The sequence below is a fragment of the Shewanella vesiculosa genome (assembly GCF_009994065.1).
GTDB classification, from domain to species: Bacteria; Pseudomonadota; Gammaproteobacteria; order Enterobacterales; family Shewanellaceae; genus Shewanella; species Shewanella vesiculosa.
This window is the reverse complement of the sequence record NZ_JAACSD010000004.1, coordinates 206858-264528: the sequence shown is the minus strand read 5'-3', so window position 1 is coordinate 264528 and position 57671 is coordinate 206858. Positions and strand designations below refer to the sequence as shown.

General features: G+C 41.9%; 48 protein-coding genes (2 of these 48 running past the window's edge). 20 read left to right on the top strand and 28 right to left on the bottom strand.

What is annotated here, in order from left to right; all coding sequences use genetic code 11:
- On the top strand, positions 1–745 hold the 3' portion of the coding sequence (locus GW828_RS03410; protein ID WP_273057888.1) for a crotonase/enoyl-CoA hydratase family protein. Its footprint begins 62 nt before the window's first position; the window shows 745 of its 807 coding nt (coding positions 63–807); the start codon falls outside the window, past its left edge; it ends in the stop codon at positions 743–745.
- A 35-nt stretch (positions 746–780) separates the two neighbouring features.
- Here GW828_RS03410 and GW828_RS03405 read toward each other — a convergent pair whose 3' ends face one another.
- Together GW828_RS03405 and rapA are read right to left on the bottom strand one after the other, a co-directional pair.
- Positions 781–1656 (bottom strand): DUF3530 family protein, encoded by an 876-nt coding sequence (locus GW828_RS03405; protein ID WP_182741613.1) that lies wholly within the window; start codon positions 1654–1656, stop codon positions 781–783.
- A gap of 117 nt (positions 1657–1773) precedes the next feature.
- Positions 1774–4680: an RNA polymerase-associated protein RapA gene (gene rapA / locus GW828_RS03400; RefSeq protein ID WP_182722388.1), complete on the bottom strand. Its 2907-nt coding sequence runs from the start codon at positions 4678–4680 to the stop codon at positions 1774–1776.
- A gap of 324 nt (positions 4681–5004) precedes the next feature.
- Here rapA and GW828_RS03395 point away from each other — a divergent pair, with 324 nt between their 5' ends.
- From GW828_RS03395 to GW828_RS03385, 3 genes are all read left to right on the top strand, one after another.
- Entirely contained in the window at positions 5005–6399 is a 1395-nt protein-coding gene (locus GW828_RS03395; protein WP_273057889.1) for a PhoH family protein, read from the top strand.
- A 279-nt stretch (positions 6400–6678) separates the two neighbouring features.
- On the top strand, positions 6679–10389 hold the full coding sequence (locus tag GW828_RS03390) for a response regulator (protein WP_182755383.1): 3711 nt from the start codon (positions 6679–6681) through the stop codon (positions 10387–10389).
- Between the two features lie 39 nt (positions 10390–10428).
- Positions 10429–12825 (top strand): zinc-dependent metalloprotease, encoded by a 2397-nt coding sequence (locus GW828_RS03385; RefSeq protein ID WP_273057890.1) that lies wholly within the window; start codon positions 10429–10431, stop codon positions 12823–12825.
- Positions 12826–12968: 143 nt separating this feature from the next.
- Here the strand turns inward: GW828_RS03385 and GW828_RS03380 are convergent, their stop codons facing one another.
- Positions 12969–14795: a protein kinase domain-containing protein gene (locus GW828_RS03380; protein WP_182755378.1), complete on the bottom strand. Its 1827-nt coding sequence runs from the start codon at positions 14793–14795 to the stop codon at positions 12969–12971.
- Positions 14796–15084: 289 nt separating this feature from the next.
- Between GW828_RS03380 and GW828_RS03375 the strand changes: the two genes are divergently transcribed.
- The 4 genes from GW828_RS03375 to ovoA all read left to right on the top strand — a co-directional run bounded on the left by GW828_RS03375 (position 15085) and on the right by ovoA (position 19891).
- Positions 15085–15432, top strand: coding sequence for a hypothetical protein (locus GW828_RS03375; RefSeq protein ID WP_124015111.1), 348 nt, complete (start codon positions 15085–15087; stop codon positions 15430–15432).
- Between the two features lie 98 nt (positions 15433–15530).
- Positions 15531–16190 (top strand): thiopurine S-methyltransferase, encoded by a 660-nt coding sequence (locus GW828_RS03370; protein WP_124015110.1) that lies wholly within the window; start codon positions 15531–15533, stop codon positions 16188–16190.
- Between the two features lie 285 nt (positions 16191–16475).
- Positions 16476–17609, top strand: a complete 1134-nt coding sequence (locus GW828_RS03365) for a MalY/PatB family protein (RefSeq protein ID WP_273057891.1) — start codon at positions 16476–16478, stop codon at positions 17607–17609.
- Between the two features lie 119 nt (positions 17610–17728).
- Positions 17729–19891 (top strand): 5-histidylcysteine sulfoxide synthase, encoded by a 2163-nt coding sequence (ovoA, locus tag GW828_RS03360; RefSeq protein WP_273057892.1) that lies wholly within the window; start codon positions 17729–17731, stop codon positions 19889–19891.
- Here the strand turns inward: ovoA and GW828_RS03355 are convergent.
- On the bottom strand, positions 19863–20996 hold the full coding sequence (locus GW828_RS03355) for an ADP-ribosylglycohydrolase family protein (RefSeq protein ID WP_273057893.1): 1134 nt from the start codon (positions 20994–20996) through the stop codon (positions 19863–19865). The two genes, ovoA and GW828_RS03355, sit on opposite strands and share 29 nt — an antisense overlap.
- Positions 20997–21423: 427 nt before the next feature.
- Between GW828_RS03355 and nhaC the strand changes: the two genes are divergently transcribed.
- Positions 21424–22836 carry a Na+/H+ antiporter NhaC gene (gene nhaC / locus GW828_RS03350; RefSeq protein ID WP_182741603.1) on the top strand — a complete coding sequence of 471 codons (1413 nt, stop codon included), beginning with the start codon at positions 21424–21426 and terminating at the stop codon, positions 22834–22836.
- A gap of 481 nt (positions 22837–23317) precedes the next feature.
- Here nhaC and GW828_RS03345 read toward each other — a convergent pair whose 3' ends face one another.
- Together GW828_RS03345 and GW828_RS03340 are read right to left on the bottom strand one after the other, a co-directional pair.
- The gene (locus tag GW828_RS03345; protein WP_124015105.1) at positions 23318–23512 is read right to left on the bottom strand and encodes a helix-turn-helix transcriptional regulator; all 195 of its coding nucleotides are present in this window, start codon (positions 23510–23512) and stop codon (positions 23318–23320) included.
- Positions 23509–23925 carry a hypothetical protein gene (locus GW828_RS03340; RefSeq protein WP_124015104.1) on the bottom strand — a complete coding sequence of 139 codons (417 nt, stop codon included), beginning with the start codon at positions 23923–23925 and terminating at the stop codon, positions 23509–23511. Before GW828_RS03340 ends, GW828_RS03345 begins: the two co-directional genes overlap by 4 nt.
- Positions 23926–24398: 473 nt before the next feature.
- On the opposite strand from GW828_RS03340, the gene GW828_RS03335 reads away from it, so the two are divergent.
- On the top strand, positions 24399–25382 hold the full coding sequence (locus GW828_RS03335; protein WP_273057894.1) for a nucleoside hydrolase: 984 nt from the start codon (positions 24399–24401) through the stop codon (positions 25380–25382).
- A gap of 230 nt (positions 25383–25612) precedes the next feature.
- Here GW828_RS03335 and GW828_RS03330 read toward each other — a convergent pair whose 3' ends face one another.
- Positions 25613–26446: a mechanosensitive ion channel family protein gene (locus tag GW828_RS03330; RefSeq protein ID WP_124015102.1), complete on the bottom strand. Its 834-nt coding sequence runs from the start codon at positions 26444–26446 to the stop codon at positions 25613–25615.
- A 354-nt stretch (positions 26447–26800) separates the two neighbouring features.
- Between GW828_RS03330 and GW828_RS03325 the strand changes: the two genes are divergently transcribed.
- Positions 26801–27976 (top strand): type III PLP-dependent enzyme, encoded by a 1176-nt coding sequence (locus GW828_RS03325; RefSeq protein WP_124015101.1) that lies wholly within the window; start codon positions 26801–26803, stop codon positions 27974–27976.
- A gap of 83 nt (positions 27977–28059) precedes the next feature.
- Here the strand turns inward: GW828_RS03325 and GW828_RS03320 are convergent, their stop codons facing one another.
- Positions 28060–28275 carry an HP1242/YdcH family protein gene (locus GW828_RS03320; RefSeq protein ID WP_124015100.1) on the bottom strand — a complete coding sequence of 72 codons (216 nt, stop codon included), beginning with the start codon at positions 28273–28275 and terminating at the stop codon, positions 28060–28062.
- A gap of 457 nt (positions 28276–28732) precedes the next feature.
- Here GW828_RS03320 and udp point away from each other — a divergent pair, with 457 nt between their 5' ends.
- On the top strand, positions 28733–29491 hold the full coding sequence (udp, locus tag GW828_RS03315; protein ID WP_124015099.1) for a uridine phosphorylase: 759 nt from the start codon (positions 28733–28735) through the stop codon (positions 29489–29491).
- A gap of 98 nt (positions 29492–29589) precedes the next feature.
- On the opposite strand, the gene GW828_RS03310 is transcribed toward udp, so the two are convergent.
- Positions 29590–30342, bottom strand: a complete 753-nt coding sequence (locus GW828_RS03310; protein ID WP_124015098.1) for an outer membrane protein OmpK — start codon at positions 30340–30342, stop codon at positions 29590–29592.
- Positions 30343–30816: 474 nt separating this feature from the next.
- On the opposite strand from GW828_RS03310, the gene GW828_RS03305 reads away from it, so the two are divergent.
- The 3 genes from GW828_RS03305 (at position 30817) to GW828_RS03295 (ending at position 33263) form a co-directional block, all read left to right on the top strand.
- Positions 30817–31278: an NfeD family protein gene (locus tag GW828_RS03305; RefSeq protein ID WP_124015097.1), complete on the top strand. Its 462-nt coding sequence runs from the start codon at positions 30817–30819 to the stop codon at positions 31276–31278.
- 117 nt (positions 31279–31395) lie between these two features.
- Positions 31396–32325, top strand: a complete 930-nt coding sequence (locus GW828_RS03300) for an SPFH domain-containing protein (RefSeq protein ID WP_182696734.1) — start codon at positions 31396–31398, stop codon at positions 32323–32325.
- Entirely contained in the window at positions 32325–33263 is a 939-nt protein-coding gene (locus GW828_RS03295; protein ID WP_124015095.1) for an SPFH domain-containing protein, read from the top strand. Before GW828_RS03300 ends, GW828_RS03295 begins: the two co-directional genes overlap by 1 nt.
- Before the next feature lie 117 nt (positions 33264–33380).
- Here GW828_RS03295 and GW828_RS03290 read toward each other — a convergent pair whose 3' ends face one another.
- Positions 33381–34259, bottom strand: coding sequence for a LysR family transcriptional regulator (locus tag GW828_RS03290; protein ID WP_182741600.1), 879 nt, complete (start codon positions 34257–34259; stop codon positions 33381–33383).
- Positions 34260–34707: 448 nt separating this feature from the next.
- Between GW828_RS03290 and uvrD the strand changes: the two genes are divergently transcribed.
- From uvrD to GW828_RS03270, 4 genes are all read left to right on the top strand, one after another.
- A complete protein-coding gene (uvrD, locus tag GW828_RS03285) occupies positions 34708–36897 on the top strand; it encodes a DNA helicase II (protein WP_124015093.1) in 2190 nt (729 codons plus the stop codon).
- Between the two features lie 37 nt (positions 36898–36934).
- Entirely contained in the window at positions 36935–37795 is an 861-nt protein-coding gene (gene ubiA, locus GW828_RS03280) for a 4-hydroxybenzoate octaprenyltransferase (RefSeq protein WP_124015361.1), read from the top strand.
- Positions 37796–37828: 33 nt separating this feature from the next.
- A complete protein-coding gene (locus GW828_RS03275) occupies positions 37829–38746 on the top strand; it encodes an alpha/beta hydrolase (RefSeq protein WP_124015092.1) in 918 nt (305 codons plus the stop codon).
- A 184-nt stretch (positions 38747–38930) separates the two neighbouring features.
- The gene (locus GW828_RS03270) at positions 38931–39950 is read left to right on the top strand and encodes a hypothetical protein (protein WP_273057895.1); all 1020 of its coding nucleotides are present in this window, start codon (positions 38931–38933) and stop codon (positions 39948–39950) included.
- A 93-nt stretch (positions 39951–40043) separates the two neighbouring features.
- On the opposite strand, the gene GW828_RS03265 is transcribed toward GW828_RS03270, so the two are convergent.
- From GW828_RS03265 to ubiD, 4 genes are all read right to left on the bottom strand, one after another.
- Entirely contained in the window at positions 40044–40622 is a 579-nt protein-coding gene (locus tag GW828_RS03265) for a nucleoside triphosphate pyrophosphohydrolase family protein (RefSeq protein WP_182722374.1), read from the bottom strand.
- Positions 40623–40719: 97 nt separating this feature from the next.
- The gene (locus tag GW828_RS03260) at positions 40720–42261 is read right to left on the bottom strand and encodes a methyl-accepting chemotaxis protein (protein WP_273057896.1); all 1542 of its coding nucleotides are present in this window, start codon (positions 42259–42261) and stop codon (positions 40720–40722) included.
- A gap of 225 nt (positions 42262–42486) precedes the next feature.
- On the bottom strand, positions 42487–43185 hold the full coding sequence (gene fre / locus GW828_RS03255; RefSeq protein WP_124015088.1) for an NAD(P)H-flavin reductase: 699 nt from the start codon (positions 43183–43185) through the stop codon (positions 42487–42489).
- A gap of 80 nt (positions 43186–43265) precedes the next feature.
- Positions 43266–44747, bottom strand: coding sequence for a 4-hydroxy-3-polyprenylbenzoate decarboxylase (gene ubiD, locus GW828_RS03250; RefSeq protein WP_182696728.1), 1482 nt, complete (start codon positions 44745–44747; stop codon positions 43266–43268).
- Positions 44748–44905: 158 nt separating this feature from the next.
- On the opposite strand from ubiD, the gene GW828_RS03245 reads away from it, so the two are divergent.
- Positions 44906–45493, top strand: coding sequence for a hypothetical protein (locus tag GW828_RS03245; protein ID WP_273057897.1), 588 nt, complete (start codon positions 44906–44908; stop codon positions 45491–45493).
- Here GW828_RS03245 and GW828_RS03240 read toward each other — a convergent pair.
- The 14 genes from GW828_RS03240 to GW828_RS03175 all read right to left on the bottom strand — a co-directional run.
- Positions 45463–46791 (bottom strand): diguanylate cyclase domain-containing protein, encoded by a 1329-nt coding sequence (locus GW828_RS03240; protein WP_273057898.1) that lies wholly within the window; start codon positions 46789–46791, stop codon positions 45463–45465. The two genes, GW828_RS03245 and GW828_RS03240, sit on opposite strands and share 31 nt — an antisense overlap.
- A 3-nt stretch (positions 46792–46794) precedes the next feature.
- Entirely contained in the window at positions 46795–47793 is a 999-nt protein-coding gene (locus GW828_RS03235; RefSeq protein ID WP_273057899.1) for an ABC transporter substrate-binding protein, read from the bottom strand.
- A 1105-nt stretch (positions 47794–48898) separates the two neighbouring features.
- Positions 48899–49150 carry a transposase gene (locus GW828_RS03230; protein ID WP_124015083.1) on the bottom strand — a complete coding sequence of 84 codons (252 nt, stop codon included), beginning with the start codon at positions 49148–49150 and terminating at the stop codon, positions 48899–48901.
- A 669-nt stretch (positions 49151–49819) separates the two neighbouring features.
- On the bottom strand, positions 49820–51184 hold the full coding sequence (mgtE, locus tag GW828_RS03225; protein WP_182696724.1) for a magnesium transporter: 1365 nt from the start codon (positions 51182–51184) through the stop codon (positions 49820–49822).
- Positions 51185–51648: 464 nt separating this feature from the next.
- On the bottom strand, positions 51649–51924 hold the full coding sequence (locus GW828_RS03220; protein ID WP_124015081.1) for an HPr family phosphocarrier protein: 276 nt from the start codon (positions 51922–51924) through the stop codon (positions 51649–51651).
- 20 nt (positions 51925–51944) lie between these two features.
- Complete coding sequence (gene rapZ / locus GW828_RS03215; RefSeq protein ID WP_182696723.1) at positions 51945–52808, bottom strand: RNase adapter RapZ; 864 nt, start codon at positions 52806–52808, stop codon at positions 51945–51947.
- A complete protein-coding gene (gene ptsN, locus GW828_RS03210; RefSeq protein ID WP_124015079.1) occupies positions 52805–53248 on the bottom strand; it encodes a PTS IIA-like nitrogen regulatory protein PtsN in 444 nt (147 codons plus the stop codon). The genes rapZ and ptsN overlap by 4 nt, the downstream gene beginning before the upstream one ends.
- Before the next feature lie 2 nt (positions 53249–53250).
- A complete protein-coding gene (gene hpf, locus GW828_RS03205; protein WP_124015078.1) occupies positions 53251–53538 on the bottom strand; it encodes a ribosome hibernation promoting factor in 288 nt (95 codons plus the stop codon).
- Positions 53539–53562: 24 nt separating this feature from the next.
- Positions 53563–55047 carry an RNA polymerase factor sigma-54 gene (locus tag GW828_RS03200; RefSeq protein WP_124015077.1) on the bottom strand — a complete coding sequence of 495 codons (1485 nt, stop codon included), beginning with the start codon at positions 55045–55047 and terminating at the stop codon, positions 53563–53565.
- 143 nt (positions 55048–55190) lie between these two features.
- Positions 55191–55922: an LPS export ABC transporter ATP-binding protein gene (gene lptB / locus GW828_RS03195; RefSeq protein ID WP_124015076.1), complete on the bottom strand. Its 732-nt coding sequence runs from the start codon at positions 55920–55922 to the stop codon at positions 55191–55193.
- Entirely contained in the window at positions 55919–56500 is a 582-nt protein-coding gene (gene lptA / locus GW828_RS03190; RefSeq protein ID WP_124015075.1) for a lipopolysaccharide transport periplasmic protein LptA, read from the bottom strand. Before lptA ends, lptB begins: the two co-directional genes overlap by 4 nt.
- A complete protein-coding gene (gene lptC, locus GW828_RS03185; protein ID WP_124015074.1) occupies positions 56487–57047 on the bottom strand; it encodes an LPS export ABC transporter periplasmic protein LptC in 561 nt (186 codons plus the stop codon). Before lptC ends, lptA begins: the two co-directional genes overlap by 14 nt.
- Entirely contained in the window at positions 57044–57610 is a 567-nt protein-coding gene (kdsC, locus tag GW828_RS03180) for a 3-deoxy-manno-octulosonate-8-phosphatase KdsC (RefSeq protein WP_124015073.1), read from the bottom strand. The genes lptC and kdsC overlap by 4 nt, the downstream gene beginning before the upstream one ends.
- 2 nt (positions 57611–57612) lie before the next feature.
- On the bottom strand, positions 57613–57671 hold the end of the coding sequence (locus tag GW828_RS03175) for a KpsF/GutQ family sugar-phosphate isomerase (RefSeq protein ID WP_124015072.1). It continues 919 nt past the right edge of the window; the window shows 59 of its 978 coding nt (coding positions 920–978); its start codon lies off the right edge, out of view; its stop codon occupies positions 57613–57615.

The following is a 57671-nucleotide window of genomic DNA, read 5'->3' as shown; positions in this document are numbered from 1 at the left end:
ACCCAGTAAAATAAATGCGCTTAATGTTGAGATGTTTACCGCGATAGATGCGCTTATTAAGCAGATCAGAGCTGATAAACAGATTAATGCGGTGATTTTATCCGGCGCCGAAGGCAATTTCTGTTCAGGCTTAGATGTGAAGAGTGTGGCGAGTTCACCCACCAGTGCCTTGAAGCTATTATTTAAGTGGTTGCCAGGTAATGCAAACTTAGCTCAGCGGGTGTCTTTGGGCTGGCAGCGTTTACCGATTCCTGTTATTGCGGTGTTAGACGGCTGTTGTTATGGCGGTGGCACCCAAATAGCTTTAGGGGCTGATATTCGTATTGCCACGCCACATTGTAAGTTGTCGATAATGGAAGCAAAGTGGGGGCTTGTGCCAGATATGGCTGGTTTGGTGGCATTAAGACAAATTATGCCGAAAGACAAAGCGTTGATGTTGACCTATACCGCGGATATTTTAACTGCTGAGCAAGCGCTTGAGCTAGGTTTGGTGACTCAAATAAGTGATAACGCTTATGAGTATGCTACGGCATTAGCTCAAAAAATTATGCGTACTTCGCCCGATGCCAATGCCGCCATTAAACGCAGTATCAATCAAAGTTGGAGTGCCTCTGTACGCAGTTTATTAGCCCGGGAATCGTTGAGCCAAATTCGATTGTTATTGGGGAAAAACCGGTTGATTGCTGCGATTAGACAAACTAAAAATCCACATAAGGCCTATCGCGTTCGTCAGTCTTGGTGGTAAGTAAATCGATTAGCATTAATGTATCAATGCAATAACTATCTACCGATAACGGTTCGGGAAAAGCCTTCAATTTGATTCAGGGCTTCTTCCCAGCCACTAGCATTGCTTAAATCTAAACTCATCTGATATTGGCGATAGTATCGAGCCGGTTTAACTTGATTGTAATTAAGTCGAGTAGGAGCTTGTTCAATCGAATTAGGGTGTGCATCAGCCGATTGAATATCGAGTATTGGAATCGACATAGTCACTAATTGCTCGGCAATTGATTTACGCTGACTTTGCGGGTCAATTAAATATTCGTACTCGCGATAAGGGTTGATGATGACCAGTACATCTGGCGTAGGAATTTTTTTTTCATAGAGCAAATTGATGATCATGCCGGCGCTGTCATCAAGCACAATCATAATCTTTCCGCCAGGGAACAAACTGGTGGTTGCGGGTAATTGATTTAGGGCTTCATTTAGATTGGTTTGTTGAAAATTTCTCAGTTCAAGTAACTGAGATGATTCATATTTAGGAATGCTTTTGTCACTACTTAATTGTAATTGTTCTGTGCCTGCTTTAGTAATTTCTTCAGGTTTAGTGGCATAGTTTGGTCGATATAAGCCTTTTGCTGGTGTGAGGCTAATACTCGCCCAGCCGAGGCTATTAATATTAGTCCGCAGATAGCTGGCTAAACCCGCGGCATCTGCATCTGTGTCTGACGCGGCCACAATCACCGCCGAGCCAAAGTGTTTTTTGCTCTGCCAAGACCGGACCAGAATTTCACTTTGTTTACCGTCAATAGTGATAAATTTTATTTCATCAGCAGATAGGTAAGCATAAGGTTGCTGCGCTTTTACGCTCGCCATGGCCATTAATAAGCTTACTGTTACGATTAATAACAGACTTAGTCGTCCTAATTGCACCATAACCTCTCAGTAAAAAACACTTAATATGATTAGCTTAATGTATAACGATGAGTAAAAACAATGCCCTGATAAACAGGGCATTTTTTACACGACATTATTGCTACAACGAGTTAAGCGTTATACGTGGCTAACAAGCACCATACGTATTGCATCAAGCTGTAATTGACTGTTGTCCATGTAGCCCGTTAATTCGACCATTTGATTACGAATATATTCTAGTTCGTCTTCACGAATGTTCGGATTCACTGCTTTTAAGGCTTCTAGTCTTTCTAATTCGCCAGTGAGTTGCTGAGTCATTTTAGCGCGGCCATCGACCACTAACTGTGCTAGCGATTGCTTGGCAAACTCTTCACCTTTGGCCAATAAAGGGTGCAAAATAGGCTGCGATGCATTAACAAGCTTACTGGCAATATGACGGTTAACCGCACTAAGTTGCTTATCAAAGCTGGCATAATCCACTTTGTCAGCCATGTTTAAGCCATTTTTATCCAGCAACACTCTAATAGGAGTGGGTGGTAAATAACGGTATAGCTGACTCGCTTTTGGCGCCGAGGCATCGGCCATGTAAATCAATTCTAAAAACAGGGTACCTGCAGGTAGTGCCTTATTTTTTAGAATGGCCACACTGGTGGTGCCGGTATCTGAGCCGGTGATTAAATCTAAGCCAGTTTGTACTAAAGGGTGCTCTTGCGAAATAAAGGCAATGTCATCACGTGCCAACGCCGTGGTGCGATCGAAGGTGACTGTGATGCCATCTTCATGCAGCCCAGGATACGTTGGGAACATCATGTGTTCACTAGGGCGCAAGATAATCGAGTTTTCACCACGATCTTCTTGATCAACACCAATAATGTCCCATAAACGGATCACTGAACCGATTAGATGGGTATCATTATCACTGTCTGACAAGCGTTTAATTAACGCATTAGCACGCTCGCCGCCATGAGAATTGATCTCTAGCAGTTTATCGCGGCCTTGCTCCATTGCTTGCTTAAGCTCTTTGTAGCGATGCTGAGTATGATTGAGTAATTGGGTCATTATCTCTTCATCATCGTCGCACAGCACGTTAATCAGCTCATCAGCAAATTCGTTAAATAACACATGTCCGCTCGGGCAAGTGAGTTCAAACGCATTTAATCCTTGATGATACCAACGCATTAATCTTTCTTGGGCGGTATCGCGCAGGTAAGGTAAATGAATTTGAATATCGTTTAGCTGACCAATACGATCTAAACGGCCAATCCGCTGCTCTAGTAAGTCAGGGTTAAGCGGCAAATCGAACAGTACTAGGTGGCTAGCAAATTGGAAATTGCGACCTTCAGAACCGATTTCAGAACAAATTAATGCCTGAGCACCGCCTTCTTCTTGGGCAAAATACGCCCCGGCTTTGTCACGTTCAATAATCGACATTTCTTCATGAAAAACCGTTGCCTGAATACCTTCGCGAGTACGTAATGCTTCTTCAAGACTCAAAGCCGTTTCAGCTTGGCTGGCAATAATCAGTACTTTTTTGCTGCGGTGAGACTTTAAAAACTCAATTAACCAATCTACTCGAGGATCAAATTTCCACCAACTAGCACTGTCGCTTTCAAAAGCTTGATACAGTTTTTCAGGGCTCAATGCCTGAGCGGCTTTATCTTGTGGTTGTTTGGCGCTGCCCATCATGGCATTGACACGTTCCGCGGTAACGTATTGTGCTGGCATGTCTTGTGGATAGGCATTAAACAAACGCTTAGGAAACCCTTTCACTGAGGCGCGACTGTTACGATAAAGAACGCGGCCAGTACCATGACGATCGAGTAATTCTTGCAGTAATTCTTGACGTGCCGCTTGCTGTGATTCGGCATCAACATCCTTTGACTGGATCAAGCGGATACTTGGCTCGATGTCTTTTTCGCTCAGCAATTCGGTTAAGCTATTAATGGCGCTGTCGGGTAATTTACTGTCTTTACTTAATGCTTCAGCGGCTTCTGCCACATCTTTATAGCTTGATTCTTCTGCTAAAAAAGCATCGTAGTCATAAAAACGATCTGGGTCGAGTAGGCGCAAACGTGCAAAGTGACTTTGATGGCCCAGTTGATCTGGTGTTGCAGTTAATAGCAATACGCCAGGGACGACTTCACTTAACGCTTCAACGATTTTATAGGCGCGGCTTGGCGCATCTTCTGACCATTCTAAATGGTGAGCTTCATCGACAACCATTAAGTCCCAATCGGCATCGACAGCTTGTTCAAGACGTTTTTTCTTACGCAATAAATCAAGTGAACAAATAACCAATTGTTCGGTATAGAACGGATTATCATTGTCGGCATAAGCTTCAACACAACGATCTTCATCAAACACTGAAAAACGTAAATTAAAGCGACGTAACATTTCAACTAACCACTGGTGACGTAGCGTATCGGGTACGATAATTAAAATGCGTTCAGCACGACCTGTGAGTAACTGCTGATGAATAATTAAACCCGCTTCAATGGTTTTACCTAACCCTACTTCATCGGCCAATAATACACGCGGCGCATAGCGACTACCGACTTCATGAGCAATCCATTGTTGATGAGCAATTAAGCCAACTCGTGGGCCTTGCTGACCGAGTAAGTCTGATGTGGCTAATTTGTGGCGTAATAACTGACATTGGTAACGTACACCAAAGCGTTCTAAGCGATCAATTTGCCCAGCAAATAAACGGTCTTGGGGCTTATTGAAACGAATATTGTGGTTCAGCATCGTCTCACGAAGACTGACCTTTTCTTTGGTTTCGCTGTGGATCCCGTGATAAATCACCAATTGATTTTTTTCTTCAAGCTCTTCAATGGTGATACTCCAACCTTCACCGCTTTCGACAGTGTCTCCGGGGTTAAAAATAACCCGGGTTAAGGGAGCTTCACTGCGAGAAAACATCCGGTTTTCTCCAGTGGCAGGAAATAGCAGCGTAACCATGCGGCCTTCAACTTGAACGACTGTTCCTAATCCGAGTTCTGACTCGGTATCACTTATCCAGCGTTGACCTAAGGCAAACGGCATCTTCTACTCTCATTTATTGCGTGAAACAAAAAAGGGGGCGTATGTTAAACCAAACCCATCCAGATTGAAATTCTAGCATTGATTTATCGTGTAGATGTTCATTTTTACACCATCTTGACATGTTAGCGTCACATTGACGTCATAGTGTGAAACAAAGGCGTTAATGATGACATTGAGTTTTTCTTCAGCCAGTGGCATATTTTATGAAGGCAGCATTGTTATGGCAATGGCCTGTTTTCAATAAAGACTTTAATTATCCCTTTAATGTTATACGTTTAGCTAAGTGATACTGATTCTATTCATTGAGAGCACTCTGGAGGCACCATGCAACAAGACGACAAAAAGTTGTTTGTACTGGATACCAACGTGTTACTGCATGAACCTTTAGCGATATATTCGTTTAAAGAACATGACGTAATTATTCCCATGACTGTGTTAGAAGAGCTCGACAGTATTAAGGACAGGAAGCGAGATGTGAGTCGTGATGCTCGGGTTGCCATACGAGCATTAGAAGATATTTTGGGGGGACCCACTACTCCGGAGCAAATTTTAAAAGGCGTTCCATTACCTAAACGCGAGGAGCATGCTGAGGTATCGGGGCATTTGTCGATTTTTCCTGATCATCAAATAGAATTTATTATCGGCTCACTCCCTGGCGATAATAACGATAACCGCATTATTAATACCGCGCTGCATTTACAAAAACTTCATTTTCCCCGCACCGTAGTGCTCGTTACCAAAGACATTAACATGCGCTTAAAGGCCAAAGGCGCCGGTATTGAGCGAGTAGAAGATTATCGTACTGATCAATTGATTGATGATGTGCGCTTTCTTGCTAAAGGCTTTTACCAGTTCCCGGGTGATTTTTGGCAAAATATCGATAAAGTCTCTACCGATCGCAAAGACCGCCATACTGTTCATCAAGTACCATTGGAGCATCTTGGTAATGAAAATTTTTATCTTAATCAGTATTTAATTGACGACAGTTCCGATTTTTGCGGCCGTGTTGCCAGTAAAACAGATCAATACCTAGAGATCATTGATCGTGGCCGCGATCGCTTATTGCATCATCAAGCTTGGGGGGTTAAACCGAAGAATATTTATCAAGGAATGGCACTTGATGCCTTGCTGGATCCTGACATCGAACTGATTATTCTGACGGGGCCCGCTGGCTGCGGTAAAACACTATTAGCCATGGCGGCTGCATTAGAGCTGGTGGTTGAGCGTAAACTTTACGACAAAATCATTGTAACTCGTAACACCCCCGAAATTGCTGAGTCGATAGGTTTTTTACCTGGCACCGAGGAAGAGAAGATGACTCCCTGGCTAGCCGCAATTACCGATACCTTAGAAGTGCTCCACAAAAATGATGTTAACCCTAGCGGCAGCGTGAACTACATAATGGAAAAGGCCAACATTCAATTTAAGTCGATTAACTTTATGCGTGGTCGCTCGATTCAAAACTCAGTGGTCATTTTAGATGAATGCCAAAACCTCACCGCATCACAAATTAAGACCATGATCACCCGAATGGGTGAGGGTACTAAGCTGATCTGCAGTGGTAATTTAGCCCAAATAGATTCGACTTACTTAACCGCAGTGACGTCAGGCTTAACCTACATAGTCGAGCGTTTTAAAGACTTTGAAGGCAGCGCTAATATTTATCTCAATGGTGTGGTTCGTTCACGATTAGCTGAATTTGCTGAGGAGCATCTGTAATCGGTTAACCAATAGAAAGCGTTATCTGCACCAAAGAAGCTGATATTCTCATACATACATAAGGTTACATTGGATAACCTTATGTATTATCAATCTTTTAAATAAGTCTTAAGGTTTGTGATGTTTACTGGCCGCAGGTTGGGCAAGTCCCTTGGGCTATTAATACATGTGCTTGAGCTTATGTTCCTGATATCATAATCAATAGTTTTATATTACCGAATTTTTTGGTGTTATTCGTTCGACAGCGGGTCTTTTTTTACGCTGTATCAAGGGTGGTTAATGAAACCGACTGAGCCAGATTTACAACTAAAATCTCCTATTCAACGTAATTATAACCGAGCGGTGTTCTACACTTATATCGGGGTAATTGTGATGGCGTTACTGACGGCAGGCATTATGTTTGAACGTCAAAAAGAGCAGCAAATTCAACAGCGAGAAGAGCAGGTTGCCCGTCATGTTATGCAAATCGACTTATTGCTCGAGTCGAGTATTCGCGCTGTGAAAAGTTTACGTGATGTGGCTGTTGATCATCTACGCTTAGGTGAGTTTGTGCGTAAACAACGCTTACCAGAATATGAAAAGTTTAACGAAGATGGCCAGTATTTTACCTTAGAACCCAATTACGCTAACAGCGGCTTGCCATTTACTAACATGGGCAGGATTACTGGTGCGGGCTCACTAGAAGGACGTAGTGAGAGCTTCTACCAAGAGTTGGAAATGCTGTTTGAGCTATCATTATCTTTCCCCGTTGCCAAAGAAGCAGCCCCTAAAGCCTCATCAATTTATTATATTTCTAAACGTCGAATGATGTCATTTTACCCATGGGAAAGTAATGACTTACGCTTTAGAGATGAATTACTCAATAAGAAACAGTTTCAATTATCGACCCCTTCAATGAACCCGCAACGCAGCGTATTTTGGAGTGAGGCCTACATTGACTCCGCCCACCAAGGCTTAATTACTACGCTAGGTTTACCGGTATATTTAGACGATGAGTTTATTGGTTCAATTAATTTAGACATGACCTTGTCGTCGTTAGATAAGCAAATTCGTACTTACTTTAAAATGCCTGGTACGGTGATTTTGCTTGATCAGCAAAACAATATTTTATCTCACAGTGACTTTGATTCTAATGAGATGAATAAGGTTTATCACATTAGCCAGCGCATTCCGGCAGAGTTACATTCGTTGTCTGAATCTGAGTTATTTGATGCCCACGAAGGCATTTTACGTAACGGCTATTATATTCACAGCGTTGCACTGCATAACGCCCCATGGCGCTTGCTGTATTTGCAAGATGAAGATGATTTATTTAAAGATTCGTGGGACAAGCTGCAACTGAGCTTTTTGTTAGTGGTGTTGGCCTTGTCACTGCTGGTCACTATTGTGCATTGGCAAACGCGTCGTGCATTCGTTAGCCCAGCTTCACGCTTGCTCACACACTTGGAAGCGTGTTCTCAAACACCAATTAGACCGCCGGAAAAAATGACTCATGGTTGGGAGCCGTGGTTTGCACTGGTGAGCCGTATTTTTGAAGAAAACCGCCAATATACTCATCATCTAGCCGAACAAAATAAACGCCTAGATAATTTAGTGGCGCGCCGAACTCAGCGTTTACGTGAAACGACTGAGCGCCGTGAACGTGAATTTGCACTATTGCGGTCATTAATCGACTCAATCCCTGAAGCGATTGTGTTTAAAGATAAAGAAGGTAAATATTTAGGCTGTAACAAATCAGCAGAAAGAATGCTGGGTTACCGCGAAAATGAGATTATTGGCTTAACCTCATCAGAAGTGGTTAGCCCAGAGCAGGGCCAGCGCATTGGTGAGGAAGATAACAAAGTATTGACCCAACAGCATTCATTACGTTACCAAGAGCGGGTGAATATTGAAGGTAAACCAGTATTACTCGATACCTTTAAACTGCCATTTTATAATCGCCGTGGCGACCTATTAGGTTTGATTTCCGTTTGGCGTGATATTACTCGTGAATACGAGGCAGCTGAACAATTGCGGATGTCTGAGCAACGTTATCATCTTGCTATGGATGCGGTAGAAGATGGATTGTGGGATTGGTACATTGATTCGGAACAGATTATTTGTAATCCGGCCTTCTATTCGATGTTGGGTTATCAAGCCCATGAATTTCCGCCATTACTCGAATCAATCGATGAATTGTATCATCCTGACGATCGTGACCGGGTGCAGGAATATCGCTCTCAGTATGTGCGTGATCCGGTAGGTACTTATGAAATTGAGTTCAGAATGCGCGGTAAAAATGGCCAGTATTACTGGGTGTTATCCCGAGGTCGCGCAGTCGAATTTTCTGAGGACGGTTGCAGTAAGCGGATGCTCGGTACTCATAAAGACATTACCCGTCAGAAGAGTAACGAAGTGGCCTTGCTCGAAGCCAAACAAGATGCTGAATTGGCCAATATGTATAAGAGTGAATTTTTGGCTAACATGAGTCATGAAATTCGCACGCCAATGAACGCGATTATTGGCATGCTGCAGTTGGCGCAACGGACTAATTTAACCCCGCAACAGCAAGATTACCTTCATAAAGCTGGTTTCTCAGCGCAGTCGTTACTGCGTATTATCAACGATATTCTAGATTTTTCTAAAATCGAAGCCGGTAAATTAGAGTTAGAAAGAGTCGCTTTTCCGCTGGATAAAGTGCTTGATCATGTTATTGATATTAATGCCATGAAAGCGCAAGAAAAAGGCGTTGAATTACTGCTGTATGCGCCAGTCACCGCAGGACTTATCCTGTACGGCGATCCGCTGCGTTTAGGCCAAGTCATCGTTAATTTATTGTCTAATGCGGTTAAATTTACCCAAACGGGTGAAGTTGAGCTGGGTTGTGAAGATGTGGGTGAGCGTGACGATCGCATTACCATGAAGTTTTGGGTACGCGATACCGGTATTGGGATCAGTAAAGATCAACAAGCAATGCTGTTTGATGCCTTTTCACAAGCCGATGGTTCAACCACACGTAAATATGGCGGCACTGGCTTAGGTTTATCGATCAGTAAACATTTAGTGTCGATGATGGGCGGCACCATGCAAGTAGAGTCCGAGCTAGGATCGGGCAGTACCTTCAGTTTTACCATTAGCTTTGAAATTGCCGAAGAACAAGTCGTCGAGCCATTAGTGGTGCCAGAACAATTAAATAATCTCACTACACTGGTGGTTGATGACAATCCAAGTGCATTACAGATTTACTCTACATTAATGACAGATTTCAGCTTTGGAGTGAATACCGCCGACAGCGGCCAAAAGGCTCTGGAGATTTTACGTAAAAAGCCGGTCGATTTATTGTTGCTAGATTGGATGATGCCAGAAATGAACGGTTGTGACGTGATTAAAGCCGTTGATCAAATGATTGAAGACGGCAGCTTAGAAAAACGTCCGATTATTATTTTAATGACAGCTTATGCAGCAGAACCATTAGACCATGAATTACAAAAAGATTCTGTTTATGCCGTATTACAAAAACCGTTCAAAGCTTCGGCCTTGTTTGATGAAATTATTAATGCTTTTGCCAAAGAGCCAAAGCTTAATGCTATGCCGGTTATTATTGAAGCCGAACCTACTAAAGCATCCGGTTTAGTGCTATTGGTTGAAGATAACTTTATTAATCAACAAGTGGCATCTGAATTACTCAAAAGTGCCGGTTATGAAGTGGTGATTGCCGATAATGGCCAAGTGGCGTTAGATGTGATCGATTCTAAGCCGTTTGATGCCGTGTTAATGGACATTCAAATGCCAATAATGGATGGATTAACCGCTACCGCAGAATTACGCAAACGTTTTAGTAAAGAACAAATGCCGATTATTGCCATGACTGCCCATGCAATGTCCGGTGATAAAGAGAAAAGTTTAGCCGCAGGCATGAATGCCCATATCACTAAGCCAATTGTGCTTACTGAATTATTTGAAACCTTATCGCATTGGATTACATATAAACACAATCATAAAGACGAGTAGTCTTTTGACGATAGGACATTACCGACAAGGAGATTAATTATGGTCCGCCGTAGTATTTCATTGGCACTGTTGCTGGCGATTACGCCAGCACCATTATTTTCTACAGCCGCAATAGCGGCTAGCGACTCAGCCCAAACAATAATCAACAATGCTGAGGCTGCAACAGGCTTTATCAATCTATTTTACGATGCTAAATCCGCTGAGTTATACCTACAAGCAGATAAACTCAATCAACCCTTTTTATTGCTGACCAGCTTACCTCATGGTGTGGGTTCAAATGATATTGGTTTAGATCGTGGCCAATTAGGCCAAACCCGCATGGTGCAATTTGAACAGCACGGCCCTTTCATTATTTTAAAGCAGCTTAATCCTAATTTTCGCGCCTCTAGTGATAATGTCGCTGAACGCCAAGCGGTTACACAAGCCTTTGCTGAGTCGATTTTATGGCGCGGTAAAGTTGTGGCAGGTAAAACGGCAATCGTTGCAATTAATGACCTAGTGATTAATGATTTGCATGGTGTAACTGATGTGTTGGCGGCAACCAATCAAGGCACCTATAGCTTAGACCGCAGCCGTTCCGTCATTTTACCGCAAGGGATTAAATCGTTTGCACGAAATGCAGATGTTGATGTTAATTTAACCTTTACGGCTAGCAAAGCGGGTAAGCAAGTTGAGCAAGTCACTCCAGACGGTAAAATGCTGTCTGTACGGGTGCGTTATTCATTTGTACAACTGCCAGAGGCCGGTTATCAAGCCCGCAATTATCATCCTATGAGCGGTTATTTGTCTGATCAATATGCCGATTATTCTACTGCGGTTGATCAACCGCTGATACAACGTCATTTATTACGCCACCGATTACAGAAGGTCACGCCTGGGGATGCGCCTAGCAAAGTGGTTAAGCCCATTGTGTATTACCTTGATTCCGGTGTACCAGAGCCGATCCGCAGCGCCTTACTCGAAGGCGCCCGCTGGTGGGAAACGGCCTTTACTGACGCTGGCTTTATCGATGGTTTTAAGGTGGAATTACTGCCCGAAGGTGCTGACCCTCAAGATGTGCGTTATAACATGATCCAATGGGTACATCGCGCCACCCGAGGCTGGTCATATGGCGCAGCGGTTACCGATCCGCGAACGGGTGAAATTATAAAAGGTAATGTCACTTTAGGCAGTTTGAGAGTTCGCCAAGATCACCTCATCGCTAGGGGACTTATTGCTGGATGGCCAGATCGTAAAGCCGCAGCCGACGCGGCAATGGCATTATCACTTGCTCGTATTCGTCAGTTAGCCGCGCATGAGGTGGGCCATACTTTAGGACTGGATCATAACTTTGCCGCGTCAACAAATGATGATGCCTCGGTGATGGATTATCCGCACCCATATGCCAGTATTCAAAACGATAAAATCGATATCGCCACCCCATATCGTGAAGGTATTGGTGAGTGGGATAAATACACCATAGCGTATGGTTATGGTGATATAAAACAAACGGATGCATTGTTAACATCGACCTTGACTAAAGGTTTTCGTTATATTGGTGAAGCAGATTCTCGCAGTGTTAGCGCCAGTAATGCATATGCCAGTTTATGGGATCGTGGTAACGATGCTGTTGCTGAGTTAGTGCGTTTAGAAACCGTGCGCCGTAAAGCGATTGACGATTTTAATTCAGATGCATTATTAGCCGATGAGCCCCATGGCGAATTAGCCGATGTGTTTGTGCCTATCTACTTGCTGACTCGTTATCAAATCGACGCCGCAGCAAAGTGGATCGGCGGAACAGATTACAGTTATCAACAAGTCGGCGCTGGTGTACGTTGGAATTATATTCGCCCTGAAATGCAATTTGCTGCACTCGATACCTTGTTGATGAGTTTGCAAACCAAGAGTTTATTAGTACCGAATAATATATTGCAAGCTTTGGTTCCTAAAGCGGGAAACTATGCTAAAACCCGTGAAAGTTTTGGATCAAACTTAGGTGTGATTACCGATCCTGCTGCGATGGCTGAAGTCATGAGCCGTCATGTTGTGACTCAACTATTAGCGCCAGAGCGTTTAAATCGAGTCAGTCAGGCCTATATGGGCGATAGTCAGCAGCTGTCGGTGGTTAAATTAATTGATAAACTTGTTGGCGCAACCTTGTACCAAGATTTACCTAGTGGACAAGGTTTAGCAGAGCAAATGCGGGTGAACACTGTGGTGATTGATGGCCTATTAGCGACGTATCATAATCCTAAAACAGCCCCTGAAGTGAAAGCCCAGTTGGCGGCAAGAGTTGATTATATTATTAAGCAGCTTAAACGCCGCAGTAATCGTGGTAGCGATTATCAATCAGCACATTATGATTGGTTATTTCAAGGGATAACCAAAGGGATGGATGACTCAAGTTATCGACTTATTACTAAGCCTGTGGACATGCCACCTGGCTCGCCGATTTAACATAGCCCATTATTTTTACGGCAAATATTTTTAACGGCTAATAAAACGCGACCCTATCGGGTCGCGTTTTAGCTTGTGGCAGCTTTAAAACATGCTTGTTATGTGGTTAAAAATATTAAAGTGGATGATGGCATATAGTTTCATCACTCATTATGCGCAACTTGATGATCAATCTCTTTAGGGTTTTTAGGATAGAAGTTATCTGCTTTACGATCGATATGGCTAAATTGACGGGTATTCTTGTAGGGCAGTTTCATGAAGCCTGAAATCCCATGACCTTGAATTTTATTGGCATGAGCGATAATACGATCTAAACAGGCCCGAAACGAAGCTTGTTTACGTGGATTTAATAACCGTAAATAGCTATGAATTTTTAAGTGGTTTGGTAGCGCTTCAAAAATAATACAACCTGTATGATGTATTTGGTTTAACCAGCCAAGTTCTGTCATGATTTCTGCTGGTAGTTCTAAGTTTTCTTCTGGATCTTTACCGTCTTCAAAGTATGAATGCAGCCGAGATTTGTCTTCTAAAGTGGGCACATCACCGACTTCAAAAGGCATTTGCAGTTCACCGGTTATTTTATATTGGTGCTCGGTGCTTTTTCGCTCAAGATGCAAGGTATCTTTAGCATTGAAGAAACAAGCTTTAAATACTCCGATTCGTTTAATTCCCCGCGCCATAGTGACCATGTTATTCACCGCTAATATTAACGGTGCTTTGCTGTCGGGATCGTAAATGGCTAAATTGGAGTCAATAAATACCCCTGATTCTTGCCAATGGATCACGAGACCACCGACAATCGGATACTGTGCTAAACGGCCTACTGCAGCAATAAAGCCTTTTTCGGTATCAGCCATACCGGCCATAAAGTTACGATAATATTTATCCAGTTGCACATCATCCATTTTAGCAATGGGATCTTGAGTATTGTGCTCTTTTAAAAATGATTTTCGTGAACTATAACTCACTGTTTCAACCGTTTTTGAGCGCGGTTGGGCCCACACTGGAATGTCGGGGGTTAACGGCGGAGTCGATAATATCGGTAAATGCATTCTATGGCTGTGACGCAGACTTTTGAGGAAATAATCACCAGCAAGATTGCGCCGTTCTACATCGTCGCTGAGCATTGCATCGAGTGTTTTTGCCAGTTCTATGGGCAATCCTATGCTGGTGGCTGGAATGACTTTAGTGCCGAAACGACTGATTTGGCCTGATGCGAGTGCATACAGGGTTGCCGCTGCGCCTTGCTCGTCAAATCTTGGTGTTGATAATGCGCCACTCAGTTGCTCGTCACCAATAAAGTAAACATCTCCCATGCGAGCATTGGTATGCTGCTGATCGCTGGATAATAAGGACATAACATTGTCATCAACCGCGCGGTTGTGTTCATCTCGCTGAGCAAATACCGCAGACCCCCAATCGATTAATGATAGCTTGTCGGTTTCAATATCATAAACTAAGTTCGATGGCTTAATATCGCCGTGTACTAGAGGCTTGCCTTTGCGCAGATAATATAAAATATTAGCCAATTGCCTGGCAATACTCACCACCATTACAGGGGGTAAGGCACCTAATCGCTGACAAATTTTGTCTAAATCTTCGCCTTGAGCCCGCTCCATGACTAATATTCCCTGCTTACCTACGCGTTCAAATTTAATCGCTCCAGGCACGTTAGGATGATGCACTTGGCTGAGCATATAGGCTTCTTCTTCCAGCCTATCTTGAACACTTTGGGGTAAATTTACTCTTGAGAATTTAAACACATGCGACTGGTTAAACTCATTGACTCCTGCAAACACAAAACCATAAGCGCCTTTACCAATAAATTCAATTTGTTGATATCCCAGCTTGCTGAGCTGTTGCTTACACAGACGAACCCATGCTTTATGCTTACGGGCGTCATTAGCGCTTAGCAGATAGATAGACTGCTCTTCGTTAATATAAAAGTGCTGCAGCTGCGGTGTTTGCAAAGGTTAGCCTCCATTGACTGTTAACTCATTAAACCTTGATTAACCTTACGACGGCAAGTGCTGGTTATTTAAAACATGTGATTCCATTGATATATCATAAAGTCTATTTAACCTTTTTAGCTGCAAATCACTCAAAGAGCCCATATCAGTCGCTATTTTTAATTGATTAACAGCGGCTTCCTATCTAAAAAAATCCGATATGTAAACCTTGACCTATATCAAATCAAAATGAATCAACACTGGGTATTATGGTTGCAGCAGTTAATGAATGTTTTTTGTGAGAGGTTATATGCATAATATAAATAAAGCTGAATTAATTCAGTTGTTTAATTTTCCTCGGCAGCGAATTTTACAGTCTATGGAAGTGACCCATTGTCCGCATGCGGTATTTTTTAATCAAAGTGATGAGCAATGCATAACATGTCATCAGGGTGAAGAATGTGTGTGGATTAATCATAATGATGAAATGGTCGCACTTGAGTTGAAGTCAATCGACGAATTAAAGCAGCAATTATTAATCGCAGTTGATTACATCGATTCTAATTTAAGCCCACACCATATGTCGCGAAGAAAGTGCCAATGTGAAAACTGTCGTTGGTTAAGGCAAGTACAAATGACTCTAGACGGCAAAGCCTAGGTCGCATATTGCTAAATCAGTAACGGCAGTTGCATCCCTTTTTTTTAGTCTTTAAAGTAGCCTGCACAACACTAGCAACTTGACTGAAGAATAGCATTATGGAACCCAGCTTTTGGCATGAAAAATGGCAATTACAACAAATCGGTTTTCATCTAAACCAAGTGAACCCATTTTTAGTAAAATATTGGCCGCATTTGGGCTTACCTGAAAATAGTGAGGTGTTTGTTCCTTTATGTGGTAAATCGTTAGATATGTTTTATTTGGCCGAACAGCGTCATACGGTGTTGGGCTGTGAATTAAGCTTAATCGCGGTAAAAGATTTTTTTACTGATAACGATATAGTGTATCAAGAGTCTCGTATTAATGATCACGCGGTATTCTCTGCCGAGCAAGTGACCTTATATCAAGGTGATATTTTTACTCTACCGTCCCAATTAACATCATCGATTAGCGGCTTTTATGATCGCGCTGCACTGATTGCTTGGCCTGAAGAAATGCGCCAACAGTATGTTCATACACTAGCTGCACTAGTGCCTGCTGATGTTAGTGGTTTACTCATTACCCTTGATTACCCACAAGAAACCCTAAAAGGACCACCGTTTGCTGTGAGTCCAACCTGGATTGAAACCTACTTAACAGCTTATTTTACGGTCGAGTTACTTGAGTGTGCTGACGTGTTGGCCGATAACTCTAGGTTTGTTTATAAACAGGTGCCTTGGCTTAATGAAGCTGTGTATAAATTGACTCGAAAATCATAACAATGCCCCCAAAAACCTACCGATATACTCTGTAGGTTTTTTAGGCTCAATAGTTTGTTAAGCCATTGCAGTGGAGAGCATAAGGGTTATGCTCTCAGCGTTATCGGTGGACACAAATCGATTTCAGCGTCGGCATAAATTGCCGCTAAATGTGCCAGCTCACGGACCGAGTCTAGCTGCACAGGCAGAGTAAAAGCATAACTAAGGCCAAACCAAGGGTTAATAGCAACAGGCTAAGTCAGCTATTTTCTGTAGGCTACCACATGAATAATCAAAGGATCCGCAATGAATTTCAGTGATAAACCTGACCGCAGATGGTCAAAAGCCCATAAATGGGAAAAATACAAAGGTACAGATATATTGCCTATGTGGATTGCTGATACTGAGTTTCGCTGTGCTGAACCTATTTTATCTGCCTTACATCAGCGCATTGATGATGGTCTGTTCGGTTATACCTCACCGGCTCACGATACCGATGCCTGTGAGGCCGTTGTGGCGTGGTGTCAACGTCAATATAACTGGAAGATTGATCCCAGTTGGCTAGTGTGGACTCCGGGTGTAGTGCCGGCGTTTAATGTGGCTCTTAAAGCATATTGCCAAACAGGGGATACGGTTATCGTACAAACACCCAATTATCCTCCTATATTAGCTGCAGCGGGTATTAATCATCTCAACCGAACCTGTATAGGTTCGATAAAAGTGGCAGGGCGCTGGACACTCGATTTTAATGCCTTAGAAGCGGCGGCCGCGGATCCCAAAGCCAGCTTATTTATTATGTGTAATCCAATGAATCCGCTTGGAACAGTCTTAAACCAAGCAGAACTCGACACAATTGCAGCAATATGCACAAAGCATGGCGTCATGCTGTGTTCGGATGAAATACACTGTGATTTAATTTTAGATGACGTGCCACATTTACCTGCCAGTGCGCACCCAGAGTTGGCTGAGCATTCAGTGACATTGATGGCCGCGAGTAAAACCTTCAATATTGCGGGATTAGGTACGTCTTTTGCTATTATTCCCAACGCAAAATTAAGAGCAGCCTTTAACCATGCCGCCCGTGGAATTATGCCATCGGTCACTGTGACAGGCCTTACTGCCACCAATGCAGCCTTCAGACATTGTGATGAGTGGCATCAACAACAAGTGGCTTATTTAACAGAAAATCGCGATTATTTAGTCACTGAAATTAACAAAATCGACGGTTTAAAAGCTATCGCACCCGCGGCAACTTTTTTACTCTGGGTTGATGCCAGCGGGTTGCAAGTTACCGATACGCAAGCCTGGTGTGAAGCCAAAGGTGTCGGCCCATCAGCGGGCAGAGACTTTGGTGATAAAGACTGTTTTCGCTTGAACTTCGGCTGTTCACGAGATTATTTAGTCGAAGCCATTAAAAAACTGCAGGGCAGAGACGTTTAACCGCCGGCAAAACTTTTGTTTTTTTACGGGTAATATCCATATAAAGTAAAAAAATTGACCCTTCATCCAGTAGTTACTCGTATAAATGTAGAATAAGAATTAAGGGAACGTGTTCCACGATGACATTACCTATACAAAACGCTCAAGAAATGGCTAAACGATCGACAACGTTTGTTGACTCTGGAGCATTGCGCAGAACCCCTAAACTCAACAGTGGCACCGTGGATGATAAGCGCCAAGAAATAGCGCTTTACTTCACCAACACCTTTGATACCTATACGCAACTGTTTGATTGTTTGCGCGATGATGCCGGTTTTTATCAAAAACCTATCCCCTTGCGCCACCCGCTTATTTTCTATCTTGGGCATACGGCCACTTTTTTCATCAACAAGCTACTATTGGCAAAGCTGATACCTGATAGGATTAATCCTCATATGGAATCAATTTTTGCGGTGGGTGTTGATGAAATGAGCTGGGATGATCTGTCTGAAGACAGTTATGACTGGCCCAGTGTTGCTGCGGTAAAAGACTATCGCGCTAAAGTACGTGCCACAGTATTAACATTAATTGATACCTTGGACCTGGTGCTACCCATTGATTGGGACAACACCTGGTGGCCTATCGTCATGGGTATTGAGCATGAGCGTATCCACCTTGAGACGTCATCGGTACTCATTCGCCAACATGAATTGGCCAAAGTCCAGCCATTACTTCAGTGGCAAGCTTGCAAAGATACTGGCCAAGCTCCAAAAAATAAACTTATCAGCGTTGCCGCTGGCTCAGTAAATCTTGGCAAATCACTTGATAGTGTCTTCTATGGCTGGGACAACGAATATGGCCAACATCAGGCAGAGGTCGCTGAATTTAAAGCCAGCCAATATTTAGTCAGTAATCAGGAGTTTCTCGAGTTTGTTGAGGACGGTGGATATGAGCAAAATCGTTTCTGGAGCGATGAAGGCCTGGCTTGGCGGCAATTTACTGAGGCGAAACACCCAGCATTTTGGCGTTGGCATAATGGCTGGTATTTGCGCTTGATGACGGAAGAAGTTGATATGGCTTGGGACTGGCCTGCTGAAGTTAACTACCATGAAGCGAAAGCGTTTTGTGAATGGAAAACAGTAGTAACCGGGCAACAAATTCGCATGCCAACTGAAGACGAATGGTATCGCTTGTGTGCACAAGCGGGCGTCGAAGAGTTGGGGAATAGTGCCGCCAATGCTAACTTGCATCTTGACCATTTTGCCTCATGCTGCCCGGTAACGCGCTATCAACATGGTAATTGGTTTGATGTAGTGGGCAATGTATGGCAATGGACCGAAACGCCGATTTACCCGTTCGATAACTTTAAAGTACACCCATTGTATGACGATTTCACCACGCCAACTTTTGATGGTAAACACAACCTGATCAAAGGTGGCTCATGGATTTCAAGTGGTAATGAAGCACGCCTTAGTGCACGTTATGCATTTAGGCGTCACTTTTTGCAGCATGCAGGATTTCGCTATATTGCCTCTGAAGTGGAGGCAACGTCTCATAAGGCTTACTACGAAAGTGACCAGTTGCTGTCAGAATATGCAGAGTTTCACTTTGGTGACACCTGGTATGGCGTAGATAATTTCCCTAAAGCCTTAGCTGATATTGCACTTGAGGCAATGAAGGGTAAACCCACTGTTAAAGCCCTTGATCTAGGCTGTGCCTGTGGCCGAGCAAGTTTTGAGTTGGCGCGTCAGTTCGATGAAGTAGACGGTATTGATTTTTCTGCCAACTTTACTCGCCTAGCGGCTAAAATGGCACAGCAAGGCGCAGTGCGTTATGCCCGAGCGGAAGAAGGCGAATTAGTGAGCTATCATACTCGAACCCTGCAAGAACTAGGGTTGGAAGCTTATGCAAACCGTGTCGCATTTCATCAAGGTGATGCCTGTAACCTCAAACCCCAATTCACTGCTTATGATCTAGTGCTAGCAGCTAATTTGATTGATAGGCTCTACCAGCCAAGCCGTTTTCTGGCGGATATGGCACAGCGCATCAATGATGGCGGTTTGCTTATTATTGCATCGCCTTACACTTGGCTGGAAGAACATACACCCAAGGCAGAATGGATAGGGGGTTTCAAAAAAGATGGTGAAAACTACAGCACGTTAGATGGCTTGAAAGATCAACTATCAAGCCACTTTAAGTTGATCGGTGAGCCGCGTAAAGTGCCGTTTGTGATCCGTGAAACTCAGCACAAGTTTCAGCATACCTTGTCTGAACTTACGGTTTGGGAGCGCTTGCCTCGCTGATAAGCGCCTCAATTTCCTCTGCAATCAATTTGTGGTCTACCAGTTGTTCAAACCAGCTGGTGGCCACAATGTCGCTTTGCAATCCAAGCAAGGTTCCCAGCACTATGCCGCGATGTACGTTGTCGCCGCCTAAGTTAGTATTCACTCGCAGTGCTTGCCAAGGATCATGTTGGTATTTACAGGCCAGATACAAGACCACAGGCCAAGAATCTGAAATATAACATGCCCTTGAAAACACTTGGCCGACTACCTGACTGTCGGGCACATTACGTTTTAACAGACCGGCTAAATGAGTACTCGTTAAGCCTTTACTTGCTTCAAGTAAAAGTGCTTTAGCGCTGGCCTCATCCGGCCCTTCAATCAGAGCACACAAGAGTTGTACGTAGCTATCACACACCTGCATTAAGGATTCATCAGGATGGGTTAAGGCCAGATGCGCTCGGCAGGTAATCTTTATTTCGGCTTCGCTTATGCCCTTAAGTCGTTCTGAAAACACCAAAGGCGCTATGGTTACCAATGCACCAATGGATGCAGTGTCGTGAGTTATCATGCCGCAATTTTCAGGCTTGCGTCCCTGTGCTAAGTTAGCAAAAAATCCTCTATGGTAGGACTCTGCATAAGTATCGGGATGAGCGGCGGGAGTCATTGTCATAAAGTCAATGTAGGCATTAACAAATGCTTGTCGGTCGTAGCGTTGTGGCGAACTCGCCAGAGTGCGCATCAGTACGCGAGCGCAATGGGCGTTAAGGGTATTTTCACCCGCCTGCATGCCTTGATGATAATGCACATTCGGTCTGTCCCAAAACTGCGCCTTATCTTTTAAAATAATATCGCCTATTACTTGCGGCGGCTGATCTTTAGATGCGTGTCCCTTAGACGACCGATCATTGGATTGTCGCCCTCCTTTATGTTTTGAGTGCAATGACATAATAGATGAAGGGTGAAACTCAGGTGCAGCTTCAAAGCGCTGAATACCACCAGTAAAAGCACGCTCGATTTCCATTGGTTGATAATACCAATGCACTGGCATGGCTAAAGCATCAGCAATAAAGCTTGTTTTAAGTGCCCAGGTAACGCGAAGTGGCTGAGAAGGGTTGTGATTCATGGTAATGCCTCTTTCACATGGTAAAAAAAGAATACGTATCTGCATTAGATACAGCAACAATAGATAACCAATGGATAATTTTTACGATGTGAATATTAATTAAAACGTATATGTTCATACTTGATACGTGATTTATACAAAACTAGACGTTTTTTTAAGGCAATAGGTTAAATTTATTTCGCAAGCATAATCTTCACCCCGACAAGTACAACCGCTTTTTGAGTGTGTGGAAGATATAGAGGACGTAACAGATTATGTACAGCAATCTATGATGATATATCTGTTGATTTGGCTTTTGCTTCGGGGCTAAACCATTGCGGCTAAAAGATGAAAGGTTTATTTTTGATATCCTGCTTGTTTATAGTTTACCCAATTATCTGTACTGATATACTCAGCTTTATCTCAATTGTTACCATAATGTGTGCCAATGTCTGTAATCACTCCCAACTTACCCCGTAGCCCTAGTTTTTTGCAGTCTCTTATCTGTTTTAGCGTGATTATCATCACCATTGCAGGTGGGCTTTTTGGTCTAGGGATCAGCCTGCATACATTGATGTTCCTGTGTCTGTTGTGGATAGGCCTCAACGCTTTTAGTCTTGGTTACGGCTATATACATATACGTGAGTTGATGACTAACGCCCTCACTAGAGCCATGCCTGCCATCTATATATTTATATTGATCGGCATGGTGATTGCCAGTTTTATGCACAGTGGCACCATCGCCACGCTGATTTATTATGGCCTTAGTTGGCTGAGTCCGAGTTTGTTTCTGGCTGTCGGTTTATTACTGTGCGCCTTGATGTCGCTAGCAACTGGAACATCTTGGGGTACCGTCGGCACCTTAGGCGTGGTTTTTATTGGCATTGGTTCTGCCATGAATATTCCCCTGCCTTTGGTTGCAGGTATGATTGTCTGCGGTGCCACCTTCGGCGATAAAATGTCGCCGATTTCAGATACCACAAACCTCGCCGCTATGAGTGCTGGCACCGATCTTTATCGACATATTTATGCCATGCTGTTCACCACAACGCCGACCTTTATCCTCACTTTTTTAATATTTTTAGTGATCGGATTGAACTATGGCGAGCAAAATATAGACTTGGCAGAGGTCACTTCAATTCAAACAGCACTTGCTAACAATTACAGCCTTACGCCGCTGATCACCTTATTACCCCTGATTTTACTCGCGGTACTGAGCATTAAAAAAGTGCCCGCTGAAGTGACTATGTCATGCAGTATTATACTTGCTGTGTTAATTGCGATTTTTTATCAGCAACAAAGTGCTATCTCTGTGCTAAATGCGCTGTGGGAAAATACGCCCGAATCAACCGGTATTGCCAGTTTAGATGCTTTGCTTGGTCGCGGTGGCATTAGCAGCATGAGCTGGACCTTACTGCTGGCGTTAATGGCTATCGCGCTAGGCGGAATTTTGCACGGCGCGGGATTTCTCAGCGCACTATTAGCCGGTATTATAAAAAGAGTGCAGCGCACCGCCACCCTTATTGCGACGACGATTATGTCCGGCTTCTTAGGTAACATTGCTATGGGTGAGGCTTATATTTCGATTATTCTAAGTTGCCAACTGTTTAAGCCCAAATATGAGCAACAAAATGTAGAGGCAGCCATTCTTTCGCGCTCAGTAGAAGAAGGGGCCACTATGACCACAGGCCTTATTCCGTGGACCACGGCCGGTGCCTTTTATACTGCCACGCTAGGGGTAAACGTACTTGACTACGCACCCTATGCTTTTTTCAACTACCTTAATGCCATCATAGCAGTGGCAATGGCCGCCTTTGGCATTGGTCTTCTCAAACCAAAAACCAAACCTGCGCTGACGTAAAGGAGATTAATCTTATATCAGTGAGTAGGGCTTTTAGGGTTAATACTGTAAATCTGGTCAATGCTTGAGTTGAATCGACCGCTGGGGTGTTTAACATGTATTGTAGAGAATATGGATTATTCCTCTTAAGCGTCACAGTGGCCTTTTTAATATAAAAGGCCTATTTTACGTTTGAAATATACAGGCTAAATAGTCAAACTCAGTTAACGTTAAGGGTGAGTTGTCTTACCTCTCTAGTGGTTCGCCCACTGTTTTAATGATGTTCACATATCCAATAAAATGACGTTAATCCATAACCGAAGAGTTAAATATTAGCGTTCAATAAGCTTAATTAGCGTCACAATGCTAATTTTATCTCTGTCTTTCATGCGGTTTTATGAATCCAATTTAACTCAATAAAGCCTAAAATATCCTCTGTTAAGCACAAGTCTGATTTTGCATAATATGGGTATTTTATAATGTTTATTTTTAATGCTACTAGCTAGACTTCGTCTTCAAAAATGCTTTCAATGGGTAAGTTAAACAATCTGGCAGCTTTAAAGGCTAATGGTAAACTGGGATCAAACTTACCGGTTTCGATCGCATTAATGGTTTGCCTAGAAACATTAAGTAAATCAGCTAGCTGTGCTTGGGTAAAGCCTTGCTCTGCTCGGAGCACTTTTAAGCGATTTTTCATTGGTACTTCCTATGACCTAGAATTATGCCAACTAAATAGCTTAGGCTCATGATAATGACCAAATGTGAAATCTCAGCATGACCGCTTATTAGGTTAGTGGTGTCTAAATTTGAGTAGCTTAAACCAACTATTAACCCCACCCCTAGACTGAGTCCCATCGCATGTAATTGAATTTTTTGCTGTAGCTCATCTAGGCCAAGTAGTTGGCGGCGGTTGGCCATAATCATCCCAATACCAATTATAAAGTTAATCCCAATGGCCAGAGCTGTGATGGCTTGTTGTTGCCACAGATATATTGGGCCAAAGTTTGCTATGGCCATAGTGATCACCCAAGCGAAGGTCCACTTTGCTAAGCGAGCAGTGTTTTGTTTGTTGGCGTTTTTCCAGTCTCGTGGATCTGATTGTGATGACATGATTAATACTCCTTTGGTCGTGTTTGTTTGTCATTAAGTAAAGTAAGCTTGACTTAAGTTAACGCAACCTCACAATAAATGTCAAGCACGCTTTACTTTTAGTCGTGGCTTAAATTGATGATAGAAGCAAAACCCTTAACTAAGCATCACCTTGTGTCATTCGAGTGATGAATGAACTTATTTATGGTTTTTAGCGAATGAATAAATGAATAAATGAATAAATGAGTGATTAAATATGAATGTAAGCGCATAACTGAGGGCACTTTTAGTTGCAAGTTTAGGCGCTATCACACTTACATCATGATGATTTTTGTATAGTGCTAAGTCACTCATGAGCCTCTGTGTATTTATATTGGACTAAAGTGTCGACTATCTTGTTGATATACATAGAAGTGTCTATGAGTATAATCGCCAAATAGCCAGTAAAAATCATTTTAATCAATTCACCTAAATTGAGTAGGACAGCTATCCCCATGATAACTAAAATTATATTAGACACAGATCCCGGTATTGATGATGTATTTGCGATTCTATTTGCCCAAGCGCATCCAGCAATTGAACTAAAAGCGATCACCACGGTTTATGGCAATGTGACCATTGAAAATGCGACCCATAATGCGCTTTATCTTAAGCAAAAATATCAGTTACAGGCTGATATTGTCACAGGTGCGAGTAAACCTATCGTACGATCTCCGCTAGGACCTACAGTAGTTGTTCATGGCGAAGGTGGTTTTGGTGATGTCATGGTTCCTTCTGAGGTCGAGGGGCAAGCGGATCCTCGTCCTGCATATCAATATATTATCGATACAGTAAAAGCCGAGCCAGGTGAAATTACCTTGGTAGCTATCGGTCCGTTAACTAACCTTGCACTCGCGCTTCAGGCTGATCCCACGATTGTTGATTTAGTTAAACAAGTGGTCATCATGGGTGGGGCCTTTGGTGAGAACAATCACAGTGGCAATGTGACTCCATTTGCTGAAGCCAATATTCATGATGACCCTCATGCGGCTGATATGGTTTTAACCGCCTCTTGGCCTGTGGTAGTGATTGGTTTAGATGTCACCGAGCAAAGTTTCTTTACCCGAGAGTATCTTGATAAGTTGCGCGATGATGCTGGTGAGGTAGGCCAGTTTATTTGGGATATTAGCCGGTTCTATTTACGGTTTTACAGTGAAAAAGTTGGCCTCGAGGCTTGCCATGTACACGATCCATCAGCGATTGCCTATGTGATTAATCCAACGCTTTTTACTCTTAGAGAAGGGCCAATACGGGTCGTGACCGATGGAGTCGCTGAAGGAATGACTATTCAGAAATTAGATAGCCGTGTGTATCTGCATGATGAATGGATGAGTAAGCCCTCACAAAAGGTTGGTGTTGCAGTAAAAAATCTCGAGTTGTTGGAGTTATACCGCAGCAGTATCATCGAATATGCCGCACGCTTGAAACCATCCAGTTAGTGAATTAACGTAAAAGTGCAGTTGTATTTACTCAGATAACGGTGCTGTTATTGGCTGTTTTGTGCCGGCTGAGCCACTGCGATGTAAAAATTGCATAGCATGCAGACTCGTTATATTGGGTGTAACCCTCGCGACTTTTAGTTAGACGTTAGCTTATGCTGCAACGAGGGAGGCTAAGCGTTATGTGCTGGCCTCCATAGCGCTGAAGACTAACCGCCCAAATGCTAATACTAGCGCTGTAAATGAATTTCCTTCACAGGACATGGGATAGTAATGTTTGCTGCCGTTAGCGCCTTCATAATAGCTAAGTTAGTGTGATATTTTTCTTCATAGTAACGTTGTGTTGGCACCCAATAGCGTACGCCAATCTCAATACCGATAGCATTAAAGCCATTGATGCCAACCAAGGGTTTCTTTTCTTGATAAATCGCAGGTGAGGCGGCTAGTACAGCGTTTATTAATTGGATAATGTGATCGGCATCGGCTTGATAATCAATATTAAATTTATTCTCAACCAGCTTATAAGCGAATGAGTTATGTAAAATCTCGCCAATAATATGTTTGTTGGGGATGCTGATCTGCTCACCTTCTTCATTCGTTAAAATGGTTTGGCCTAATTTTATTGTCTCGACAACACCACTAACATCCTTAATTTCAATGGTATTGCCCACCACAAAAGGGCGGGTAACAATAATTGTAACGCCAGCAGCATAATTAGCTAGCATGCCCTGTAATGCCAAGCCTGCACCTAGAGAGGCGGCACCAATTGCAGCCACCATAGGTGTTACGCTAATTCCCAGTTTGCCTAAACAAATTACCGCGACCATTACGATAATGATTATTCTGACTAAGTTTGAGGCAAAATTACTGAGGGTGATATCAATGTTATGTTTTTGCAGTTGAGCGGCGACTATGCTGGCAGCTTTACTGGCAAGCCAAAGCCCCAATAAGAAAATAATAATTGCGCCTGCGATTTGAAAACTATATTCAATGACAAACTCAGTGATGAGACTATAAACATTTTGCAGTTGTTGGAGCTCTTGATCTAAACTGGGTTCGTTCATTTAATGTTCCTTATTGAAGATCATTGAGTTGATATCAACCTAGATAATAACAACTTTTCATACTCAGGGCTAAATCTGAGGCGAGTGTAAAAGCCATCATAGTGAAATATTTTACTGGCTTCATGCGCATTATCTTCACGAATGACTATACTTTTAGGCACAAAAGCGAATCAATTATGCGGATAAGTGGGTTGGCAATTTAGACATTTTGATTAAATTGCTTTAAAGAATAAAAAACTACACTTTCTGCATAAAAATTCGTTGCGTAATGATTAGAAATATCGTTTACTGCGCATGTTTTTACACAATAGCATTGACACTTTTTTCGCCCAACTAACAGGAGGCACTGGCCTAATGAGCCAATTTCAATCGATTGATGTTGCAGATTATTATGACAAGGACACGTTTGACCGCATTAAGGCATTTGCTGAAGATAAGCCAACGCCATTTGTCGTTATTGACACCCAAATCGTTGCGAAACAATACGATGATATGGTTACCAATTTTCCTTTCGCAAATATTTATTATGCGGTTAAGGCAAATCCGGCCAAAGAGATTTTAACTTTATTGCGAGATAAAGGTTCAAACTTTGATATTGCATCCATTTACGAACTTGAAATGGTGACGTCGATAGGCGTTTCTACTGATCGTGTTAGCTACGGCAACACTATTAAGAAACGTGTAGATGTTCGCTCTTTCTATAAGCAAGGCGTTCGTATGTTCGCTTCAGATTCTGAAGCTGATTTACGTATGATTGCTGAAGAAGCCCCAGGTTCAAAAGTATATGTACGTATTTTAACTGAAGGTACCCACACCGCTGACTGGCCTTTATCGCGTAAGTTTGGTTGCCAAAATGAAATGGCTTATGACTTATTAGTGTTAGCAAAAGAGTTAGGCTTACAACCTCATGGTATTTCGTTCCATGTAGGTTCACAACAACGTGATATCGGTGCGTGGGATTCTGCTATCGGCAAAGTAAAAAGTATCTATGACCGTTTAAAAGAAGAACATGGCATCGTACTTAAAATGATTAACTTAGGTGGTGGTTTTCCTGCTAACTACATGGATAAAACTAATGAGTTAGGCATTTATGCACAGCAGATTAAGCATTTCCTAGAAGAAGATTTTGGTGATGAATTGCCTGAAATCATTTTAGAACCGGGTCGTTCATTACTTTCAAATGCCGGCGTATTGGTGTCTGAAGTGGTCTTGATTTCACGTAAGTCGCACACCGCTTTAGAGCGTTGGGTATTTACTGATGTGGGTAAATTCTCTGGTTTAATTGAAACCATGGACGAAGCCATTAAATTCCCTATCTACACTGACCGCAGAGGGGAGTTAGATAAGTGTGTGATTGCCGGACCAACCTGTGATAGCGCTGATATTATGTACGAGCATTACAGTTATGGTTTACCGGTTGATCTTGCTATTGGTGATCGCATGTATTGGTTAACTGCAGGTGCTTACACCACCACATACTCGGCAGTCTGTTTTAACGGTTTTCCGCCACTTAAAGATTATTACCTTTAACTGATTGGTTTTAGATATCATTCTTTGTAAGACAAAAGGACGCTAGTGCGTCCTTTATTTTTATCTGTGACCTGAACTTAGTTTTATTCCTGATGGCTTTTTAACATCTCAAATATTTGTTCTTTAAGATGTAATCGCTTAGTTTTCATTAGTTTTAGCTCTGGTGTAGCATCGCTGCTACTGTGTTTTTCTAATTCGGTAATTTCTGCATCAAGCTGATTATGTTCATTAAATTTTTTTAAAAAATGATTATCAGTTGTTTTAAGTGTTGTAATTAAATCTCGGTACTCTGGAAACATACGTGACTCCTTATAAGTTAAGTTGACAATGCCGATCTCATATCGAACAGATTAATGGCATTATGGTAATTGACATTGATTGTATAAAATCATGAGTCCCTGCAGCAGTATCAACAGCTCTTCCAAAGATGGCATATATTAAAGCGACTATTGTATGTGCCTGACAATCTGTGATGGTGGTTAGCTTCAGCCTAGAATCATTGCTGTTAGGTTAACTTGATGTAAATCACGTTAATGCTTTTTGGGTTAGATAAATAGATTGTTGTTTATGCCTGTCCTCCATTATGCTGAAGTCCATGTATTTGGTGGGTTATGGTCATTTATTAGTAATAATTTAACGAATCAATATTATCTATTATGAATTTATATGTGATCAAGTTAACCTTATCGTTCGAAAGACTAGGTTAAAGTCTGTGATATAAGAATTTAATATTCAAAAATGAAAGGGGTTTTCATAATGTCCGATGTATTTCACTTAGGATTAACTAAAAAAATGTTAGATGGCGCAACCTTAGCAATCGTTCCTGGTGATCCAGAACGTGTTAAGCGAATTGCCGAGCTAATGGACAATGCAACATTCTTAGCAAGTCATCGTGAATATACTAGCTATTTAGCTTATATCGATGGCAAAGCTGTGGTTGTTTGTTCAACAGGTATCGGCGGACCATCAACGTCTATTGCAGTTGAAGAATTAGCACAACTAGGTGTAAGAACATTCTTGCGCGTAGGTACCACTGGCGCCATTCAACCAAACGTCAATGTAGGTGATGTTATTGTCACCCAAGCTTCTGTGCGTTTAGATGGTGCGAGTTTACATTTTGCACCGCTTGAGTTCCCAGCTGCAGCAAACTTTGAATGTACTACAGCTATGGTAGCAGCATGTCGTGATGCAGGTGTAGAACCACATGTTGGTATCACGGCTTCTTCTGACACCTTCTATCCAGGTCAAGAGCGTTACGATACTGTGTCTGGTCGCATTACTCAGCGTTTTGTTGGTTCTATGAAAGAATGGCAATCAATGGGCGTGCTGAACTATGAAATGGAATCAGCGACACTATTTACTATGTGTGCGACTCAAGGTTGGCGTGCAGCATGTGTTGCGGGTGTTATTGTTAACCGTACACAGCAAGAAATTCCTGATGAAGCAACAATGAAGAAAACTGAAGTGAGTGCCGTTTCTATTGTTGTCGCAGCAGCGAAAAAATTGCTAGCGTAAGTTAACGCTTTTAATCAGCGATTACGTAAAAATACGTATTAAAAAAGGTGCCCTAGGCACCTTTTTTGTTAGCTGATTATTATCAATTGCTACGCGGATTAGAAATGATATTGTGCAATGATTGAATAGGTATTTTGATCAATACCAGCAACACCATATTTACTCTGCCAGTAATCATATTCAAAACCGACTAGCAGCTGGTTTTGTTTGTGATCACCAAATAAACTTTTGCCTAAGTCATATTTGATTTGCGGATTAATGTGTAGGTTTTCGTCATAGCCGTTATTGTCGGCAGAAAATACCCAATCAATAAAACCATCAACAATTATATTGGCATTACCGATAGGCATGTCGATTCTAAATACTGGGGTGAATTGCCAACCATCACTGATATTACCATTGCTTATAGCATCACGGCGGTAGGTGTTTAGCTGTAAGTAGCTAAAAAATGGTACGTCAATATCTAAACCAATACCATAAAGCATGCTGTTAACTGGGCCTTCACCTTCTTCGAAAGTCAGTGCTAAAGAGACATCTTTTATCGCACCAAAGCCAACTGGCTGACCTAATATTTTGCTCGCACTAAAACGCGGTGAAATTTCGCCATAAGTGGTGCTATCAACACCGTTATTATTGCCATTAAAATTAATAAAATCTTGGAAGACAAACCAATCGCCATATTTCCAGCCGCCAGCGGTTTCCAGCGTAATAGTGGTTTGCCTTTCTGATGGTGCTAAGTCATAGTTTTCGCCATGCAAGACAGTTGCGCTAACATCCCACCATTGCACTAAATCATCAGCAAAAACATTTTGAGAAAGTATAAGTGTTGCTAATAGGCAGATTTTTTTCATTTTTCTTCCGGTTAGTTAAGTGGCCAAGTTCGCCATAATGGAGCATTTTAGAGTTAATTGTAGCTCGCTTGAGTGTAAATTTGTGAGCTATTATTTCTGTTGGTGCACAATGGGGCGCAATATATTCAATATTGTGATAAATCACAATTAAAACTGAGCCAAATATACAGATTTCATTGTTTTCGTGGTTAATATAATAATGTAATGCTTAATAACACTGCCAATATGATGTGACACACAGCGGTGATATGTTTGCACTGTTATGGTGAAGGGGACGTGTCATTTTTATACTGGTCACTGAGGCTTAATTCACTAGCTATATAAGTTAATGTTTTTACTTTATCTGCAGACAATGTTGAGTTGATGAGGTGCGTATCATATTTAATAAAACAAGTTAATTGACATAATATGTCGCAATGGTTCATAAAGCTGTTATAGTAAATTTAAGGTCATTCTCATTGTATGGAGGATAATATGGAATTTTCAAATCCCATTGCAGTCTGGCTAGTACTTGGGCTGTTATTAATGCTCTCGGAAATTGTCATTCCTGGGGGCATTGTTATTTTATTGGGTGCGGCTTGTGTTATCGTCGCATCAGCACTGGCTATTGGCATTGTCGAAGGCTTGGTGCAAAGTCTGACACTATGGTTTATGGCCTCTATGGTGCTGTTATTGAGTTTTCGTCATGTGACCCAACGTTTGGTCGGAGGGGATTCTCATGTGGATAATACCGACGAAGAAGTGGACCTCTATAACCAGGTCGCTATCGTAAAGCAAGCCATAGGCCCAGGTCAAAAGACCGGTAGAATTAGCTGCTTAGGCTCTAATTGGACTGCATTAGGTGATGGTACTCTGATAAAAAAGGGCACCAAAGTTAGGATTATTTGTCGGGATAATATTGCTTTTGTTGTTGAGCCTATAATTGATTCAGTATAGTGATTTTGAGTATTGTGATTTGTACTTAACCAACATTTTTATTTAATAAACTAATAATATAGTGCTGTGATAGCTATTAAGCGTCATCTAGGAAAGTCAGATTAAAAGGGAGCAGATATGTTTGTGTTAACCATTGTTTTTTTATTTGTATTATTCATTTTGTACAAATTAATGTTAATCGTGCCAATGCGAGAAGTACATGTCATTGAGCGTTTAGGTAAGTTCCGTACCGTACTCGAGCCAGGGTTTCATTTTCTTGTTCCGTTTGTCGATCGCGTTGCTTATCGACACGACACGCGTGAAGAAGTGCTTGATGTGCCACCACAAAGTTGTATTTCAAAAGATAACACCCAATTAGAGGTTGATGGCTTGGTCTACCTTAAGGTGATGGACGGTAAGCTTGCCAGTTATGGTATTGAAAATTATCGCCGTGCAGCAGTTAACTTAGCGCAAACCACTATGCGTTCAGAAATTGGTAAGCTGACATTGACACAAACGTTTTCAGAGCGTGACAGTTTAAATGAATCGATTGTGCGTGAAATTGATAAAGCATCCGATCCTTGGGGGATCAAAGTCTTACGCTATGAAATAAAGAATATCTCACCTTCGCAAAAAGTGATTCATACCCTTGAAAAACAAATGGAAGCTGAGCGTCGTAAGCGAGCTGAAATCACCTTAGCCAATGCTGAAAAAGCGGCAATGATTAATATGTCGCAAGGCGAACGCCAAGAAGCGATTAATTTATCTGAAGGTCAAAAACAGAAACGTATTAATGAGGCTTTAGGTACCGGACAAGAAATTTCGATTATTGCTAATGCCAAGGCTGAAGGCATGGAAATGATCTGTAAATCTTTAACGGTTAATGGTGGCAATGATGCAATGAATATGCTGTTAAAAGAGCAGTTTATTGGTCAAGTTGGTAAGATTTTATCTGAAGCTCAAGTCTCAGTGGTGCCTGCAGAAATGGCTAAGTTAGAAGGCTTTTTTGAAGGCATGGAACAAGTGACTCATGCCGTATCCAATTCATCAGAAAAAGGAGCACGCTAATGTCGTTTAATGGAATTGATACCGATCTTATCGTGATGGCGATTTGGGGCATTATTTTTGCTATCTTTGTGCTGAAATTATTTCAATCTATTTGCCTGGTTCCGACAAAGTCAGCTTATATTGTTGAGCGTTTAGGTAAATATCACAGTACTTTAGATGCAGGCTTCCATGCTCTGATCCCCTTCTTTGATAAAGTGGCTTATATCCACGACTTAAAGGAAGAAACCATTGATGTACCGCCGCAAGAGTGTTTTTCCAGTGATGAAGTGAATGTTGAAGTGGATGGGGTGATTTATATTTCGGTTACCGATCCCGTTAAAGCCAGTTATGGTATTACTGATTACCGTTATGCTGCTATTCAGCTAGCCCAAACAACAACACGTTCAGTGATCGGAACCCTAGATCTAGATCGCACCTTTGAAGAGCGTGATGTGATTTCAGCTAAAGTGGTGGAAGTGCTCGATGAAGCTGGTTCTATGTGGGGGATTCGCGTTCACCGTTATGAGATTAAAAATATTACTCCACCTGAAACGGTTAAAAATGCCATGGAAATGCAGGTGAATGCCGAGCGTGAGCGCCGGGCATTGCTGGCTAAAAGTGAAGGTGATAAGCAAAGCAAAATTAACCGTTCAGAAGGTGTGATGGCGGAAACCATTAACCGCTCTGAAGGTGAAATGCAACGCCGTATCAATGAGGCCGAAGGTAAAGCTCAAGAGATTTTGACGTTAGCTAAAGCGACGGCTGAATCAATTGAGCGCTTAGCTGTGGTGATTTCATCTGAAGGTGGGCAAAGTGCTTTGCGGATGCAACTCGGTGAGCAATATATGAGACAACTCGATGGCTTAAGCAAACCTGATAGCCGCATTGTGTTACCGGGTAACTTAGTGAATTTTGAATACTGGATGGACAGTATTGGCTTGAAAGACGATCAGAAATAGTGATCTCGGTTAAGCGCTCTTGATCGCAGGGCAGTGAACATTGACACAAAAAAGGTTAGCAAATTCGCTAACCTTTTTTTATGGCTTATTACATATTACCGTGAGTTGTTTAGTACTCTAATTCGCCGCCATTTCGGTAAACAAATGCTCGCAAAAGGCTTTGGCCACGGAAGATTGAGGGCTTTTGGTGGAGTATACCAAGCTGATATCAGCAAAGCCGATGCTGTGTTGCGGTAAAATGTTAATCAATTGCCCCAGCTCGACAGCTTCATCAGCGATCACATGTGGCAACAATGCGATACCCGCTCCCGCTAAACAGAAGTGATACAGGGAGTTAAAATCACTGCAAATAACTTTGTAGTGCGTGGGCACATTAGCGTGTTGAAAATGCCAAGTTTGCTCAAGTTGGCCATGGGCATCTCTAAAGCCCAATAAAGAGTGATATTGCAGATCATCGGTATTCTCTATCAGTGATGATTTTTCTAAATAACCTGGGCTAGCATAGATTTTACGCTCGAAGGTTGTCAGTTTATGAACCGCAAGGTTGGCCCCATTGACCTCATTAGCATCAATAATCACATCGAGTCCCAAGCGATTGAGCTCTTTGCTGCCAGCGGAGACAATTAATACTTCTAATTGCACTTGCGGATAAGCATGAATGAAACGAGCGATATATTTATCCATAAGCTTGTCGACAAACGGCAGTAAGCCAATGCGCAACTTGCCTTGCACTTCGTCATGACGATGTTTGAACACATAACCAGCATGATTTAATTGATTTACTAAAGGTTCGATTTGAGCAAGGTATTGCCGACCCGCGGTGGTTAAAGTCATTACTCTTGTGGTGCGGGTAAATAAAGGTGCCCCGAGCTGTTTTTCTATTTCCCCAATACGACGACTGACTAATGCTCTGCGAGTATCAAAAGATTTTGCAGCTTTAGAAAAACTGCCTAACTTTGCTACCGCAATGAATAACTCTAAATCTTTGATATCCAATATGACAACCTATACAGCTCATGCTGTGGGTAATAAATGCATTTTTAATCGGCTTGAGTATTAACAAGGATAGTAAACAGGTTACTTAAAATAAATGGTCCTAAACAAGCACAATTACCCAGCTTATTTACCACAAGTATAAAAAATCAATCTACTGTTTTTAGTCATCTATTTAGTGCGTTTTAGCAACTATCAGAGCTATTGGCTAATACTAAAATTAATTAACACCTTTATTTGTATAGTAATTTTCGCTTACGACTTTGTCAATTTAGGCCTCATTGTCGCAGTTAAACATCACAACCCGATGATTTTAGTGGCTTTGATATTACTCCGCTGACTAGATTATCTCAGCCAGAGCAGTGAATTGTTGTTATAAAATAGCTGAAGTATTGCACGCCATTAAGCCGCTATTTAAGATATAATGTCCCGCAGATTTCTGGGAGGAAGAATGGACGTATCATCATTATTAGACGGCCTAAACGATAAGCAGCGTGAGGCAGTCGGCGCGCCACTTTCAAATATGTTGGTGTTAGCGGGTGCCGGTAGCGGTAAAACCCGTGTATTAACTCATCGTATTGCGTGGTTAATGCAAGTAGAACAACAAAGTCCATATTCTATTTTGGCAGTGACCTTTACCAATAAAGCCGCGGCAGAAATGCGTGAACGGGTTGAAAAGGTTGTGGGCACAAACATGGGGCGCATGTGGATAGGTACATTCCACGGTTTAGCTCACCGCTTACTTCGCACTCACTATCAAGATGCCAATTTACCGCAAAGCTTTCAGATTATCGATTCAGACGATCAGTTGCGTTTATTAAAACGTATTCTTAAAAGCCTTAATTTAGATGAGAAGCAATATCCTCCTCGTCAGGCCCAAGGCTATATTAACGGTAAAAAAGACCAAGGTTTACGCCCTAAGCATATTGATGCGGGTGGTTTTCCGATTGAGCAAAATTTACTGAATATTTATAAGGTTTACCAAGAGTCTTGCGATCGCGCGGGCTTGGTCGACTTTGCTGAGATTTTATTGCGTGCTCACGAGTTATGGCTCAATAAGCCACACTTACTTGCCCATTACCAAGAGCGCTTCCGTCATATTTTAGTCGATGAGTTTCAAGATACTAACGCGATTCAATATGCGTGGATCCGGGTGTTAGCGGGTAATACTGCTAATGTGATGATAGTTGGTGATGACGATCAGTCAATTTACGGCTGGCGTGGTGCGCAAATAGAAAACTTACATCGTTTCTTAAAAGATTTTTCCGGTGCGACTACCATTCGTTTAGAGCAAAATTATCGTTCAACCGCGAATATTTTGAATGCTTCTAACGCGGTTATCTCTAATAACCCTGACCGTCTGGGCAAAGAGTTATGGACTGAAGATAAAGATGGTGAGCCGATTTCGGTTTATTGCGCCTTTAATGAGATGGATGAAGCCAAGTTTATTGTCGGTCGCATTAGCGACTGGCATGACAAAGGCGGTAGTTTGAGCGAATGCGCTATTTTATATCGTTCAAATGCGCAATCACGGGTATTAGAAGAGGCTTTTTTACACAAAGGGTTAGCGTACCGTATTTACGGTGGTTTACGCTTTTTCGAGCGCCAAGAAATTAAAGATGCGATGGGCTATATGCGTCTGATTAATAACCAAAATGATGATGCGGCATTTGAGCGTGTGGTGAATACCCCTGCTCGTGGTATCGGCGATCGTACTTTGGATATTATCCGCTCAACCGCAAGACAGCATGAGCTGACTCTGTGGCAAGCTTGCGTGAGTTTAATTGAAGAAAAGGTCCTTGCTGGACGTGCGGCTAATGCCATCAATGGCTTTATGGAACTGATTATTGCAATGCGTACGGATACGGCAGATATGTTGCTGTACCGTATGGCAGATAGCGTGATTGATCGTTCTGGCTTGCGTACCATGTACGAGGCTGAAAAAGGCGAGAAAGCCCAAGCGCGAATTGAAAACTTAAATGAATTAGTCACAGCCGCGCGCAGTTTCGAAATGCCTGAAGAGCTTGAAGACATGGGCGAGTTAAATGCCTTTTTGTCTCATGCTGCATTAGAAGCTGGCGAAGGTCAGGCTGATGCCTTTACCGATGCCGTTCAGTTGATGACTTTGCATTCTGCAAAAGGGCTTGAGTTTCCAATGGTGTTTATGGCGGGCGTTGAAGAAGGATTATTCCCGAGCAAGATGGCATTAGACGAAGGCGATCGTTTAGACGAAGAACGCCGTTTGTGTTATGTCGGTATGACCCGTGCCATGCAAAAACTGTATATCAGTTATGCTGAATCTCGTCGTATTTACGGTCGTGAAGATTATGCCAGCCCATCGCGCTTCATTAATGAGATTCCTGAAAAGTTTGTTGAACAAATTCGCATTCGTGCGCAGGTCACGCCATCAATTAGTCAGCGTTTCCCTGCTCGTGCAGCAGCGGTTACTGTAACTAAAAAACCTCATGGTTTTAATGATACAGGCCATAAAGTGGGTTCTAAAGTGAAGCACTTTAAGTTTGGCGAAGGGGTTGTGACTAGCTTTGAAGGTTCTGGTGAAAAAGGCCGTGTACAAGTTAATTTTGTCGATTTTGGCAGTAAATGGCTGTTAGTGTCATTAGCAAAATTAGAGCGTTGTTAAGGTGTTTCGCTGGCAAAATCAGGGAGAGATGAAACCAATGTTATTGCAAGACAAGCTGCATGCTTATGCGCGACTGATGCGGATTGATAGACCTATTGGCACCTTACTTCTGCTCTGGCCATGTTTAATGGCCTTAGTGTTAGCTGCTCAAGGGTTACCAGATATTAAGGTGCTGGTGATTTTTGTGGTTGGCGTAGTCATTATGCGTGCTAATGGCTGCATTATTAATGATTTTGCTGATCGCAATTTAGATGCTCATGTTGAGCGCACCAGTATGCGTCCTTTAGTATCGGGCGAAGTGTCTGTTAAAGAGGCGCTGAGCTTATTTACTGTCTTAGGTTTGCTTGCGTTTAGCTTAGTGTTATTACTCAATCCATTAGTCGTGCAGTTATCTGTGGTCGGGATTGTGCTAACAGTGATGTATCCGTTTATGAAACGGGTGACCAACATGCCACAGATGTTTTTAGGTATTGTGTGGAGTTGGTCTATTCCGATGGCCTATGCCGCTCAACTTGGTGAAGTGCCAGTGGAAGCTTGGTGGTTATTTATGGCGAATTGGTGTTGGACGGTAGCGTACGACACTATGTATGCCATAGTCGATCGTGACGATGACTTAAAAGTCGGCATTAAATCAACCGCCATCTTGTTTGGCCGCTTTGATCGACAGATTATCGGCATATTTCAACTTGCTGCCCTAGGGTGTTTTGTTATGGCTGGGCTGGTGGCCGATCGTGGGGTTATTTATGGCTTGGGCATTATCAGCTTCATTGGGTTTGGTGTGTACCAGCAACGATTAATCTTTGGTCGTGAACGTGCACCATGTTTTAAAGCCTTTTTAAATAATAACTGGGCAGGCATGGTAGTGTTCATTGCACTTGCACTGGATTATATGATTTAAGGTTTGTGGTTTATTACCTTGTGGCAGGGATGCATGAAAACAACTGTTTGGTTAATCGTCGCGATAATGTGTTGTTGGTTATCCCTCGCCAGTGCGTCAACTCACAATGATGCTGTACTGGCTGGCTTACCAAACAACACTGCTGATGTGCATTCTTCTGCTGCGCTAGTTAATATTCCTCGTACCCGTCAATTTGTGCTTGAAGATGGTGATCGCCACTATCAAGTGATGATCAAATTGCCAAAAGATTATCGCCACAATAGCACTCATCGTTACCCTGTCGTCTATATGACGGATTCTATGTATAGCTTGCAAGTGGTGTCTGGTGCGACGCGATTTCCAATGAACACCAATATGATGCAGCAAGCTATTTTAGTCGCTATTGGCTATCAGAGACCAAGTAAAGGTTCGGCGAGTCGGATCCGCGACTATACCCCAAGTCACGATGCGAGTTGGAAACTACCTACTGGCGAGGCTAAGCGCCACGTTGCCTTTATCAGCCAGGTTGTTATGCCCTTTATTGAAAAAAACTATCGAGTCGACACCCAACAAAACACCTTTGTGGGTAATTCGTTAGGCGGGTTACTCGGCGCATATATTTTATTAGAACAGCCAAAGCTATTTGCGTATTACGTGTTGGGTAGCCCATCTCTATGGTTCGATAATAAACAATTATTGCAGCAGTTTGCTCAGCGTTTCCAGCAAACGTCAGCAATATCTGCCAAGGTGTTTATTGGCATTGGCGAATTAGAAAAACCACCTTACACCCATGATGGTCATCAGATGGTTACCGATGCGCGCGCTTTTTTTAAACTACTCCAATCTCACCCTTCTGCTCAAGCAGGTACATTACAGCTTAAATTTTTGCTCATCCCTGAAGCAGACCATTCAATGGCTTTTCCAACCACGGCAATACACGGTTTATCTTGGCTGTTTAAACGAAGCATCTAGCTAAGTCCACTGTCGATCCTTTATATCCTGTAATCATTTCCTGTAACCATTTTTGTGGCAATCAATCTGCGTACAATGCATTTTTGCTGATATGTTAATAACTTGTTTTATTTTTATTTACCCCCATATCAATTTCTACAGTGCAGCATTAATTAAACTGAGATTACCCAAGGATGAGTATTGAATGAGAGCAACAGTTAAGTATCGGTTAGTTTTTTTAGTGTTAATGCTATGCAGTTTTTTCTTAGGCGTTCAGTTAACCCCAGCGTCGTTAACGAGCCATGCTGACAAGTTGACGCTGGGTATTATTTCAGCGCTTTATTTTGTGTTGCTACCACTGTGTTATTGGTATTGCATTATTAAAATGGGCGCCCAGAAACTGTGGAAAATAATAGTTATTTTCAGTTTAAGCAGCTTGGTTGCACGGCTAAGTTTTCCTGCAGAAATTGCCCATTACTTTGAGTTTGTGGCCTGGCTGCGCTACCCAATTATTGCCGTGTTATTAGTGATCCAACTGTACTTAATTGTCAGCGTAGCTCGTGGCTTGATTAAGGTACGAAAGTTAAAGGGCGATCCTCGAGTCGGTGCGGTGGAAACCTATCGAGATGGTGATGATAAAAGCTTAACTATCGCGCTTATTATGGCCAGTGAAGCGACTAACTGGTTTTATTCTATCCCATGGTTTTCACGTCATCATCCACCAGTAATTGCCAATATCAATCTTGTTAGCGCTACACGCTGGCATGTGTGGTTAATGCTTATTGGTTGTGTTGGTGCGTCGAGTCTGAGTTACGTATTACTGGCATCGTGGAGTGAGTGGGTGGCGATTATTGTCTCAAGCATCATTGCCTATACCTTGATGTCTATCGTGGCTAACCATCGACTGTCACGCTATTACTCTTTATATTTTATGCGAGACAACCTAGTTATCAATAACTCCTTGTGGGGATTTATGGTGATAAGCATGGCCGATATAGCCAGTGTGACACATCAAGAATCAATCGAATTAAATAAAGATCAAGCAGAAACGATTATGATTGGCCGCGGACAATGTAATGTCATTATTACTCTAAACCGTGCGGTTATTTATCATGGTGGTATGGGTCAGTTACCTGAACCGATGAAAACGGTGTATTTGAGTGTGGATAGTCCGCAGCGGTTCATTCAGGCGCTTAACAATAGTAGAGTTACTGTGGCTGAGTAATCTTCAAAAACACATAAAAAATGCGCTGATGAAAGCGCATTTTTTGTGAGTAAATCAGTACTGGCGAACTAAGCCCACGAGCTAATTTGTCGATTAGTCTCGCACTAATGTGGTTAAGTCAGCCGGGCGGTAATAAACTGACTTTAATACCTTACCTTGACGAACCACTTTACCGGCCATATCAACGTCTTTAGCGCATTTAGCGATAATAAACTCACCTTTAGTACTACCAACAATTTCAACACCTTGTTTGGCATAGTGGGCAATGGTTTCAGCTAATTCTTGCTGGTTGCGGCACACTTTGCTCATGTTGCTTGAATGCACTTCATTCCAACATTTAATAAAGTCTATTTCACGGTTCTTAGCCACGTTAAGCAATAAATCGACAAGATAGCTTATCTCTAAACGATCGCTTACCTGAGTCGCTCCTAAGTGCACTAAACGGCCCATTAACACGTAGACAGAATCAACAATAGCATCAGCTTGTTCAATACGAGAATCCGCTTCGGCAAGCTCGGTCATTTCTTCGATAATCAGTGATGTATGCAAAGTGTCTGCTTTGTGATCAAGACTGGTCTCGTCGTTGACGGGTAAGTCAAATGTGCTGCGAAACTCAAAGATATCGCGGTATAAGTGATCGTAAATCGGTTGAGTTAATTGGCTGAGTTGCATGGGCTTACCTGCGAAAAATAATGTGAGCTAATTTTAAAGAATTGATCAGCAGAATACAAAAAATTGCCTAATGTTTTTTGCAGTAGGCAATCATTTTTTATACTCTGAAAGTATGGCGGAGTTCTTTGGCTTTATCTGCGTGAGTTTTAATATTTAATGCAGCAACTTCAATCACATTTAAGCTTGCCAAGTTACTGTGGCTTAATTCTGTAATCGTATGGATATTATGGGTTACCTCTGCGGTAACCCGTTTTTGTTGCTCTGCTGCAACAGTATTTTGTTGTGTAAACTGGTTTATCTCATTCACGCTTTGATAGATATCTTCAAATTTTGTCGAGGCAAATCCTATGTCCCTTGCGCACGTATCAGCCTGAAGTTTACTGGCTTGCATTTCGTCGGTCCAATTAATAAGCATAGCATGCATAGATTGCACGCTTTTAGAGATGAGCTCTGTTGAGAGCTGAGTTCTACTTGATAAGGTTCGAACTTCATCTGCTACGACGGCAAATCCACGCCCCTGCTCGCCAGCACGTGCGGCTTCAATGGCAGCATTAAGTGCAAGCAAATTAGTTTGCTCAGCAATGCTTTGAATTTCTTGCATGGCATTAGAGACATTATCTGCTTCTTTATTTAATAAGTGCGCATTCGATGCCGCTGCCGAAACTGAAGTCGCTAATCGCTCAATACTATTACGGTTAGCGTGCATTTCCGTTCTACTTTCAAGACACACTTGCTGTGCCTTGTTTACATGATCTGAGGTCGATATCGCATGTTGGGCTATCTCTGCAACAGAGGAGTTCATCGCTTCAATTGCGCTGGCGATTTCATCAATTTTATTTTTTTGTTGCTCAATACTATGATTAGCTTCTTGAGCAGAATGAACCAGTTCATTGGCGATATGATGTAAGTTGTTACCTTGATCTTGTGAGCGACCAAGTACCCCTTGCATTTTCGCCTGATTCAGAACCTGTTGAAATTCCAATACTGAAATACTGTCGTTACCACAATAGACTAATCGACTGACTGAATCATATTGTTGTTGATATTGGTTGATCTTATTCGGCAGTGAAAAGAGTTCTTTGGTAAATAATAGTGTATTAACCAGTGCTAAAGAGAAGATCACTGCTGCCATGGTCCAATTAAAAACTACACCACAGCCAATGATTGCAGCCAAGGTTATTGACGCGCCTAACCAGCGTTTATGTTGGCTAGTCATGACATAACTGGCCGTTTTTCCTTGTTTTATTTGGCTGTAAAGTTTTTGGGCATTAGTAATGTATTCAGGCTTTGCTTTAATGCGTACCGATTGGTATCCAGTAATTTGGCCCTTTTCATACAGGGGAGAGACAAAGGCATCAACCCAATAGTAGCTTCCATCTTTACAGCGATTTTTAACAATTCCACGCCACGATTCACCAGCTTTGAGTTTATCCCATAATTCTTTGAAAGCTTCTGCTGGCATGTCGGGATGTCTGACAATATTGTGATTATGAGTGACGAGTTCTTGCTCACTGAACCCTGAGATTTTAATGAACGTCTCATTGGCGTAAGTAATGATGCCGCGTTTGTCTGTAATTGATACCAGCTCGTCATTAGCATTAAGACTGACTTCTTTATCGATTACGTCCTTGTGTCTCATGGGCATACTTCCATTATTGTTCGACTTTTAACGGGAAAGTCATTGTGCTGCTTTCCTCACAATTATAGTGGATATCAAGATATAGATCATATTAGTAAATAGCTATTATCATTACCAGAGATTAAATAAATATTTAATTTGGCAATAAAAAAACCGACATATATGTCGGTTTTAGTATTGAGCTATGGATTCAATTTTGCATAAATGCTGGTATTGAAATTAAGCCTATTTTATAAATGCGAAAGCATCACCATACAAATGGGCTTCTTCAATCCCAAGCTCACGGAACAATTCTCGTGCCGTGCCAACCATATCAAAACGGCCAGCAATGTAGATGTCGTAGCCATTCAAACTGACAAAGTCCTGCTTAATCTGCTCGAGTAAATTGGCTTTTTTACCTTCCCAGTTACCGTCAGCAAGTTCTACTACTGGAATAAACTCTAACCAAGAATGCTCGGCGTGCCATTGACGGGCGATGTCTTGATAGTACATGGCTTCTTCGTTACGGCAGCCCCAATACAATTTAGTCTGAATGGTTTCGCCGTTGGCAATCTGTGCTTCAACGATACTTTTGATATATGAAAATCCAGTACCACCCGCAATTAAGATCCGCGGTCTGTGGCTTTCGCTACGTAAAAATGCGTCGCCAGCAGGTGCTTCAATATCAATATGGCTTGCCGTTTGTAGTCGTTCAACGACTTGCATGGGATAACTTTCACTCACAGCTGCACCAATATGCAATTCTATTAAGGCCGCATTTGGGGCAGAAGCAATGGAAAAAGGACGTTTGTCTTTTTCACCCATGACCACAGATAAGTATTGGCCAGCTTTAAAATCAAAGGCTGCTTCGGGTTTAAGGAACACTTGATATACAGCGTCATTAAACGGGGTGACTTTTTCAATCTGACAACGAATCGTTTTCATCTAACGTCCTTTAAACCCTTTTATAATTTTTTATCAATCAGTTAATTATAGCTATTTACGACCTAACCGGATCACTATGGTTACAATGTTGGCACATCTTCTATGCCGAGATCATCCCAAATTTGGTCGATTCTTTGTTTTGTTGTCTCATCCATCACAATGGGAGTACCCCATTCTCTGGTGGTTTCGCCTGGCCATTTATTGGTGGCATCTAAACCCATTTTCGATCCTAAACCGGCAACGGGTGATGCAAAGTCAAGGTAATCGATAGGGGTATTATCCACCATCATGGTATCGCGAGTAGGATCCATCCGTGTGGTAATAGCCCAAATAACATCCTGCCAATTACGGCAATTGACATCCTCATCAACCACAACAATAAATTTGGTGTACATAAATTGGCGAAGGAATGACCATGCTCCCATCATCACACGCTTGGCATGACCCGGATATTGTTTACGGATTGAAATGATTGCCATACGATAAGAGCAGCCTTCAGGCGGCAGATAAAAGTCAATAATTTCAGGGTATTGTTTACGTAGGATAGGAACAAATACTTCATTTAATGCCACGCCTAACATAGCCGGTTCATCTGGTGGACGGCCGGTATAGGTACTATGATATATGGCATCTTTACGGTGAGTAATATGGGTCACGGTAAATACTGGGAATGAGTCTGTTTCGTTATAGTAACCCGTGTGATCGCCGTATGGACCTTCTACTGCGGTTTCATCAGGATCGATATAGCCTTCAAGAATAATTTCGCTGGTGGCTGGTACTTCAAGATCGCAGCTAATGGCTTTACAGACCTCGGTACGTTCGCCGCGCAACAAGCCTGCAAAGGCATATTCACTCATCGAATCTGGCACTGGGGTTACAGCACCCAAAATAGTCACAGGATCGCTACCTAATGCCACTACGACAGGATAACGTTCACCTGGATGAAGCTGTTTAAAGTCTTTAAAGTCTAGGGCTCCGCCACGGTGGTCCAGCCAGCGCATGATCAGTTTATTTTTACTTAATAACTGTTGGCGATAAATACCTAGATTTTGTCTTTTTTGTCGCGGCCCTTTGGTGATGGTTAATCCCCAAGTGACTAATGGTGCCACATCGCCTGGCCAGCAGTGCTGGATTGGCAACGCGGTTAAGTCGACATCATCACCGCTTTTGACTACTTGCTGGCAAGGTGGATTGCGCACTGTTTTCGGCGGCATATTTAACGCTTGCCTAAACATTGGTATTTTAGCTATGGCATCTTTAAAGCCACTCGGTGGTTCTGGTTCTTTTAAGAATGCTAATAATTCACCGACTTCACGTAATGCTAAAGGGTCATCTTTTCCCAATGCCATAGCAACACGTTTAGGCGTACCAAATAAGTTAACCAGTACCGGCATGGTATGGTTGGTCGGATTTTCAAATAACAGCGCGGGGCCACCTGATCGTAAAACTCGATCAGCAATCTCTGTCATCTCTAAATGAGGATCAACAGGATAGCTAATGCGCTTTAACTCTCCATTTGCTTCTAAATGATCGATGAAGCTGCGTAAATCTTTAAAACTCATGTTTACCGCCTGTAAATCAAATCCAAACCACTATGGCGCGCACTATAGCATTTTTCTAATATAGGGTTAAGCCATTTGATAGACCTATATTGTTGATATCGACTTTAGTGATACTTAGCGTAAACTGGATGTTGTGAACCAGATTGTGGAGGTGACTTATGTGGGTGAACAAACCGTGGGTTTTGATGCCGTTATTAGGGCTTAGTGCAAGTGTAACCTTAACTGTGATGAGTTTGGTCAGTGCTCAGCCGCTGTTAGCGAACGAGTATTCTCAGCGTGTTTCTCATTCTGTCGGCTCTCAACATAATAACCATCGCCAACATTATAATCATTATCGACATCGTGACCCTTGGCGTTGGGGGATCGGTTGGGATCAAGGCTGGAGAGGTAACCAATATTGGGGACCGAGTATTGGCGTTAGTTGGAGCAATGCTAATAACTTGCGATACAATTCGGTTTGGAAAAATAATGATTATCCTAGTCGCCAATCTGGTTTTTACCCCTATCAAAATCAGTTGAACGCAGTCTACCAGCCACAAGCTATCGAGGTTTTAGAGCCTGTTGCAGTCGCGCCACGGCAACAAACTACAACTAGCATTCAATATGCTCAAGGTTTGAATCATTTACCTGAAAATGCCAAAGTGATTCAGCGTGAAAATGGCACTGTTTATGAGTGGCAAGGGGTAGAATATTATTTTGATTGGAATACTCAAACCTATGAAGTAGCCAAAGCGGATACTCGATGATCATCAGTATAGAAACAAAATTCAGTCCTGTGGTCAGCCTTAGCTTGATACATAGCCGTATCAGCCGCACTGATAAGTTCACGACTGTTTAAACCATCATCAGGCAGTACACTAATACCAATACTCGCCCCAACTTGTAAAGTGTGCTCGCCGATGGTTATGGGTTGCTTAATACTGCTCAATAATTGCTTTATTTTGTTTTTGATATCGATAGGTTCGGTGATCATATCGAGCCAAATGATAAACTCATCGCCTCCCAATCTACCGACAATATCAGTAGTACGCAGATTATTAACCAAACGATTAGCGATGGTCATGATCACTTCGTCACCAATGCTATGACCCAGAGAATCATTAATCTCTTTAAATTTATTAAGATCTATAAACAGTAATGCAGCTTGCTGTTCTCCGCGTAAATCACGTGCTATTGCGGCATCAATTTGCTTAATAAATGCGCGGCGATTATAAATCCCCGTGAGTTCGTCATGTTCGGCTAAAAAAATAAGCTTATCTTGCTGTTCAATTAATTTGCGGGTTTGAATATCAACTTCTTGTTTCAATTTTTCTTTTTTTATCGTGATTTGGGCTAATGATTGTTTCATCTCATTAAAATCATCAGCGAGTGCAGATAATTCGTCGGTATCAAAAGAATTAATTTGACTGACGAGATCGCCTGCTGCGAGCGCTTCCATACCGATCCTGAGTGAGGCGAGCCCTTTCTTAAACCTAATTAGTGTCATAATAGACCAAGCTGTTACCATAATCGCTAACAGAAATAAGACCATTCCGACCATTAATAATAATGTTTGTTGTTTTTGACTCGCTTTTTTTATCGAGAATTGATGAAGCCGAAACATTTCTTCGGTCATTTCTTCAATAATCATGCTGTATTTCGCTTTAAATAATCGTTCAGCAGTCAGTGTTGATGCCACATTAACTTGTTTGCTGTGGAAGTCATGTTGAGTATTAATCAGTGATCTTATATTGGTATTTAATCTATTGATGTTGCTAATGATGAGTTTTTGCTGTGTCGCCCACTGAATATCTTCTGAGAGATCTTTGGCCAATTCGGCTTGGCGCAGATTAAGCTCTGAAAGCCCTCGATCATCGCTATACTCTTGGTAAAGCCATAGCTGACTGCGAAGACTATCAATGCTGACTTGCAATTTCATTGAGTAATTGAGTTGCCGGTATATTTGTTGTTGATAATGGTGAGCTTGTATCAGCGATAAACCGACGATCAATGTCAGTAATGAGCAAAGTGCAGCGGTTAGTTTAAGACGCTTAGATAACATCATAACTTACCATCCTGCCTCTAAGCTCATGAAGGTTTCAAATAATTTGCGGTCGAAAATCTGTCTAAAATCGACACTGTTTTCTTCATCTACCAGTTGATTATCAATAGCCCATTGGCTTTGAGTTTGGAGGTTAGAAAATAGCGCATTGCTGAGTGATAATCTAAAAGTATAGTCATTCCATGAGTAACGGAGTTGCGATGGATCGATATTCAAAATACGACTAATATTTTGCTGAGCAAGTTCTGGGTTAGTGTGGATATAGTCAGTGGCATCACTAATTGATTTAAGTATAGCCAACCTTTCTGTGGTGGATAACGTCGTCTCTTTAAGCTCAATTAAGTTAAAGGATAAGTGATATAGGCCGCGGCTATTAATGACGCTGGTATCTGAGGTTACTTGTTGTGTTAATAAATAACTTAATGGCTCCCAAGCTGAAATAATATCAACCTCATTATTTAATAATGCTGGAATAAGTTCATCTGACCGCAAATATACTCGCGTGATAGGCTGTGCCGTTTTATTGTACATGATCAGTAAACTATCAAAGAAAAACTCACTAGCGCTGTCTTTGACTATGCCTATTCTGGCGTGCTGCAGGTTATTCAGCCGATGATATTTTTGTGGCATTAAACTGAGTAATTTAAGATCATTATCTGATTCCACAAAGCTAGTTAATACTGAAAAGTTGCTCTGTTTAAAACTATTAAACATGACGACAGTTTCCGAGGCGGTAGCCAGGTCGACTTGCTTATCATTAAGGGCGTTAAAGCATTTTACCCCGCTGTCGTATTTAACTAATTCAACGTTAACACCATTCGCTTCAAAGTAACCAAGTTGTTTGGCAATAAGAACAGGCGACGAAAGTGGCGTGCTAGAAACCGCAATTTTAATGGATGCTTTATATGTAGGTGAAATCTTAGTGGATTGATGTGTTCTCTGTTCGCAACTGATGATGCTGGTTATGATAAAGATAAAAAAACAAATGCTTAACACCTTGGTCATAGGGACACTTCAATAATGAGTTAATGATACTAAGTGTAGTGAATTTATAACTATTTGATTGGGAATGTGACAAAAAAAGCCGTTTTTTTATCGTATCAGTCGATAGTTTTACTTTTTTAGTTTTAACGATAAGTGACAATTAAGAGGTATGTTGTGAACGGGTAAGTGAATATTTTCTTTTTTTAATCTTTATTTTTTAATTCAATAAGTTATTACATCTAAATTCAAGATGAATTTATGTGGCAGACAACTCAGCTAAAATCAGCATATTTAGCCGATTCTATATCAAAGTGCTCATTTTTTGTTCGTAATAGGCTGCAGTATAAATCGCTAATCGAGTACACGTTATTGTAATGATATTAGTTTTTAAGTTAGCGTTTTATATGATTATGAAGTTATTTTAAGCTTGTTTGGCTAAGTCTGGGTCATCCTATATGAAAAGGCCCCATTGCATCCTTTGCTTTGGGGCCTTTGTTTGCATTGTCTGTTATTGTTTTTATGTTTGCTGTTGTAAAACCAACCCTGAGCTGGAGATTATTATTTTGAGCTTGTCAGCCACAGGGTGGAATAAAAATGACGTTATTGGACAATAGAGTCTGGGGATCCAATAACGCCTTAACTGTAATATTAGCCAATATCCTTAATGGCTAACGGTGAAACAATAAGGCGGCAAGGATGCAAGTATTTTGCGCTTATTATTAGAATGATTGTTGCTGTGATAACAACTTGCTGGGGGACGAGTTGTTATCATGGTCAAACATCCTTGCCAAAACGGTTTTGATCGTTAGCTCTGCTAATGGTTGCAGAAGCGCCGTCAATGGCGAAAGCTAAAAACCTGGATAAAAATGACGTTATTGGATAATAGAGTCTGGGGACCCAATAACGCCTTAACTGTAATGTTAGCCAATGTCCTTAACGGCTAACGGTGAAACAATAAAGCGGCAAGGATGCAAGTATTTTGCGCTTATTATTAGAATGATTGTTGCTGTGTTAACAACTTGCTGGGGGACGAGTTGTTAGCATGGTCAAACATCCTTGCCAAAACGGTTAACTGAATTTCAATTATTGTTTAAGATCGTTCCAACACTTTCTTAAACATGGATCCTTAGCTTGCTATAGCATGTAGTTGCTGATTTAACTGGGCAATCTTTTGTTGCAAATAGGCTATTTCTGATACGATTGCGCCCTTACTTTCTGTCTGGCGAACTTGGTTACTTCTGACCCACTGGTATACGGTTTTTGCCGATACACCATATTGTTTTGCTACGTCAGATAATAATCTTTGATTATTTTTGACTTCATTAATCACTTCTTTTTGTAAGTCCACTGGGTACTGTCTCGTATTTGACATATTCATCAAATAATCTCCTGCCAATTTACTTATGTTTACTAGAGCGAGTTTCCACTTCATCCCACTGGCTACAACCGAGATGTGCTAAGAAAAAAATGTTCTGGCGGCATTGTGAAATGATATTATTTACCATGACATTTATTGACTTAATGCTACGACTTCCGGTTATTTTATTCATTGCTATCTCCTACATCTACCAAGGACTACTTGTAAAATCACACTATCACTTAGTGGGTATGTGTTCTTATATGGAAAGCTTGTGCCAACTTTGATAAATATTTTTATCTGTTATTTATCAGTGTCTTATTTAAAACCTTTAACCTAGGTACTTTTTACCGACAGATTAGTTTGGTGCAATTGCACTAACTTGGTGAATAAGTTCTGCAGATGAATCGCTATCAAACTTATCGCTAGGTCGCAGTTTAGATGACAAATATGGCAGAAAAAGGTGACCTCAATGACAAAATAAAGATGGCGTTATATTGAATTTAATATTTACATGGATGATTTGAACATGATTAGAAGGGGGAGGTGAGTGCTGAGTTAACAGACTGACAATCTGTGGCTAGCGTGACCATTTGAGAGTCCGCCGCCCATAAAAGAGTCCTAAAGTAGACAGTTTTATAGACGGCATATTATTTAACCCAACTCGGGTTAAGAGATAAGAGCAATACTCTAGTGCATTAAATACAGCGTCGCTAAGCCTAAAAATGCAAATAGACCAACCACATCAGTGACTGTGGTTAATACCATTCCTCCAGCAAGAGCTGGGTCTATATTGAGCTTTTTGAGCATGATTGGAATAGTGGCACCAGCAAAGCCGGCAACTGTCATGTTAATTAGCATAGCACTGCCAATTAATCCGCCTAACGCAATGTCGTCTTTCCACAGCCACACAGCAAAAAAGACCAACACAGACCACATAATGCCGTTTAATAATCCAATGCCGAGTTCTTTGCCTATTAACCAACGTGAATTACTTTGGCCAATATGACCAAGTGCAATACCGCGGATCACCAGCGCTAAGGTTTGATTACCGGCAACGCCGCCCATGCTTGGCACAATGGTCATTAAAATTGCGATGGTAGCAAATTGCTCTAAGGTGCCTTCAAACATATTACTGACAGATGATGCTAGTAATGCTGCAAATAGATTGATGGTTAGCCATAGAGAGCGTCTCAGAGTACTTTTAAGCACTGGGCCGAAGGTATCTTCATCATCATCCATGCCTGCCATCCCCATCATGGAATGCTCGGCATCTTCACGGATCACATCGATAACGTCATCAATGGTTATTCGTCCTAGTAATTTTGCTTGGCTGTCTACGACTGGGGCAGATATCCAATCGAGTCGTTCAAATTTTTGCGCAACATCTTTATCAGACATCTCAACCGGAATACTTTCTAGTTCGGTGTCCATAATGCTGCGAACTGTGACGCTCGGATCGCATGTGAGTAAGTCGACTAATCTGACGCCACCTAAAACATGGTCATGGCGATCGACAACATATAATGTATCAGTGGTATCTGGTAAATTACCGCGTTGACGTAAATAGCGTAACACTACTTCGATATTAACATCGGGTCTTAGGGTAACCGTATCTGTGTTCATTATGCTGCCGGCAGTATCATCCGGGTAGCGCAGTGCTTGTTCTACTCTATCTCTGTCTTGGCTTCGCATTGACTTGAGTACTTTCTTATAAACCGCATCGGGCAAGCTGCGAAGAATATAAGCAAGATCATCGGTGTCCATTCCTATCGTGGCCTGGGCGAGTTTCTCTGGTGTCATGCTGCTGATGAGCGAATCTTTCAGTTCTTCACCTAATTCATCCAGGATCTCACCAGCATATTGTTGATCAATTAATTGCCATAAGACTTGTCGATTTTTTGGTGGTGATGATTCGAGAATGAGGGCGACATCGTTGGGTGACATTGCATGTAACATATTGCGAGCATGAACAAACAATCCACTGTCTAACGCTTGAGCGAGTTGATTGAGTCGTTGTTCTGTTATTTCATTATCTAGGTACTCTTTACCCATATATCAACTTCCTATTTGTCATACGAATATGATTCTGTATGTAATGATTTTGGGCAGTTTCAGTTTCTCTGTTTGGCATATTGATGCAAGAATTGTTATCTGCGGGCAAGAAATGAAATGCAGCAATAAAATCGTTGAGTGACTTGCGCCGAACGAAAGTCTGAACTGCTGATGTTGCTTTACACAAAAATTAACGTCCGATTACATCGGTGTTTGGTCAAGCGAGAACCGTGATTGAAATTGGCTACAACGCTAATATCTCTTAAGAGAACGAATACTTAATCAGCTGGGGATCCGCCGCGCGTTTTCAATATAAAGGCTAATATTATCGAGGAACTGATCGTTAACCTTCGAACAGCAATATCGTGGCAGTTTGGTTAGTATGACGACTTCATTTAAAGATGGAAATAAATAAGTGATGATGGCTTAACGATCAGTAATTAGTGAAAGTATCACTAAATAATTTAGCAAGACTCATCAAATTTAGCATTAATCAGATCACATACGGCATTTAATGCCACTTCAGCATCTGGGCCTTGGGCTGTTACTGTGATCATTTTACCTATGCCACTTTCAAGCATTAATAACCCAAGTACACTTGCTGCACTGGCGTTTTTATCGCCTTGAGTTAACGTGATACTGGCATCAAAATCACCCGCTAAAACAGCAAGTTTTGTTGCAGCTCGAGCATGTAACCCTAATTTATTTGAAATGGTTACTTGGCGTTCAAGTTTGATCATTGGCGCGATCCTATGCTCAGTTAGCTGTCAGTATCAGTTAAATTTAATTCTCTGTGGCGAGCATTAACTGTATGTTTACTGCCATGTCTAAACCTTTTTGCTAATTGATCGGCTATATATACCGAGCGATGTTGGCCACCGGTGCAACCAATGGCGATAGTCAGATAGCTGCGGTTATTACGTTCTAAATGCGGCATCCAGGTTTCAAATAAGTTTTCAATTTGCCAGATAAACTTATTCACTAGAGGTTGCCGACCTAAAAACTCTTGTACCGGTTCGTCTAAACCTGTGAGTGGTCGTAGTGCTATTTCCCAGTGCGGATTAGGTAAAAAGCGCACATCAAACATAAAGTCAGCTTCTGTTGGCATACCGTGTTTAAAGCCAAAAGATTCAAAGTTAATCACTAACTCTTTATCGACACTACCTAACAAGATTTGCCTGACTTGGTCGCTTAATTCGTAAATATTCAGGGCAGAGGTGTCAATATAATGATCAACAATTTTTGCGATAGGCTCAAGTAAACGGCCTTCTAATATGATCGCTTCTTGCAGTGAAATATGATTTTTAGATAACGGGTGTAATCGACGCGTTTCGCTATAGCGTTTGAGTAGCACTTTATCATTAGAATTCAAAAAGAAGCTAATAATTTCAGTGTCATGTTCAAGTAAGGCAAGTTGATCTTGAAGGACTTTACCTTGCTCGGCAATGTTGCGTACATCAACACTAATTGCCACTAGATCATTATTACCTTTGAGCTGAGCCAGTAATATGCCAATCAGTGGTAAAGGCAAATTATCAACACAATAATACCCTAGATCTTCTAATACTCTTAGAGCAACAGATTTTCCTGAGCCTGAACGTCCCGATACTATGACAAGTTTCATGCAGTAATAACCCGATAAAGTTCTGTTGAGTCGTGAGTTTTACGAAGCTGTTTCAATATTTGCTTATCGCTTAATTTTTGAGCCACGCTTGATAGCGTGCTTAAATGCTGTTGGCACTGATCTGCAGGTACTAACAAAGCAAATAAAATATCCACGGGCTGTTTATCGATTGCATCAAAGGCAATGGCTTCTTCACATTTAATAAATATTGCGATCGGATGTTCTATGGTCGTTAATCTACCATGAGGTATCGCAATGCCATTTCCTATACCTGTGCTACCCATTTTCTCTCTCGCTAATAGGCTTTCAAAAACCTCTTGCGAAGATAGGGGTGGGTACTGGGCAGCGACTAAATTGCTGATGAGTTCCAGTACTTTTTTCTTACTGCCCGGTGTGGCACAGGTAGTGCATTCCGGCTGCAGAATGGTACAAAGTTCCATCGTTAGTGTTTTGTATACTTCTCTTTGTGTTTAATTACCTGACGGTCGAGTTTATCGATCAGGGCGTCTATTGCAGCATACATATCAGTGCTTTCTGACATGGCAAAAATCTCTGCACCATTAAGGTTGATTTTAGCTTCTGCTTTTTGTTGTAATTTTTCTACATTGAGCACAACGTGTACATTATTGATCTGATCGAAGTGTCGTTCAAGCTTTGAAAATTTACCTTGAACGTATTCACGTAAAGATTCGGTAATGTCGATATTTCTACCTGTCATATTGATAAGCATAAAAATCCTCCGTTGCCTTGTAGGTTATAAACTCTTACGTTGGTTTGAGGGCGGAATGAGCATCGCTTCGCGGTATTTTGCAATCGTACGACGCGCAACGTTGATCCCCTGATCTGCCAGCAGTTGGGCCATTTTACTGTCACTTAATGGCTTTTGCTGGTTTTCTGCTGCAACCAGTTTTTTGATAAAAGCACGAATAGCGGTAGATGAGCATTCTCCGCCATCGTCGGTGCTGACATGGCTAGAGAAAAAGTACTTTAATTCAAATAGCCCACGTGGTGTGTGCATATATTTTTGAGTGGTAACCCGTGAAATAGTTGATTCATGCATTTCTACTGCTTCAGCAATATCATTGAGCACCATAGGTTTCATGGCTTCTTCACCATATTCAAAGAAACCTTGCTGAAATTGCACAATACAATTGGCGACTTTCAATAAGGTCTCATTGCGGCTTTCGATACTCTTGATGAACCATTTAGCTTCTTGTAAATGACCGCGAATAAATTGGCTATCGGCAGAGTTTTTACTGCTTCTAGCCATGGCTGCATATTGTTGATTAACGCCAATTTTAGGCATATTGTCTGGGTTTAACTCTACAACCCAACGGCCATTCTTCTTTAGTACGGTTACATCAGGAATAACATATTCGTCATCAATAGCGGTGACTAACAAGCCCGGGCGAGGGTTAAGTGACTGGATTAAGGTGATTGCGTCACGCAACTCGTTTTCTTTGAGCTTGGTTTTGCGCATCAATAATCTAAAATCGCGCCCAGCAATTAAATCTAAATAGTCTTTAATGAGCAGACGGGCATTGTCTATATGTGGGGTTGTGTCGGCATATTGGGCTAATTGAATGAATAAACATTCGCTTAAATCTCGTGCGGCAACACCAACGGGATCAAAGTGTTGAATACGTTTTAATACCGCTTCAACTTCATCTAGTTCAACACTTTCATCACCCATGGCTTCGAGAATATCTTCAGTGCTTTGGGTTAAATAGCCGCGTTCATCAATGGCATCAATGATCGCGGTAGCAATTGCTCGATCTGTGTCAGAAAATGGCGTGAGATTTTTTTGCCACTCTAAATGCTCATATAAGCCTTCAGTCGTTTCACCTTGGAATGGCATATCATCATCGCGCATGCTAGCACTGCCTGAACCTGACATTGGTGAGGCGGTGTACACTTCATCCCATGTGGTATCCATAGCTAAATCATCCATGGTTTCTTTGGTCATGGATTCTGCTGTGTCGACTGTTGAGGTGTCTTTTTCTATATTGACCACGCTGTTGTCACTAAAGTCGGTGTCCGATTGGTCGCGACTTTCTTTTACTGAGTCTTTTGCTTGAGAAAACTCATCTTCTATTTCAAGCAATGGGTTTGAGTCCAATGCTTGTTGGATTTCTTGCTGTAGCTCCAATGACGATAATTGCAGTAAGCGGATCGCTTGCTGCAATTGAGGGGTCATGGTTAAGTGTTGACCCATTTTGAGTTGGAGTGACGCTTTCATTTACCGCTTATCCCTAGATGATTTCCATAAAAATGACAATCTCGAAAACTGTAATCGATTGTCACATACATCAATGACATTTAACGCTATTTAGATATCGTTCAATGAAATGAGTTAGATAGACTAAAAGGCCAGTAAAGTAACTATAGCTTGAATTGTTCACCTAAGTACACAGCCCGAACTTGTTGATTACTCAATATCTCATCAGGTGTGCCTTCGGCAATTAAATTGCCCTGGCTGACAATATAAGCGCGCTCACAGACGTCTAAGGTTTCACGTACGTTATGATCGGTAATTAATACCCCTAAGCCGCGGTTTTTAAGCTGTTGAATGATTTTTTTTATGTCGATGACAGAAATAGGGTCAACCCCCGCAAAAGGCTCATCGAGCAAAATAAATTTAGGATTAGCGGCCAGCGCGCGCGCTATCTCTACTCGACGACGTTCCCCACCAGACAACGACATGCCTTGGCTGTCGCGAATATGGGTGATATGGAATTCTTCTAGTAAATGCTCTACTTGCTCAATCCGTTGGTCGGTAGTGAGTTCTTTGCGAGTCTGCAATACGGCCATAATATTGTCGTATACGGTCAGTTTGCGAAAAATACTGGCTTCTTGCGGCAAGTAACCAATCCCTTTGCGAGCTCTAAGATGCATTGGGTCGGCGGTTAAATCGTCATCATCAATTAAGATCCGACCTTTATCGCTTTGCACTAAGCCGACAACCATATAAAACGTGGTTGTTTTACCTGCACCATTGGGGCCTAAAAGACCAACAATTTGGCCTGTTTTAACGGTTAAACTCACATCTTTAACAACCTGACGAGTTTTATAGCTTTTAGCTAAATTTTCAGCCGTTAGGGTTATTTGGGTCATGGTTTGATCTGCTTTTTAACAGGAATTTCAGGGAGCTTTTGCTTTGGTGCAGTCTCGTCTTGGAAATTCTCAGGTTGAATAATAGTAATAACGCGATCTTTCCCTGTACCAGTACTTTCAGCAATCAGCTCTTGAGCGTTAATGTTGTACTTAATACGGTTACCGGTTACTTGGCTACCAGATTGATCCAGTTTGGCATTACCTGTCAATGTCAGTGTAGTGGTAGCAAGATCATAGCTTATTTCGTTGGCACTGGCGGTACCAATTTGACCGTCGTCTAACTCTTGTGAAAACGTTGCAGGGTTACCTATAGCGATGAGTTTTTTACTGGTACTGTTTTCGGGAGTAAACGCCCGTAACTCATCAGCATTAATGTTAATAGTGCCTTGAGTAACGGTAACAGGACCATTAAAAACAATTTGATTATTTTTAATGTCAGCAGACTGGCTTACTGAGGCAATTTTCAACTCTTGTTGAAGATCACCTTGTTTCGCTATGGTAGGTAAACTCAGCAGGCAAAATATGCTGCCAAATAACATAACATTGGCGTGAGTGTTGAGGCGATTAATGTGGCTCATATGTTCCTTCTACCTGGCTGAGTAGCGATAATTTTTGCGAATTCAAGTCAGCATGTAGACCTAAACCTTGAATAATAAACCCTTTACCTTTGATGTACACCATCTCTTGTGAGGTGCCGATCATAGTGGTTAAATCCACCGAAACAGCTTGGGTACTGAGTGACTGCAGGGGTTCTTCTATATTAATGGCATCAATAATAACATTATTTTCTAATATGACTTGGCTGGTATTTTTATTCAATTGGCCTCTATCTGCGCTTAATTGCCATTGCGCTTGGCCGTTTTCAGGGTAAATGAGGTAAACAGGTTTAGTAAAGTGAGTAATGTCACTTGAGGCGTAATGCTCCATGTGTTCGGCACTGACTCGACTAGCAATTAAACCGAGTTTATTAAATTCTGTGGTGCGTAGGTTATCCGCTACAAAGTCTGGACGTTCAATACCACGAACTTTCACAGCATCCATTTCACTGCGTTTTATTTGCGCTTGCCAGTAGAGGAAAAAAGCAAGTCCAAAAAAAGCCACAATACCTAGAGTGATTCTATTCATATACTCATACCATGAGCACTGGCAAATTTATCTTGGCTTAAAAGCAGTAAATCAGTGAGTTCTCGTAACGCGCCATGGCCACCATTAAGAGAGGTGGTCATATGGCAATGTTGCTTAACAAATGGGTGCCCGTCACCGACACACACGGCAAGACCAACTGCTTTCATAACTGGGAGATCTACCATATCATCGCCAATATAAGCGACTTCGTCTGCGCTGACATTATACAGTGATAGGAGTTGTTCAAATGGCTCAAACTTGTTATCAATACCTTGATAAATATGTTTAATACCTAACGCGGTCATGCGAGTTTCGACAATCTTTGATTTGCGGCCAGTAATGACGGCAACGTGCATTCCGCTTGTCAGGATAGATCGAACACCATAACCATCGCGAGTATGAAACGCTTTGAGTTCTTCGCCAGCGTTACTGAGATAAATTCGACCATCTGAAAATACCCCATCGACATCACAGATTAACAGTTTGATTTTTTGAGCGCGTTGCCAAATATCATTGCTGATAGGGCCGTAAAATCCTTGGTGGCTGGTGGTTGATTCTGACATGATTAAATGACTCCCGCTTTAACCATATCGAGCATGTTTAATGCCCCGATCGGTTGATGTT

Bases quoted from the DNA above. Each gene is read 5' to 3' on its own strand.
- GW828_RS03405 (WP_182741613.1), bottom strand. From the start codon at position 1,656: ATGGTGCAATTAGGACGACTAAGTCTGTTATTAATCGTAACAGTAAGC.
- rapA (WP_182722388.1), bottom strand. From the start codon at position 4,680: ATGCCGTTTGCCTTAGGTCAACGCTGGATAAGTGATACCGAGTCAGAA.
- GW828_RS03395 (WP_273057889.1), top strand. From the start codon at position 5,005: ATGCAACAAGACGACAAAAAGTTGTTTGTACTGGATACCAACGTGTTA.
- GW828_RS03390 (WP_182755383.1), top strand. From the start codon at position 6,679: ATGAAACCGACTGAGCCAGATTTACAACTAAAATCTCCTATTCAACGT.
- GW828_RS03385 (WP_273057890.1), top strand. From the start codon at position 10,429: ATGGTCCGCCGTAGTATTTCATTGGCACTGTTGCTGGCGATTACGCCA.
- GW828_RS03375 (WP_124015111.1), top strand. From the start codon at position 15,085: ATGCATAATATAAATAAAGCTGAATTAATTCAGTTGTTTAATTTTCCT.
- GW828_RS03370 (WP_124015110.1), top strand. From the start codon at position 15,531: ATGGAACCCAGCTTTTGGCATGAAAAATGGCAATTACAACAAATCGGT.
- GW828_RS03365 (WP_273057891.1), top strand. From the start codon at position 16,476: ATGAATTTCAGTGATAAACCTGACCGCAGATGGTCAAAAGCCCATAAA.
- ovoA (WP_273057892.1), top strand. From the start codon at position 17,729: ATGACATTACCTATACAAAACGCTCAAGAAATGGCTAAACGATCGACA.
- GW828_RS03355 (WP_273057893.1), bottom strand. From the start codon at position 20,996: ATGAATCACAACCCTTCTCAGCCACTTCGCGTTACCTGGGCACTTAAA.
- nhaC (WP_182741603.1), top strand. From the start codon at position 21,424: ATGTCTGTAATCACTCCCAACTTACCCCGTAGCCCTAGTTTTTTGCAG.
- GW828_RS03345 (WP_124015105.1), bottom strand. From the start codon at position 23,512: ATGAAAAATCGCTTAAAAGTGCTCCGAGCAGAGCAAGGCTTTACCCAA.
- GW828_RS03340 (WP_124015104.1), bottom strand. From the start codon at position 23,925: ATGTCATCACAATCAGATCCACGAGACTGGAAAAACGCCAACAAACAA.
- GW828_RS03335 (WP_273057894.1), top strand. From the start codon at position 24,399: ATGATAACTAAAATTATATTAGACACAGATCCCGGTATTGATGATGTA.
- GW828_RS03330 (WP_124015102.1), bottom strand. From the start codon at position 26,446: ATGAACGAACCCAGTTTAGATCAAGAGCTCCAACAACTGCAAAATGTT.
- GW828_RS03325 (WP_124015101.1), top strand. From the start codon at position 26,801: ATGAGCCAATTTCAATCGATTGATGTTGCAGATTATTATGACAAGGAC.
- GW828_RS03320 (WP_124015100.1), bottom strand. From the start codon at position 28,275: ATGTTTCCAGAGTACCGAGATTTAATTACAACACTTAAAACAACTGAT.
- udp (WP_124015099.1), top strand. From the start codon at position 28,733: ATGTCCGATGTATTTCACTTAGGATTAACTAAAAAAATGTTAGATGGC.
- GW828_RS03310 (WP_124015098.1), bottom strand. From the start codon at position 30,342: ATGAAAAAAATCTGCCTATTAGCAACACTTATACTTTCTCAAAATGTT.
- GW828_RS03305 (WP_124015097.1), top strand. From the start codon at position 30,817: ATGGAATTTTCAAATCCCATTGCAGTCTGGCTAGTACTTGGGCTGTTA.
- GW828_RS03300 (WP_182696734.1), top strand. From the start codon at position 31,396: ATGTTTGTGTTAACCATTGTTTTTTTATTTGTATTATTCATTTTGTAC.
- GW828_RS03295 (WP_124015095.1), top strand. From the start codon at position 32,325: ATGTCGTTTAATGGAATTGATACCGATCTTATCGTGATGGCGATTTGG.
- uvrD (WP_124015093.1), top strand. From the start codon at position 34,708: ATGGACGTATCATCATTATTAGACGGCCTAAACGATAAGCAGCGTGAG.
- ubiA (WP_124015361.1), top strand. From the start codon at position 36,935: ATGTTATTGCAAGACAAGCTGCATGCTTATGCGCGACTGATGCGGATT.
- GW828_RS03275 (WP_124015092.1), top strand. From the start codon at position 37,829: ATGAAAACAACTGTTTGGTTAATCGTCGCGATAATGTGTTGTTGGTTA.
- GW828_RS03270 (WP_273057895.1), top strand. From the start codon at position 38,931: ATGAGAGCAACAGTTAAGTATCGGTTAGTTTTTTTAGTGTTAATGCTA.
- GW828_RS03265 (WP_182722374.1), bottom strand. From the start codon at position 40,622: ATGCAACTCAGCCAATTAACTCAACCGATTTACGATCACTTATACCGC.
- GW828_RS03260 (WP_273057896.1), bottom strand. From the start codon at position 42,261: ATGAGACACAAGGACGTAATCGATAAAGAAGTCAGTCTTAATGCTAAT.
- fre (WP_124015088.1), bottom strand. From the start codon at position 43,185: ATGAAAACGATTCGTTGTCAGATTGAAAAAGTCACCCCGTTTAATGAC.
- ubiD (WP_182696728.1), bottom strand. From the start codon at position 44,747: ATGAGTTTTAAAGATTTACGCAGCTTCATCGATCATTTAGAAGCAAAT.
- GW828_RS03245 (WP_273057897.1), top strand. From the start codon at position 44,906: ATGTGGGTGAACAAACCGTGGGTTTTGATGCCGTTATTAGGGCTTAGT.
- GW828_RS03240 (WP_273057898.1), bottom strand. From the start codon at position 46,791: ATGATGTTATCTAAGCGTCTTAAACTAACCGCTGCACTTTGCTCATTA.
- GW828_RS03235 (WP_273057899.1), bottom strand. From the start codon at position 47,793: ATGACCAAGGTGTTAAGCATTTGTTTTTTTATCTTTATCATAACCAGC.
- GW828_RS03230 (WP_124015083.1), bottom strand. From the start codon at position 49,150: ATGAATATGTCAAATACGAGACAGTACCCAGTGGACTTACAAAAAGAA.
- mgtE (WP_182696724.1), bottom strand. From the start codon at position 51,184: ATGGGTAAAGAGTACCTAGATAATGAAATAACAGAACAACGACTCAAT.
- GW828_RS03220 (WP_124015081.1), bottom strand. From the start codon at position 51,924: ATGATCAAACTTGAACGCCAAGTAACCATTTCAAATAAATTAGGGTTA.
- rapZ (WP_182696723.1), bottom strand. From the start codon at position 52,808: ATGAAACTTGTCATAGTATCGGGACGTTCAGGCTCAGGAAAATCTGTT.
- ptsN (WP_124015079.1), bottom strand. From the start codon at position 53,248: ATGGAACTTTGTACCATTCTGCAGCCGGAATGCACTACCTGTGCCACA.
- hpf (WP_124015078.1), bottom strand. From the start codon at position 53,538: ATGCTTATCAATATGACAGGTAGAAATATCGACATTACCGAATCTTTA.
- GW828_RS03200 (WP_124015077.1), bottom strand. From the start codon at position 55,047: ATGAAAGCGTCACTCCAACTCAAAATGGGTCAACACTTAACCATGACC.
- lptB (WP_124015076.1), bottom strand. From the start codon at position 55,922: ATGACCCAAATAACCCTAACGGCTGAAAATTTAGCTAAAAGCTATAAA.
- lptA (WP_124015075.1), bottom strand. From the start codon at position 56,500: ATGAGCCACATTAATCGCCTCAACACTCACGCCAATGTTATGTTATTT.
- lptC (WP_124015074.1), bottom strand. From the start codon at position 57,047: ATGAATAGAATCACTCTAGGTATTGTGGCTTTTTTTGGACTTGCTTTT.
- kdsC (WP_124015073.1), bottom strand. From the start codon at position 57,610: ATGTCAGAATCAACCACCAGCCACCAAGGATTTTACGGCCCTATCAGC.